49 protein-coding genes, 1 tRNA gene and 4 pseudogenes are annotated in these 57671 nt (G+C 59.9%); 42 read left to right on the top strand and 12 right to left on the bottom strand.

What is annotated here, in order from left to right:
- Positions 1-1055 precede the first annotated feature (1055 nt).
- From NKH59_RS11200 to NKH59_RS11165, 8 genes are all read left to right on the top strand, one after another.
- A complete protein-coding gene (locus tag NKH59_RS11200) occupies positions 1056-1589 on the top strand; it encodes a peroxiredoxin (RefSeq protein WP_352516037.1) in 534 nt (177 codons plus the stop codon).
- 69 nt (positions 1590-1658) lie between these two features.
- Complete coding sequence (rpoN, locus tag NKH59_RS11195) at positions 1659-3095, top strand: RNA polymerase factor sigma-54 (RefSeq protein ID WP_353021830.1); 1437 nt, start codon at positions 1659-1661, stop codon at positions 3093-3095.
- A gap of 57 nt (positions 3096-3152) precedes the next feature.
- Complete coding sequence (locus NKH59_RS11190) at positions 3153-4370, top strand: MFS transporter (RefSeq protein ID WP_353021828.1); 1218 nt, start codon at positions 3153-3155, stop codon at positions 4368-4370.
- 451 nt (positions 4371-4821) lie between these two features.
- A complete protein-coding gene (locus tag NKH59_RS11180; protein ID WP_352554126.1) occupies positions 4822-5193 on the top strand; it encodes a type II toxin-antitoxin system RelE/ParE family toxin in 372 nt (123 codons plus the stop codon).
- The gene (locus NKH59_RS11175) at positions 5193-5588 is read left to right on the top strand and encodes an XRE family transcriptional regulator (protein ID WP_023801991.1); all 396 of its coding nucleotides are present in this window, start codon (positions 5193-5195) and stop codon (positions 5586-5588) included. Before NKH59_RS11180 ends, NKH59_RS11175 begins: the two co-directional genes overlap by 1 nt.
- Positions 5589-5751: 163 nt before the next feature.
- Positions 5752-6690, top strand: coding sequence for a hypothetical protein (locus tag NKH59_RS11170; protein WP_353021825.1), 939 nt, complete (start codon positions 5752-5754; stop codon positions 6688-6690).
- A complete protein-coding gene (locus NKH59_RS33500) occupies positions 6579-6932 on the top strand; it encodes a hypothetical protein (RefSeq protein ID WP_502900099.1) in 354 nt (117 codons plus the stop codon). Before NKH59_RS11170 ends, NKH59_RS33500 begins: the two co-directional genes overlap by 112 nt.
- 115 nt (positions 6933-7047) lie before the next feature.
- Positions 7048-9591, top strand: coding sequence for an AAA family ATPase (locus tag NKH59_RS11165; protein WP_353021822.1), 2544 nt, complete (start codon positions 7048-7050; stop codon positions 9589-9591).
- A gap of 333 nt (positions 9592-9924) precedes the next feature.
- On the opposite strand, the pseudogene NKH59_RS11160 reads toward NKH59_RS11165, so the two are convergent.
- The 5 genes and pseudogenes from NKH59_RS11160 to NKH59_RS11135 form a co-directional block, all read right to left on the bottom strand.
- Positions 9925-10032 (bottom strand): annotated as a pseudogene (locus NKH59_RS11160) (ABC transporter permease); the annotation flags it as partial.
- A gap of 266 nt (positions 10033-10298) precedes the next feature.
- Entirely contained in the window at positions 10299-10919 is a 621-nt protein-coding gene (locus tag NKH59_RS11155; RefSeq protein ID WP_352988307.1) for a nitrogen fixation protein NifQ, read from the bottom strand.
- Positions 10920-11242: 323 nt separating this feature from the next.
- Positions 11243-11443: a ferredoxin gene (locus tag NKH59_RS11150; protein ID WP_352491466.1), complete on the bottom strand. Its 201-nt coding sequence runs from the start codon at positions 11441-11443 to the stop codon at positions 11243-11245.
- 40 nt (positions 11444-11483) lie between these two features.
- Positions 11484-12701, bottom strand: coding sequence for a cytochrome P450 (locus NKH59_RS11145; RefSeq protein ID WP_352480501.1), 1218 nt, complete (start codon positions 12699-12701; stop codon positions 11484-11486).
- 853 nt (positions 12702-13554) lie between these two features.
- Entirely contained in the window at positions 13555-14622 is a 1068-nt protein-coding gene (locus tag NKH59_RS11135) for a hemin-degrading factor (RefSeq protein ID WP_352480502.1), read from the bottom strand.
- 723 nt (positions 14623-15345) lie between these two features.
- Here NKH59_RS11135 and NKH59_RS11130 point away from each other — a divergent pair.
- The 17 genes from NKH59_RS11130 (at position 15346) to NKH59_RS11050 (ending at position 32008) form a co-directional block, all read left to right on the top strand.
- Positions 15346-15666: a HesB/IscA family protein gene (locus NKH59_RS11130; RefSeq protein ID WP_353021819.1), complete on the top strand. Its 321-nt coding sequence runs from the start codon at positions 15346-15348 to the stop codon at positions 15664-15666.
- Between the two features lie 264 nt (positions 15667-15930).
- Positions 15931-16206 carry a NifU family protein gene (locus tag NKH59_RS11125; protein WP_353021816.1) on the top strand — a complete coding sequence of 92 codons (276 nt, stop codon included), beginning with the start codon at positions 15931-15933 and terminating at the stop codon, positions 16204-16206.
- The gene (nifS, locus tag NKH59_RS11120; RefSeq protein WP_353021813.1) at positions 16127-17344 is read left to right on the top strand and encodes a cysteine desulfurase NifS; all 1218 of its coding nucleotides are present in this window, start codon (positions 16127-16129) and stop codon (positions 17342-17344) included. Before NKH59_RS11125 ends, nifS begins: the two co-directional genes overlap by 80 nt.
- A complete protein-coding gene (gene nifV / locus NKH59_RS11115; RefSeq protein WP_353021810.1) occupies positions 17341-18549 on the top strand; it encodes a homocitrate synthase in 1209 nt (402 codons plus the stop codon). The genes nifS and nifV overlap by 4 nt, the downstream gene beginning before the upstream one ends.
- The gene (gene nifW / locus NKH59_RS11110) at positions 18546-18926 is read left to right on the top strand and encodes a nitrogenase stabilizing/protective protein NifW (protein WP_352491471.1); all 381 of its coding nucleotides are present in this window, start codon (positions 18546-18548) and stop codon (positions 18924-18926) included. The genes nifV and nifW overlap by 4 nt, the downstream gene beginning before the upstream one ends.
- Before the next feature lie 178 nt (positions 18927-19104).
- On the top strand, positions 19105-19956 hold the full coding sequence (locus tag NKH59_RS11105) for an electron transfer flavoprotein subunit beta/FixA family protein (RefSeq protein WP_352494964.1): 852 nt from the start codon (positions 19105-19107) through the stop codon (positions 19954-19956).
- 18 nt (positions 19957-19974) lie between these two features.
- Positions 19975-21084 (top strand): electron transfer flavoprotein subunit alpha/FixB family protein, encoded by a 1110-nt coding sequence (locus tag NKH59_RS11100; RefSeq protein ID WP_353021807.1) that lies wholly within the window; start codon positions 19975-19977, stop codon positions 21082-21084.
- A 9-nt stretch (positions 21085-21093) separates the two neighbouring features.
- Complete coding sequence (locus NKH59_RS11095; protein ID WP_352873063.1) at positions 21094-22401, top strand: FAD-binding protein; 1308 nt, start codon at positions 21094-21096, stop codon at positions 22399-22401.
- 11 nt (positions 22402-22412) lie between these two features.
- Positions 22413-22712 (top strand): ferredoxin family protein, encoded by a 300-nt coding sequence (locus NKH59_RS11090; RefSeq protein ID WP_023678245.1) that lies wholly within the window; start codon positions 22413-22415, stop codon positions 22710-22712.
- Positions 22713-22893: 181 nt separating this feature from the next.
- Positions 22894-24657 carry a nif-specific transcriptional activator NifA gene (gene nifA, locus NKH59_RS11085; protein WP_352548219.1) on the top strand — a complete coding sequence of 588 codons (1764 nt, stop codon included), beginning with the start codon at positions 22894-22896 and terminating at the stop codon, positions 24655-24657.
- Between the two features lie 237 nt (positions 24658-24894).
- Positions 24895-26373 (top strand): nitrogenase cofactor biosynthesis protein NifB, encoded by a 1479-nt coding sequence (gene nifB / locus NKH59_RS11080; RefSeq protein ID WP_353021805.1) that lies wholly within the window; start codon positions 24895-24897, stop codon positions 26371-26373.
- 32 nt (positions 26374-26405) lie between these two features.
- A complete protein-coding gene (locus NKH59_RS11075) occupies positions 26406-26600 on the top strand; it encodes a 4Fe-4S dicluster domain-containing protein (protein WP_023678248.1) in 195 nt (64 codons plus the stop codon).
- A 99-nt stretch (positions 26601-26699) separates the two neighbouring features.
- Positions 26700-27020 (top strand): nitrogen fixation protein NifZ, encoded by a 321-nt coding sequence (locus NKH59_RS11070; protein ID WP_353021803.1) that lies wholly within the window; start codon positions 26700-26702, stop codon positions 27018-27020.
- Positions 27017-27229, top strand: a complete 213-nt coding sequence (nifT, locus tag NKH59_RS11065) for a putative nitrogen fixation protein NifT (RefSeq protein WP_352542071.1) — start codon at positions 27017-27019, stop codon at positions 27227-27229. The genes NKH59_RS11070 and nifT overlap by 4 nt, the downstream gene beginning before the upstream one ends.
- 36 nt (positions 27230-27265) lie before the next feature.
- Complete coding sequence (locus NKH59_RS11060) at positions 27266-28171, top strand: SIR2 family NAD-dependent protein deacylase (protein ID WP_353021802.1); 906 nt, start codon at positions 27266-27268, stop codon at positions 28169-28171.
- Between the two features lie 73 nt (positions 28172-28244).
- On the top strand, positions 28245-30113 hold the full coding sequence (locus NKH59_RS11055; RefSeq protein WP_353021799.1) for an ABC transporter ATP-binding protein: 1869 nt from the start codon (positions 28245-28247) through the stop codon (positions 30111-30113).
- A complete protein-coding gene (locus tag NKH59_RS11050; RefSeq protein WP_353021796.1) occupies positions 30113-32008 on the top strand; it encodes an ABC transporter ATP-binding protein in 1896 nt (631 codons plus the stop codon). The genes NKH59_RS11055 and NKH59_RS11050 overlap by 1 nt, the downstream gene beginning before the upstream one ends.
- A gap of 608 nt (positions 32009-32616) precedes the next feature.
- Here NKH59_RS11050 and NKH59_RS11045 read toward each other — a convergent pair.
- From NKH59_RS11045 to nifA (NKH59_RS11035), 3 genes are all read right to left on the bottom strand, one after another.
- On the bottom strand, positions 32617-33657 hold the full coding sequence (locus NKH59_RS11045; RefSeq protein WP_353021794.1) for an LLM class flavin-dependent oxidoreductase: 1041 nt from the start codon (positions 33655-33657) through the stop codon (positions 32617-32619).
- Positions 33658-33748: 91 nt separating this feature from the next.
- Positions 33749-34888, bottom strand: coding sequence for a histidinol-phosphate transaminase (gene hisC / locus NKH59_RS11040; RefSeq protein ID WP_352472406.1), 1140 nt, complete (start codon positions 34886-34888; stop codon positions 33749-33751).
- Between the two features lie 237 nt (positions 34889-35125).
- Positions 35126-36898 (bottom strand): nif-specific transcriptional activator NifA, encoded by a 1773-nt coding sequence (nifA, locus tag NKH59_RS11035; RefSeq protein ID WP_502908696.1) that lies wholly within the window; start codon positions 36896-36898, stop codon positions 35126-35128.
- Between the two features lie 997 nt (positions 36899-37895).
- Between nifA (NKH59_RS11035) and NKH59_RS11030 the strand changes: the two genes are divergently transcribed.
- From NKH59_RS11030 to NKH59_RS33495, 3 genes and pseudogenes are all read left to right on the top strand, one after another.
- A complete protein-coding gene (locus tag NKH59_RS11030; RefSeq protein ID WP_353021792.1) occupies positions 37896-39224 on the top strand; it encodes a dicarboxylate/amino acid:cation symporter in 1329 nt (442 codons plus the stop codon).
- 302 nt (positions 39225-39526) lie between these two features.
- Positions 39527-40558 carry a LacI family DNA-binding transcriptional regulator gene (locus NKH59_RS11025; RefSeq protein WP_352466665.1) on the top strand — a complete coding sequence of 344 codons (1032 nt, stop codon included), beginning with the start codon at positions 39527-39529 and terminating at the stop codon, positions 40556-40558.
- Between the two features lie 445 nt (positions 40559-41003).
- Positions 41004-41241, top strand: a pseudogene (locus NKH59_RS33495) (IS1634 family transposase); the annotation flags it as partial.
- 117 nt (positions 41242-41358) lie between these two features.
- Here the strand turns inward: NKH59_RS33495 and NKH59_RS11020 are convergent.
- Positions 41359-42288 (bottom strand): LysR family transcriptional regulator, encoded by a 930-nt coding sequence (locus NKH59_RS11020; protein WP_352457033.1) that lies wholly within the window; start codon positions 42286-42288, stop codon positions 41359-41361.
- Positions 42289-42556: 268 nt separating this feature from the next.
- On the opposite strand from NKH59_RS11020, the gene NKH59_RS11015 reads away from it, so the two are divergent.
- The 9 genes and pseudogenes from NKH59_RS11015 to NKH59_RS10975 form a co-directional block, all read left to right on the top strand.
- The gene (locus tag NKH59_RS11015) at positions 42557-43150 is read left to right on the top strand and encodes a NodA family N-acyltransferase (RefSeq protein ID WP_352457034.1); all 594 of its coding nucleotides are present in this window, start codon (positions 42557-42559) and stop codon (positions 43148-43150) included.
- Positions 43147-43806 carry a chitooligosaccharide deacetylase NodB gene (gene nodB / locus NKH59_RS11010; protein WP_352466666.1) on the top strand — a complete coding sequence of 220 codons (660 nt, stop codon included), beginning with the start codon at positions 43147-43149 and terminating at the stop codon, positions 43804-43806. The genes NKH59_RS11015 and nodB overlap by 4 nt, the downstream gene beginning before the upstream one ends.
- Positions 43807-43820: 14 nt before the next feature.
- Positions 43821-45146: a chitooligosaccharide synthase NodC gene (gene nodC, locus NKH59_RS11005; protein ID WP_352466667.1), complete on the top strand. Its 1326-nt coding sequence runs from the start codon at positions 43821-43823 to the stop codon at positions 45144-45146.
- Positions 45147-45226: 80 nt separating this feature from the next.
- Positions 45227-45823 carry a nodulation methyltransferase NodS gene (gene nodS / locus NKH59_RS11000; RefSeq protein ID WP_352466712.1) on the top strand — a complete coding sequence of 199 codons (597 nt, stop codon included), beginning with the start codon at positions 45227-45229 and terminating at the stop codon, positions 45821-45823.
- Between the two features lie 35 nt (positions 45824-45858).
- A pseudogene (locus tag NKH59_RS10995) lies at positions 45859-46104 on the top strand (carbamoyltransferase N-terminal domain-containing protein); the annotation flags it as partial.
- 43 nt (positions 46105-46147) lie between these two features.
- Positions 46148-47059, top strand: a complete 912-nt coding sequence (gene nodI, locus NKH59_RS10990) for a nodulation factor ABC transporter ATP-binding protein NodI (RefSeq protein WP_023719311.1) — start codon at positions 46148-46150, stop codon at positions 47057-47059.
- A gap of 3 nt (positions 47060-47062) precedes the next feature.
- Positions 47063-47851: an ABC transporter permease gene (locus NKH59_RS10985; protein ID WP_352450738.1), complete on the top strand. Its 789-nt coding sequence runs from the start codon at positions 47063-47065 to the stop codon at positions 47849-47851.
- Positions 47852-47918: 67 nt separating this feature from the next.
- Entirely contained in the window at positions 47919-48881 is a 963-nt protein-coding gene (locus NKH59_RS10980; RefSeq protein WP_352516375.1) for a LysR family transcriptional regulator, read from the top strand.
- An 8-nt stretch (positions 48882-48889) separates the two neighbouring features.
- A pseudogene (locus NKH59_RS10975) lies at positions 48890-49152 on the top strand (hypothetical protein); the annotation flags it as partial.
- A gap of 111 nt (positions 49153-49263) precedes the next feature.
- Here NKH59_RS10975 and NKH59_RS10970 read toward each other — a convergent pair.
- Positions 49264-49497, bottom strand: coding sequence for a hypothetical protein (locus tag NKH59_RS10970; protein ID WP_353021789.1), 234 nt, complete (start codon positions 49495-49497; stop codon positions 49264-49266).
- Positions 49498-50053: 556 nt separating this feature from the next.
- Here NKH59_RS10970 and NKH59_RS10965 point away from each other — a divergent pair.
- From NKH59_RS10965 to NKH59_RS10950, 4 genes are all read left to right on the top strand, one after another.
- Entirely contained in the window at positions 50054-50845 is a 792-nt protein-coding gene (locus tag NKH59_RS10965) for a M10 family metallopeptidase C-terminal domain-containing protein (RefSeq protein WP_352491483.1), read from the top strand.
- A gap of 385 nt (positions 50846-51230) precedes the next feature.
- On the top strand, positions 51231-53003 hold the full coding sequence (locus NKH59_RS10960) for a type I secretion system permease/ATPase (RefSeq protein ID WP_352491525.1): 1773 nt from the start codon (positions 51231-51233) through the stop codon (positions 53001-53003).
- Positions 52981-54294, top strand: a complete 1314-nt coding sequence (locus NKH59_RS10955; RefSeq protein ID WP_353021787.1) for an HlyD family type I secretion periplasmic adaptor subunit — start codon at positions 52981-52983, stop codon at positions 54292-54294. Before NKH59_RS10960 ends, NKH59_RS10955 begins: the two co-directional genes overlap by 23 nt.
- A 670-nt stretch (positions 54295-54964) precedes the next feature.
- Positions 54965-56182: a tyrosine-type recombinase/integrase gene (locus NKH59_RS10950; protein ID WP_352523364.1), complete on the top strand. Its 1218-nt coding sequence runs from the start codon at positions 54965-54967 to the stop codon at positions 56180-56182.
- Between the two features lie 21 nt (positions 56183-56203).
- Here NKH59_RS10950 and NKH59_RS10945 read toward each other — a convergent pair.
- Positions 56204-56279: transfer RNA gene (locus NKH59_RS10945), tRNA-Ile, on the bottom strand.
- Positions 56280-56463: 184 nt separating this feature from the next.
- Between NKH59_RS10945 and NKH59_RS10940 the strand changes: the two genes are divergently transcribed.
- Positions 56464-57174, top strand: a complete 711-nt coding sequence (locus NKH59_RS10940; RefSeq protein ID WP_352472400.1) for an SIMPL domain-containing protein — start codon at positions 56464-56466, stop codon at positions 57172-57174.
- A 132-nt stretch (positions 57175-57306) separates the two neighbouring features.
- On the opposite strand, the gene NKH59_RS10935 is transcribed toward NKH59_RS10940, so the two are convergent.
- Positions 57307-57666 (bottom strand): hypothetical protein, encoded by a 360-nt coding sequence (locus NKH59_RS10935; protein ID WP_352637442.1) that lies wholly within the window; start codon positions 57664-57666, stop codon positions 57307-57309.
- Positions 57667-57671 lie beyond the last annotated feature (5 nt).

Here is a 57671-nt window from a genome sequence, read left to right as displayed (position 1 = left end):
TCGAACATAAGAGGGCGGCAAACAGACACGATTGTGGAATTCGATCCTCACGGAATCAGGGCGCTTGCCGAAGAGCGCGCGCTCATGGTTGCTGCGACAGGCGCGTGTTCGCGATAGCCGTGCCTCCGCACGCAAGAACACGCTAGTGGCACACGCTACGCAATCGCTGCAGTGCCCGCCGGTGTGAGGTAGTGCATCGGCTCGGCTTCCGGTTCGTCTTTGCCCAGCCGGGGCGGAAGCGCCGAATACCCGCACCATACAGCACCGTTGTTGCGTGTGGTGACGAGGCGGTTATAGCGCGCGCCCGATCTTCTAAGACACGGCCTCCGAGAAAAAGGGGGCGGTCCAAAAGCATCTCTATTTGAAATGGCACGCCGCTTGCTGCTCCTGGTCAGAGCCCATCAAAACACGATGAAAGCGACTTGCGCCATGCCCGACACGCGAAGCTCTAGACCGTGGCCTGAGGAGACGGTGCCCGTTCCCGTTGAACATCGGTACATCATCTCCTCCGGAGGTCCCTCCTCGGCGGCCGCTTTGCGCACGACTGGTCCGATGCCGGCACGCCAACACATGGCGCTCGCGCAATTGCCGTTTACCGGTTCTGATCAGCATGTGAGTGCCCAAGAGCCCCGTCAAAGAGCCACCGAAGCCAAGGTCGGCGGGTCACTGGCAAATATCGACAATACGCCGAACCAGCTCAGTAACGCGGGTCTCTTGCGTGAAGTCACATTTGAGGCCTCCACACGCGTCCGATATTGGCTACTTCGGGCCCGCTATCACTTTGTCCCGGGCACGAGCGCGAGCGATGGATGCCGCTTCCGGCGCCATAGCCTTGGAAAGATTGCTCCAGCGGCTCGACAGCCTCCACTTGCTCAGATCGATGGCGTTCGGGTGACGAAGACCAGCAGCCAAGACGTTCCCCTACATCGGGATGGAAAAAGGAGGGTGCGAGCCGCGAGGGCCTCATTTCATCCCCGGCATACGAGCCTTTGCTCGGTATTGCGCCAGCCTCTGCCAGAATCCGGCGCGCCAGTTTTTTCCTGAGGAGCAAGTTGATGACCGTTCAAAAGAAGGTTCCCTTCGTCACCTTTCTCACGCGTGTTCGCGATGAGTCAGTCCAGGGCCCAAATCCATATCGCTGGGAAGAAAAGACATCGGACGACTACTTTGCCGGCAAGCGGGTCATCCTGTTCTCGCTGCCTGGCGCCTTCACGCCGACCTGCTCGACCTACCAATTGCCCCAGTTCGAAGAGCTCTATGATGAGTTTGAGAAGGAGGGAATTGACGCGATTTACTGCCTCTCAGTCAACGACGCCTTCGTCATGAATGCGTGGGGGAAGTCCTTGGGCCTGAAGCAGGTCGAGCTCATCCCCGATGGCTCAGGCGAGTTCACACGCAAAATGGGCATGCTGGTCGCCAAGGACAATCTCGGCTTCGGGATGCGCTCCTGGCGCTACGCCGCCCTGATCAACAATGGCGTGGTGGAGCACTGGTTCGAGGAGGAAGGTTTCTCCGACAACTGCGAGGCCGACCCCTATGGCGTCTCGTCCCCGCAAAACGTTCTCGAAACGCTGAAAGCCGCCGCATGACCTAGAATACGTCTCAGTGGTGCCATTGCCGGCTCCAAGAGGCTCCTCGACAGGATTTTCGCGCTCACCATGCAATCCTCAGCAAGCCTGCTTCAGCGCCAGAAGCAATCCATGGTCGCATCGCCTCAACTCATTGAGTCGATTCGCCTGCTGCAACTGGCGCATACTGAACTGCATCAGTTCGTGGAGCGGGAAATCGAGAAGAACCCGCTTTTGGAATCTGCATCAAGCGATGGCGGGCCTTTTGACGACGTCTCGATTTCGGGAGCGGATCAGCCTGTCGGCCCTGGCGCAAACGCCGTTGAAGGACCGACCGGGGCAGGGTCGCCTGAACGGCTCGGGCAATGGAAATCACTCGGCAACACGACCAACAACCCGCCGGGCAATGGCCCTTCCCTCGACGAGTTTGCCACCCTCGCCGAAACATTGCACGACCATGTCGCTCGTCAGATCGCCCTCACTGCGTTCACACCACAGGAGCGGCTGATCGCTGGCCAGCTTGCCGCCGATCTGGAAGATACTGGCTATCTTCGGGCAAACCTTTTGGAGCTGGCCGAGAGCCTGAATGTCCATGAGGCTGTTGTGGAACGGGTTCTCGGAACCTTGCAGCAATTTGATCCACCGGGAGTTTTTGCGCGAAGTCTCAGAGAATGCCTCGAGATCCAGTTGCGCCAGCGTAACCGGCTCGACCCGGCAATGGCAGCTTTGGTTGCCCATCTTGAAATGCTTGCGCGGCGCGATTTTGAGGCACTGAAGCAGCATTGCGGAGTCGATGAAGAAGACCTTCTCGACATGATGCATGAGATTCGGGCGCTCGATCCCAAGCCTGGGAACCGATTCCAATCCGGTGCGTCTGAATCAATCATACCCGACATCTGGGTCACGCCCTCACCGCAAGGGGGATGGCAGATCGAACTCGATCCCGCCACACTGCCAAAGCTGCTGATCAACCAAAGCTACTATGCCGAAGTCTCGCGTCAAACTGCCCAAAGTGCGAAGGATAAAGTATTTCTCGACGAATGCTTGCAAAACGCGAACTGGCTAATCCGCAGCCTCGATCAGCGCGCCAAGACCATCGTTAAGGTTGCGGCTGAAATCGTGCGTCAGCAGGATGCCTTTTTGGAACATGGCGTCGCCCACCTGCGCCCTCTCAATCTCAGAACCGTCGCTGACGCGATCGGCGTGCACGAGTCGACGGTAAGCCGGGTGACCTCGAACAAGTACATGCTTACCCCGCGCGGCGTCTTTGAACTGAAGTATTTTTTCACCGTCGCAATCGCGTCCTGCCAAGGCGGCGATGCGCACTCAGCCGAAGCTGTCCGCCATCGGATCAAAGCGATGATTGCCGCAGAATCTCACGGTGACGTGCTTTCCGACGAGGACATCGCTGCCCGGCTGAAGGAAACCGGCATCGATGTTGCGCGCCGCACCGTCACAAAATATCGCGAAGCAATGAACATCCCCTCCTCCGTGCAACGCCGCCGGGAAATGCGCTTGTGTTTTTAAATTTGGGTCAAGGCAGCCAACATCAGGTTGCATTGCATCAAAGTGGAGACTTCGTTCATGACCCAATCCGCGGCAGGCGTTGTGGACGCTGTTCTGCACGACCCAGAAAAGCCCGTCCCACCGTCTGGTCCCGCATGGGGTGCGGTCATTTCGCTTTCCTTGGGCACCTTCGGGCTGGTCACGGCAGAGTTTCTGCCTGTTAGCCTGCTCACGCCGCTCGCACATGATCTCGGTATCACCGAGGGAGCGGCTGGACAAGCGATGACGGCGACCGCTATCGTCGGGGCGATCTCGGCGCCGACGGTGGCCATCATCACAAAGCGCCTGGACCGCAGGATCGTCATGTGGGCGATGACGCTGCTGCTGATCCTGTCGGACATTCTGGCGGCCGGCGCGTGGTCGCTGGCGGTTCTCCTGACTGCACGCGTCGTGCTCGGCATAGCGCTCGGAGGCTTCTGGTCGATGTCGGCAACACTGGCGATGCGGCTCGTTCCAAGCCACCTCCTGCCGCGCGCTATGTCGATCATCCTCACCGGCGTTTCCGTGGCTACCGTTTGCGCAGCTCCAATCGGCGCTTATGTCGGCGATATCTGGGGATGGCGAAGCGCCTTCATGCTCGCCGCAGTCGGCGGCGCGGCTACACTGCTGGTGCAACTCATAACCATTCCGAGACTGCCTCCGATTGGAGTGGCTAGCTTCCGCAGCCTGCTGGATGTGGCTAAGATTCCGATGGTCAAGGTCGCGCTTGTGGTCGTCCTGCTGGTCGCTTCCGGCCACTTCGCCGGAATCACTTATATCCGCGCCTTCCTCGAGAAGATTCCCGCGCTTGACGTCGAGACGATCTCGCTTGTGTTGCTTGCTTTTGGCATCGGCGGATTCTTCGGCAATTTGGCCGGCGGGCTTCTAGCGGAGTACAGTCTCAAGGCAGTCGCGGCCCTTGCACCGCTGCTCATAGCGATAGCCGCTGTTTCGCTGCTGACGACGGGAGCATCGGCCTTCGCCTCGGCGATTGCGGTTGCAGCGTGGGGCTTTGCCTTCGGCGCGGTGCCGGTGGGACTACAGACGTGGATGGTGCGGCGGGCCGTTCCCGAGCAGGCCGAAAGCGCCGGTGTGCTGATGGTCGTAGCATTCCAAGTGGCAATCGCAGCCGGCGCGATTTTCGGCGGAGTATTGGTGGACAATGCCGGGATTGCCAGTGCCATTGCCTACAGTGCTGTTGCCACGTTCGCCGCCGCCCTGACAGTGTTCCTGCTCGGCCCGAAGCGCGAAACCTAGACCGCCTGACAGAAGAGGCCTCAGCAGCGCAGCGGGACGAGAGATGCGATGCACAGCGCGGCGCGGCGCGGTCCTCCGCACGATTACGCATGGACCAGCGCAAGCGCCTCGCCGGCTTCACCTCCGGGCCAGGGACCTTCCCCGCCAGACACGCGAACCTCGCCGGCACCGGTTTCCATATTTGGCGACGGTGAGCGCTGCCGGCGCGATGGAACCCTTGCTGGCGGTCATATCCTTCACGACAAGCCGGGATTCTGGACAAGCGACAGCTACGCGCCGGCCATGCCCGTCAGAACGCCGGTGACGATGCCGCTCGATAGCGCAGACAGGTCGCGAATTGCCAGTCGTGTCAACGGCGGCCGGATTATCGTCGACCGCGCGTACCTTGTTTCGGCCGCAGACTATCGTTCGGCAGCTTGATGATGTTGACTACATAGCCTAGGAGCTATATATGACTTGGGAAGTCGTTTTTGGCGATGAGTTCGATGGGGAGTTCGAGGCGTTGCCCCAGACAGTCCAAGATGAGCTATTGGCTTCGGCTAAGCTGCTCGGTGTGTTCGGGCCCCAGCTGGGGCGACCGCATGCGGATACCTTGAATGACTCGTCGTTCGCGAACATGAAAGAACTTCGCTTCGACGCTGATGATGGTGTCTGGCGGGTTGCGTTCGCATTCGATCGGAAGCGGAAGGCGATCCTGCTCGTCGCCGGCGATAAGTCGGGCGTGAGTGAGAAGCGCTTCTATAAAAGTCTGATCGCCAAGGCGGACAAGCGCTATCAAGGGCATCTCGACCGTTTGGCGGCGGCGAAGAAGGAGAAGAAGTGATGGGACGCAAGCTTGATGACCTAATCGCTGCGCTCCCCGAGGATCGTCGGGAGCGGGTCGACGCGCGTTTCGAAGAGTTAAGGGGAGAAGTCGAGAGTCTCGGCGATTTGCGGCGTGCCGCTGGAAAGGCCCAGGCCGAAATCGCTTCGGTCCTCAAGATCAAGCAGCCTTCGGTCTCGAAGATCGAGAAACAAGCCGACATGTACTTGTCTACTCTTAAAAGCTACGTCGAGGCGATCGGGGGGCAACTCGAACTCGTCGTTCGCCTTCCCTCGCGCGCGCCCCTCCGTATAGAGCGGCTCGGCGACGTCGTGGCTCCCAAAGCCGTCTCCGTGCGTAGCGTTAAAAGAGCGGCAGGTGGACGTAATCGCACAAAGGCCGCACGCGCCGGCTGACCTCACTCTGTTTCGGCTAAAGACTACCGATGGTGCGAGATGGTCTCGTCGATGCAAGGGGCGGCAGCTCATCGCTCAATCAGCTTCGCGCCATCACATGGCACGGCTTACTTGGGCAATGCGGCGGGTTCCTGACGCCAGTCAAGGGCCGATTCTGGACGATATGCTCGGAGCCGATCTGGCAGGCGTTCATGCTGCCAAGGTTGCGTTTGCGGCCAACAAGTCCAACGGACACGCCCTGGACGAAATGCGGATCTCGCATGTCCACGAGTACCGCGTCGTACTTACGACCATTGGCACCGAAGACGCCGAGGCCGTTTTAAAACGTTGCCTCCTTGACCGGGAGTTTGGTGCCGAAGCTGCCGTCGGGCTGCAAGTGATCTGGCAGCAGCGGCACGAGCCGATGCCGGAGGGCAAGTTCGGCAATTGGCCCGACTTTGCGCGCGCTGCTACAAACCGCTCCAGAGACCGAGCCCAGACGCGCGATATTGCCGAAGTTCTCATAGCGGCTGCCCACACAGTCAAGGAGGAAGGTTCCCCTAATGACCTGGTACGCGTCGCGCGGTTTGTTGGATGTGCCGTCCTCATGCCTCATGGCGATCGAGCCGCAGAGTTCAATGAAATTCTGATTGGAAACATTACCCATGGTGTAAGGCGCGAGCTAGCGCAACGCATGGTCGTTGGTGGTCTCGTTGTTCCTGCCGACACAATCTTGAGTGGGCTTGAAGCGGTGATGGCCGAATATGGCGATCGTAAATGGATACGAGACCACGAGCTGCCCGCACTTTTCGCTTGGGTCGAGTTGCTGCCGATGTCGGACCGACCAACGGCCTTCTTCGTGGGGCTGGATATGCTCGGGACAAAATTCGATTTCAACAAATGGAATGTACGCAATTTGTTGGGCAGCGCGCGCTATCTCGAGGAGGCCCAGCGGATCGAGTTGCTGCGAGGTCTCGTGACGCGCTATCCTTCTCTGACTACCTTGAGCGAATTGACGCCGAGGGGGACGCGGAAGGCGGTTTTGACGCCGGGCCCCGTCACCCGGACATCTCGTCTGGTTTGCCGTGGCCTGTCGTCGCCAGTTCAAGTCTCAGTATTGTGAACGGCCTTTCGCCGCTCACCGCTACCCGACCACAACGGCAGCGATGCGGCGCGTTCCTGACATTCGGCCTAGGGCCGGACGGTGACCCGCAGCTTTCAGCAGCAACCGTTAGGGTAGCCGCCGTTCGCTGGAGGCTCCTTCGGCAGCGATCGTCTTGGAAGAACTGCCTCGTCTCGGACTCTGCCGTATATTCGGCCACGAATCTGCAATTATTGATGTTGAAAACGATTCAAGCTCCCTAGCCGATGGCGCGGCCTATCTTGTGCGCTTGGTTCAGGCATGCAAAGTACTCCATTCGTTCGCGCTTCCGGCGTTCGCAGATTACTGCGGCTGACACCATCTTTACATGGATTGACCATGAGACTTTCAACCGTCTATGCGCGCTTCTACAAGTCGTTTAACTTCGACCATATCCGCAAGGCGACGCCCTATGCCCAGCCCAAGGGCGATTGGGAAATGTTTCGTGACGCCTGGTATCCCTACGTTGAGGTCGAGTTCGACAGTCGGATTACGACCATCGTCGGCGCGAACGAATCTGGGAAGAGTCACCTTCTGAGTGCGGTCGAGAAGGCCGTGTCAGGGATTGGCTTCGAGCAGCGCGATCTCTGCCGCTACTCGCCTTTCTTCAGCGTGGAGCGGGAGGCGACCTGCTGGCCGCACCTTGGCCTCGGTTGGAGTATGGTCGAGTCGGATGAGGCGGAAGCGATCGCCAACGTCGCCGGCGCAAAAGATGTAAAGTTCGACCGCTTCATGATGTTCAGGGAGACGCCCGAGGCGCTCGACATTTGGATCCCAGACCCCGATAAAGGGTGGAAGAAGCACGTGGTCGAGGCGTCCTCAGTGGCACAACCGCTCGCCGACATCCTGCCGAAGCCCTTCCGTATCATGCCGGACGTCGCCTTACCCGCAGCGGTCCCCCTGCACTGGCTGGCGAATGGGGACGCCCAGCCCAGCAGCATCTCCGACCGCAGACAGCGCACAACGCTGCTCGAAGTCGCCGGCAGCTTCGCGGAGATGCTGGGAGATGATAAGATATTCGCCGCCAACGCTCCCAATATACGGCTGGCGCTGTCACCAATCGCGAACGCCCTCCGCGAGGCTCGCCGCGTAGATGGCGCGGAGAAGTCGCTCGCTCTCGCGCGCGATTTGCTCTTGAAGCTCGGCAACGTCGAGCCGGCTAGGCTGAAGGATCTGCGGGAGGCGATCGCGGACGGCAAGGAGGGCTACGCCAACGCGCTAGTGGAAGCCATTAACGAACAACTGGAGCGCTACCTCAACTTCAAAAAGTGGTGGGTCCAGGACCGTGATTTCTCGCTGAAGGTCACACCGCGCGAACACGAGTTGGTATTCACGATCAGGGACCGTACGGGGACCGAGTATACCTTTGACGAGCGCAGCAGCGGCCTCAAATACTTCCTCTCATATCTCATCCAAGCCCAGTCGCACCGTCCACAGACTGAGCGCGAAAGCCTCTTACTAATGGACGAACCAGATACCTACCTCTCCGCCGAGGCTCAGCAGGACCTCATGAAAGTCCTCCAGGATCTTGCCGACCCTCAGGACGGCCGCCCACCGGTGCAGGTGATCTACGTCACGCACTCGCCGTTCCTGCTGGACAAAAACTACGCCGAGCGTATCCGAGTGCTCGAGAAGGGGCGCGGCTATGATGGCACCCGGGTTGTTCGAAACGTTTCGCGAAACCACTATGAGCCCCTTCGCTCTGCCTTCGGCGCGTTCGTCGGCGAGACGGCCTTCGTGGGGTCAGTCAACTTGCTCGTCGAGGGGATCACGGAGCAGGTGCTTCTCGCCGGAGCCGCCCGAATCATGCGGCAGAGGCGGCCTGGCGTAACGGCCGAGACCCTCGACCTTAACAATCTAGTAATTGTGCCCTGCGGATCGGCGAGCGAGATCCCTTACATGCTCTACCTGATCAGAGGTCGGGATACCGACAAGCCGCCTGTTGTCGCCCTCCTCGACTCTGACCCCGCAGGCAACGATGCGGCCAACCATATGCGGACGGACAAGAAGGCGAAGCGCCTGATCGACAGCCAACATGTCTTGCAGCTGGGAGCACTTGAACTCGCAGACGGCGTCGAGGTGAAGGAGATTGAGGACCTGATCCCCGTTGAACTCGCCACCGCCGCGATGAACGCGTGCATCGGCGAGATCACGCGGTTTCGCGATACGGAAGCTCCTACCATCTCCCTGCAAAGCATTCAGGCCCAGATTGAAACCGGCAAGTCGATGTTCGCCGCCATTCAGGCGGTCGCCAAGGCAGAGAGCGGACATATCGAGAAGCTCGGCTTCGCACGCGCCGTCGTTGAGACAATCGAGCGAGATAAGGGTGAGCTCCAGGGGCCTATCGACATCTTTCTCGAGCGCATGTCCAGCCTCTTCAAGGCTGTAAACAAGGCGAGGCGGCAGGCACAGCGGGAAGCGAACCGCGAACGCCTCGGGGCAATGATCATGCGCTATCACAGGATCTTCATCCGCGATCACAAGAGCAGCGGGACTTGCGAGCAGGGTGCCGAGATCCTCGAGGAGATCCAGAGCCAGCTCGACGACACGCCGCAGTCCGACGACGTCCGCATCCGCATCCAGGTCATCCGCCGCGAGTTCGCCCTGGACGAGGACCCTTCAGCGGCGATACCTCACTTCGAGGCGTTTGTGGAGAGTCTAGCGAATCTCAGATTGCCCATGCAGGAGGTTGTCGAGCCTGACACGACGAGCAAGACCAAAGTGGCCGCATCCATATCGAGCCTATTCAAGGGCGAGGCCGCCTCAACTGAGGCAGTTGAACTCTTAGCCGAAACTAGCCCTTCTGAATTGGTCCAGCCGCCCGCGACTGCTACAAAAAAGACTGCTGCCGGGCAGGCTCCGCCCGCTTCGACGGCTGCCTGACTCGCCCGTCAGATCGAGAGGCGCTGCTGTTCAGCATGGCTCGTGCGTCGGACTGAACTGAAAAAACGTCAGGTTTCCGGATCCGGGGTTGGCGAGTCCAGCGTCCGAGATTGGGCGCATAGCTGCCAATAAGACACGTAGAGTTAAACGCCTTCGTGCTGACGTGAACGACCTGCGAGGTCGCGAGCGTTAGAAATTCGAAGCCTCCTGAATCTATCCTAAATCCGAATCTAGTGACCTAATTTGTCCAACAAGCACACGCAATTCGGGTTGAGGCGTGATCCAGAAAGTTCGAAAAGCTTCCAGGAACCCCAGCGCGCGCCCTGCCGGAACCTGGCCGAGAATGATGGCGGAGCCGGCAGCAACGAAATTGATGGCCACGCCGGAGACAATCTGGCCGCCCCAATGGGTGAGCGAGGCGAAACTGTGCACTAGCGCGAACAATGACGGCGGTGAACCGCGGCCGCCCAGGCGCCGCAACCGCGAGGCAGGCGAGCAGCAACGGCCCGGAGAACACCAGTTGCGCGGCGGCGGTGGTGCGGGTCGCATCCTGCACCGCCATGATGACGGCGCCCGCCGAAGCGAGCATCGCGAGCAATCGGACAGCAGGCACAGCATTCAAATCCTCGAAGGCGTCCGTCGACATTCGACAAGAGACACATGGCGCGGCGCGAGCGCTGGGGCTGTACGACTGACGAAAGCGGCTCTCAATCCGAGGCGATGCCGTTCTTGATCCGCGTGAGGCGGCTTTCGCCTTCCTCCGGGCCGAAGCAGCTTTCGAAATCATTGCAGTCCCGGCAACTGGGGGCGCTGCACAGCGAAAAACCTTCGGCCTCGCAGAGCTTTCGGTAAAAGTATTTTTTCCATTTCATGTTTTGGGTGTTGCCGGCCGCCAGCGTCGGAAAATGCGAGGCGAGCAGGCGGCCGAGGTCGGTTCGATTAAAAAGGCCAAGGTCCTGCCAGAGGTGGTCATTGCGCATGGCACGCCGGGCGATGATCTTGGCGAAGCGGGCGCTCGCCGGGTCGCCATGTCGGGCATGCGCCAGCAGCAGTCCATGCAGAAGTTCTTCTTCCAGATCCGGCTCGGGCTCGCTCACCTCTTTCAAGGCAAACGCGTTGATAGGAAAAGCAGGGAAACAGCGGACCAGGACATCGCGCAACTCGGCGCGCGAAAGTCCGGTTGCCTCCGTCGCCGTCGCCTCGCCGGCCTCGATCTCCTCGAGCGCACGTGAAAGCACACAGGCAAGCACATGCTGGTCGAACCTCCTCTCCAGCTCGATGTGCGGCCATTGGCCGGTGCTGAGCCGGGCATAATGTTGGGCAAATATGGTGCGTTCTCCTGGTTTCGTCCTATCAAATCATGCAGAGACCCGGCCTGCCGCAACATGGGTCGGGCAGTTCTTCGGTATGGCACTCCGGGTCGCCTCGCGTCGAGTAGTTCGGCAATTCTCGTCTGGTCCGTCGGCTCTGACGCAAATTCTGTGATTGGAAGAGGTGTTCGCGAACCCCTGCCCTGCCGTTTGCGCCTCACGGGGAACACTGGCGCCGGAAATGCCCCTGCAGAGTTGGACGTGAACCGTGCGGGACAGAGGTCGCGTGCTGAGTGCGGCCACATGGTTCAAGCCCGCCAGACTCTCGGCTGAATGAGTCCTCAAAGCGCGCAGCGGGTGAGTTCCAGCGCACGTTCAGGACAGGATCGCGCGCCCCGCGATGCAGGCAGTTCCTCCCCTTCCGCAACTTCAATGTCACCGGGCAGGATGTAGCCCTCGTCATCAAGCTTGAAGATGTCCGGCGCTTGCGCCGCGCATCGCGCGTGACCCTGGCATTTGGCCTTTTGGACGATGATGCGCATTGCGCTGCCTCCATTGTCTGTGCCCCGGGTCGGGGCGGGCCTAAGACCAGTCCAGGATCAAATTTTCGATCCCGAACACATGGCCGCCAGAAGTTATCGGTGCCGTACCCTGCTTGATCCTGAAAGCCGGGATGCGCGCCAACCACTCCTCCAGGCCAATGACAATCTCCCGCCGGGCAAGGTGTGAGCCAAGGCAACGGTGGGGACCATAGCCAAACGCTGCGTGGCGGTTGTCCTCCCGCTCCAAATCGATTGTGTTGGGGCATTCGAATTCCGCCGGGTCACGATTGGCAATCATCGTGGCGCAGGAAACATAGTCCCCCTTCCGGATCGGCGCGCCTTCGAAGTCGATATCTTTCGTAGCCACGCGGATCAACTGAATGGGCGGATAGGCCCGCAGCAATTCTTCGGTTGCGAGCGGGATGCGGTCCGGTTCGCTCCGCAGCAATTGCTGATCTTTGAGGTTGCGCGCGAGGTACGCCAAGTCAAAGCCTATAGCTGCTGCGACCGTGTCGAGCCCAGCGACGAAGACAAGCACGCCGATGCCGCGGACTTGGGTGTCCGTCAGCCGGCGGCCCTCGACCCGTGCCTGCACGATAAAGCTCATGAAATCGTCAACCGCCTCCTGGCGGCGCATGGCTGCAAGTTCGTCGATGAATGCCACGATCGTCCGGGCAGCCACAGGTCGTTCCTTATCGTCGCCGTGGAGCAGATCTTTCCCCCAGCCGACGAATGTATCGAGTCGGTCATCGGGCAACCCCAGAAAGCGAAGAAAGGTGCTCACCGCGAAAGGAAAGGCAAAATCCTTCATCACGTCGCAGCTTGTGCCCGACGCGGCGATCCTTTCGATCAGCTCGACCGCCCGTTCGCGGACAGCCGGTTCCAAAGCCAACACCCGCTTTGGCGAAAGCAGCGGATTGAGCAGTGAGCGAAAGACGCCATGGGCCGGTGGATCGAGCTCAAGCGGGATCGTCGGCCAGTTTTCACCCAGTATGGAGGAGAAGATGCTGCGATGGCTGGAAAAAGTCTCTGCGTCCTGCAGCACCTTCCGCTGGTCCGCGGCACGGGTGATGACCCAGGTACCCCGGCCATCTTGCGTGTTGTAGCGGGAGTAAAAGATCGGAGGCCCGTCATGTACGCAAGCGACAGCTGCGTGTGGATCCCCGTTGGGTGTTGGTGGCATCCCTGGCGATGTAAACAGGCTGAAGTCCCTCACCATTTCGGGCGGGACATGATCTGGAACGGGGTTGGTCGCCATTTTGTTTTCTCTACATTGGCGTTCATGGCTCGATTGAGATTGCACCGCTGTTCATAAAGTCGATTTCCAGCATGGGCACGTCTCTTGTCGGGCGCCTTCTAGATTCTGTCGCTTGATACAGCCCACCTGCACCAGCGCGGATGAGATCGGTTGCGAAGTCGATCAGAAGGGGCATCTCCGCCGCGCTGCGGGCATGAAGCAAAGCCGCCGCTTATCCCCGTTAGGGTTGAGAGGCTGGTCAATCACCTCTGAGCTCCGTGACGCACTGCTGATGCCCTGCTGATCAAATTCTCGAAGCAAGTCGCGTGCCGGATAGGCGTACCCATGGCGCTGCACCAAGCAATGCCAGCCTGCACTAGGCCCGCCGCTGATGATCACGTGTCCATCATTCTTAGGACAACGTCCGACAACCGACATCCGTGGTCGGTTTTGTCGAGTCCGCGACATCGGGCTGTTCGGCTTGGCTGCTGCTGCACAGCCTTCCGGTCGACGAGCGAGGAGATCGCTCGCACGGCCCGGATTGAGCAACGACGCGATCCAGCGCAAGGTTCGGGTGCGGTCCGACAAGACCCGGCCGCGCTTCCGCTTCGGTTCGGCGCTGATGGCATATGCGTTGTTGTAGCCGCTGCAAGGATTTCCGGTCAGACGAGCGATGCACTCGTGCGCAGCGATCCGGCCGGCGACGGGCCTGACTGTATCGATGCGGTCAATTCCGGCGTGCACACCTGACCGTGCGTATGCGCTAACACGGCAAGCTCTATCGCACATGGACCTATATTTCCTCGCGAGCCGCTGTCGGAACGTGGTGCCGAGCCCTATGGCGGCCGGTTCAATCCGAGGGCCTGTCGGCACTCTACACATCCCTGTCAGTCGGACCCGGTACGCGTGGCAGACTCTCGGCCAGAAACCGCCAGTCGCTGCGCTCGCGTTCGCCTTCCTTGCGCGTGCCGAAGAACTGGATGATCATCTTGCCGTCGGCGCCATAGGCTTCAACGGACGTGACGTGACCGTCCCTCGTCGGCTTGCGCACGGCCCAGACCTCGCGGATGTGATGAGTCCTAAGATGCAGATGGAAGGTCTCGTCGAGCACATTGATCCGCGGCCCGATCTGCTTGACCGACTTGATCGGGCCGGAATGGATCTGGATGCAACCACGATTGCCGACAAAGCACATGATCGGCATCTCGTCTTCGGCCGCCTGTTGGAACAGGGCGCCAACGGCATCATTGTCGAGCAGCCAGGCGTAATCCTCGTCGGCCATACGCATCGCCTGGCAGCGGCTGAGCTTCAGTGTCTTCAACATATGGTAGAACTGATGCACGTCGCTCAGCCGGCTCCAGTGCTCGCGTAGGTCGTCGACCGTGGCGGCTTGGTCTGGACTCACTGCGTTATCGCGCGCCCCGCTCGCCTCGACCGATATGATCGGCTCCTGGTCGGAGGATACGAGCTCTGCCGCCAGATTCTGGTAGGCGTGCAGGTTCGAGGCGGGCCTGAGATGTACTTTGTGCATCGCCTCGCCGGTGGCATCAAAGAATTGCAGGCTGCGGCGGATCTCGGCTCCCTCGCGCTTCTCGACGGCGAAGCCATACGCCCACGCTTTCGGGAAGATGCGCAGGTCGATCTCGTCGCCGAGCACCATGGCATGCGGGTTGCCGGTGACCACTTTGTCGTAGACGCCGATCTTTTGGTGCACGGCACTTTGGTTGCGGGTGACCGCCATCACCTCGCCGACCGCTTCGAGGCCGGTCAGCAGATCATCGACGCGCGGCTCGATGCGCACCGCGCCGTGACCACAATGCGCCGCGACCAATTCGGCTTCCGAAATGCCCAATCGAGCGGCGAGATCATGCTCCCGGATTTTCGGATTGTCTTCGCACGCCCGCCGGATTTCGTCCGGCGACGGTTTCTCGCGCTGGTCCATGTCTTACCCCTGCTTCCACCTACGTGTGAGGATCAGCTGCCCTGCCGGTGAATCTTCAGCCGATCGGGCGCGCCGTAATGCTCGACCCTGATCTGCTGCTGGCCCGTGAACAAAGTGTCGCTGGACAGCGTGCGCACGTCGTCGCACCCGCGCGAAAACCGGGGGTGCTATCGGAGCGGCGAGACCCGAGTGACACGTGCAGGCACATGCCGATGGAATCTCATCGAGCCGGTCGGTGGCCACCGGGCGGTGGTGAGCGATTGTGGGTGTTGTCGCAATCGGCCAATCGGTCATTCGGATGCCACGGGCGGCGCTGCTTCGCCAAACAAAGCGTGTCTGACCCAGTCCTGACATGTTGCTCCCTTGCTTCGCCGCATCGATCGCGAGGGCACCCACGACACGATTGTGGATCGGCAGTCTCTTGCCGCCTCGCCAGTGGAGCTTCAAAAACCGTGCCAATTGCGCCGAAGCAGCTCAGAAGGAGTCTTCTGTAATGGTCATTGGTTTAATGTGAGTTCAGCCAACAACTCAGGCCCAACATCCCGCGTGGCGGACCCGACAAACCCGACAGTACGTGTCGGTTGGCCGACACCTTCGCAGCAATGGACTCACAAGAACCACCGCAGGGTCAGAGATGCCGCGCTGTGTTGAAACGGTTTTCGCTTTGGCACGGTGCATGCAGCGTGATGCGCAAGCAGGTCCCGGACTGAGGAGAATGGAGCCATGATTACGCTCACCGACAACGCTGTTGCCGCCATCAAGACTGCTCTTTCCCGCGCCAGCGAGCCGGCGGAAGGCTTTCGCATCATGGTCCAGGCCGGCGGCTGCACCGGCTTCAAATACTTAATGGGCCTGGAGAGCGTGTCGCGCGAGGGCGACGCGATCACCGAGACAGATGGGATCAAGCTGTTCGTGGACGCGGGCTCCCAACCCCATGTCGCCGGCATGACCGTCGACTTCCTCACCGGGCTCGAATCTTCCGGCTTTGTCTTCGATAACCCCAACGCGCGCGAGAAGTGCGGCTGCGGCAAGTCCTTCAGTTGATCGCCCGAAGCGCCTGTGCGGGTCCATGAAGCGATTGCCGCCAACGGACTCTTTTGCGGAAGAGGAGGCTTACATGGCCGGCACAACAGATGTCCCCGTCCTCAACAACAAGGCAAGGTCAAAGCCGATCTCGGGACCGGCAATCGCTTCCGGTAGGATGCAAAGAACGTCGCCTGCCGAAACAGTTCGGTTCCTGGTGGCACCCGAGCTGCTGGCGGCCAAATCGCGCCGCTGCGCCAAATTCGGCTTATCGATAACGTTGTCGTGTTCGGGCGTCCTTACCTGCGGGCTGACGGCGGCCACTGCGGACTTGGCCATGTCGACGCCGATCCGGTCTACGTCAAACTCTCGGGCGTCCGCGCCGGCTGCCAGTTCGGGCCCATCATCATCAACGGCATACGCCAGAGGCTCAATGAGGCGGTCGCGCGCTCGCGTCATTCCGGTCAACTGAGGATCGCACATGAAACCTGTCTACCTCGACAACAACGCAACCACACGGGTCGATCCTGGGGTCGTGCAAGCGATGTTGCCGTTCTTTAGGGATCAATTCGGCAACCCTTCGTCGGCGCATGCTCTCGGCGCCTCAGTCAGTGCGGCGGTGAGAAAGGCGCGGAGGCAGTTGCAAGCTCTGATCGGCGCGGAGTTCGACGATGAGATCACCTTCACCTCGGGTGGGACAGAAAGCGACAATGCAGCGCTTCTTTCGGCGCTCGAGGCGGCGCCCAACCGAACCGAGATCGTGACGTCCGCGGTCGAGCATCCCGCCGTGCTGACGCTCTGCGCGCATATTGAGAAGACCCGCCGCGTCAAGGTGCACAGGATCCCGGTGGATTGCCGTGGCCGGCTCGACCTCGACGCCTATATGGCCGCCCTCACCCCACAGGTGGCAATCGTCTCGATAATGTGGGCGAACAATGAGACTGGTGTGATCTTCCCCGTGGCCAGGCTTGCCGAGTTGGCCAAGGAAGTGGGCGCCCTTTTCCATACCGATGCTGTGCAGGCGGTCGGCAAGCTTCCGATGGACCTGAAGTCGACCGCAATCGACATGCTGTCGCTCTCCGGCCACAAGCTGCACGGGCCGAAAGGGATCGGCGCGCTTTTCGTAAAACGTGGCGTCAATTTCCACTCGCTGATCAAGGGGGGCAACCAAGAACACAACCGGCGTGCTGGCACCGAGAATACGCCCGGCATAGTCGGGCTCGGCATGGCGGCCGAACTCGCCTTGAAATTCATGGACGACGAGACCACACGGGTAAAGTCGCTCCGCGACCGTTTAGAGGACGGGATTCTCCAGCGCATCCCAGGCACCTGTGTCACTGGAGATCCCCTGGAACGGTTGCCCAACACCGCAAACATCTCCTTCGAACATGTCGAAAGTGATGGAATTCCACTCCTCCTCAGCCGCGTGGGCATCGCGTGTTCCTCCGGCTCTGCCTGCACCTCCGGCTCTCTGGAACCGAGCCATGTCCTGAGCGCGATGAAAACGCCACACGCGGCAGTCCGCTTCTCCTTGGCGCGGGACAACGGCGAAGCGGACGTCGACCGGGTGCTCGAGGTCATGCCGGCAATCGTGGAGAAGCTGCGTGGCTTTCCCAGTTCTGGGCCGGGTAAGCGAAGCTCCGAAGACGTTCAATCCGGTCTATGCCTGAGCGGCAGCAGAACCGGCTACCGTTCATGACCCGTCATGTCTTTCTCAACGATACGACCTTGCGCGATGGCGAGCAGGCGCCCGGCGTCGCCTTTACCACGACGGAAAAGCAGGAGATCGCCGAGTCTCTTGCGGCGGCCGGCGTCACAGAGATCGAGATCGGCACGCCGGTCATGGGCGCCGACGAGATCGAAACAATTCGCGCCGTGGTCGCGCGGTGTCTCCCGGTTCGGCTCATGGCCTGGTGCCGGATGACGTCGCTGGATCTCGATGCAGCGATCGAGAGCGGCGTCCACGCCGTCAATCTATCGCTGCCTGCGTCGGACATCCAACTTGCCGCCAAGCTCGGCCTCGATGAGGCGGGAGCGCTCCAGGTCATCGAACATATGGTCAGGCGCGCAGCCGCCGCCGGCTTCTTCGTCGCGGTGGGCTGCGAGGATGCCTCGCGGGCCAATCGGGATCATCTCGCCCGCGTCATCGAGACGGCTGCACACGCCGGCGCAAGCCGCGTCAGGCTAGCCGACACAGTCGGCGTTCTCGACCCGTTTTCGACCTTCGAACTTGTCGCCCAGCTTGTGGCGCAGTCTCCAATCGACCTTGAATTTCATGCGCACAACGATCTCGGACTTGCTGCCGCCAACACGCTGGCCGCGATCCGCGCAGGCGCGCGCCATGCGTCCGTCACCGTCCTGGGGCTCGGCGAGCGTGCGGGCAATGCCGCGCTGGAAGAGGTGGCCGCCGCGATGGCGGTCTTCGACGGCGCGGATACCGGCATCGAGCTGACCGCATTGCCCGACCTCGCCGCCCAGGTGGCTTGGGCCGCCCGCCGGCAGACCGCGGCCATTAAGCCGGTCGTCGGCGCCGATGTTTTCACCCACGAATCCGGCATTCACGTCGCAGGGCTGCTGAAGGACTCGCGTACTTATCAAGGGCTCGATCCGGCTCTCGTGGGCCGCTGCCGGCGTATCGTCATCGGCAAGCATTCCGGCGCCACTGCGATTGCCCATGTGCTGAGCGAAAGCGGTCGCGATCTCGACCCGGATCTGGCAGCCGCGATGGTGGCCCGCGTCCGGCGCGAGGCGGCCGAGACCAAATCGACCGTCACTGCAACTCAACTGGTCGAGCTCTACGATGGAATGTGCAGCGAGGCATCCCTCGCGGAGCTGTGCGGGTCCAGGTCAGCCGTGCGCGAGCGCACCGACACCACAGTTTTCCGACCAGGGAGAATGCAATGAATTGTTCCGCTGACAGCCGCCCCATCGACGTCACCGACATCCTCGCACGACTGAAGCGCCTGTCGGCTGCGGAGGAGTTCTTTGCAGTCCTTGGCGTCTCCTATGACCCGAAAGTGCTGAATGTCTCGCGGCTCCACATCATGAAGCGCGTGGGCCAATACCTTGCCGAAGAAGATTTCTCCGGTCTGCCCGACCAGGTGATTGCCGCGCGGGTGCGGGCGACGCTCGAACGCGCTTACGAGGACTTCGCGATTTCCTCGCCGCTCACGCATCGGGTCTTCAAGGTGCTCAAAGACCACGATCCGAACAAACCTGCCACGCCGGGCCGCACCTTTGTCCCGTTCGACTCCGTACTGAAGCGGTTCGGACAGGAATGACCGCGACACGGGTCGCGACGCGACAATGTCGAGAAGCCGACAAATCCGGTCATCACCACGGCGCCCTCAGAAGCAACCAATCGCAGAGGGGGCACGCAAAACAGTTGGCACGAATGATGCAAACCAAGGAGATGAACCGCCAAGCCCGCATCCGGACAGGAGCCTGGAGAAACCGCCAATGCACATCGTAATCTGCATCAAGCAGGTGCCGGACTCGGCACAGATAAGGGTCCATCCGGTGACGAACACGATCATGCGCCAGGGTGTTCCGACCATCATCAACCCTTACGACCTGTTCGCCCTCGAAGAAGCCCTCAGACTGCGCGACGCCTATGGTGGCGAAGTCACCGTGCTCACTATGGGTCCGCCCATGGCAGAGGACGCGCTGCGCAAGGCGCTCGGTTACGGCGCCGACCGAGCGGTGCTCTTGACCGACCGCTATTTTGCCGGCTCCGACACGCTGGCGACCTCGTTCGCCCTTTCCCAGGCAATCGCGAAGGTTGGCGAGACGTTCGGCACGCCAGACCTCGTCTTCACCGGCAAGCAGACGATCGATGGCGACACCGCCCAGGTCGGGCCCGGCATCGCCAAGCGCCTCGGACTCCTGCAATTGACCTATGTCGCGAAGATCGCCTCTATTGACCTTGCTGCACGCGAGATCAGGGTCGAGCGCCGCTCCGAAGGCGGCACACAGATGCTGAAGAGCAGGCTCCCTTGCCTCATCACCATGCTGGAAGGCACAAACGAGATCCGCCGGGGCTCGATCCAGGACGCCCTGTGCGCCGCGCGCAGCCAGGTTTTGAAATGGAGTGCGGCCGACGCCGGCATTGAGGATCTCACCAAATGCGGCCTGCGCGGTTCACCGACGGTGGTCAAGCGCGTTTTCGCGCCTCCTGCGCGAGCGGAAAAGGCGGCAAAAATCGACACCGCCGATATGGCCTTGCGCGATGTCGCTGACGAACTCATCACGGCAATCTTCACCCGCCAGCCGGCATTGGAACATGAGCTCGCCTTCAACGGCGGCGTGTGAGAGGGCAAGGAGCAGACGATGTCGACCGCGAACCGAGAAACCCCTCGCCCTGCCGCCAGCCGTGCCGGAATAAAGAAGGAGCTGCCCGCGCATTTCAAGGACTACCGGCACGTTTGGGTTTTCATCGAGCTCGAACGCGGTCAGGTCCATCCCGTATCATTCGAACTGCTCGGCGAAGGCCGCAAGTTAGCAGACAAGCTTCAGGTCCAGCTTGCGGGCGTCGTGCTTGGACCGCCGGGAGAGGCCATCGGGAACGCCGTTGCCGAAGCCTTCGCTTATGGTGCCGACCTGGTCTACATCGTCGAGGAGCCGCTGCTCGCCGACTACAGGAACGAGCCTTTCACCAAGGCGATGACGGATCTGGTCGATACCCACAAACCCGAGATCCTTCTTCTCGGTGCCACCACACTCGGCAGGGATCTTGCCGGCTCCGTGGCGACGACCTTGCAGACAGGGCTCACGGCCGACTGCACCGAACTCGATGTGGATACCGACGGTTCGCTCGCCGCCACCCGTCCGACTTTCGGCGGTTCGTTGTTGTGCACGATCTATACGCTCAATTTCCGCCCCCAGATGGCGACAGTGCGACCGAGGGTCATGCCCATGCCGCAGCGGGCGGATAAACCGGTTGGGCGTGTCATCCGGCACAAGCTCTCGGTAGCCGAGGACGAGATCGTTACCAAAATCCTCGGCTTCCTGCCGGATAGTCAGTCGGCAAAGGCAAATCTTGCCTATGCCGACGTCGTGGTTGCGGGAGGCCTCGGTCTAGGCGCGGCGGAGAACCTGCAGCTTGTGAAGAATCTCGCGCGGGCAATCGGCGCCGAGCATGGCTGTTCGCGCCCGTTGGTCCAGAAGAGCTGGATGCCAGCTGATCGGCAGATCGGCCAAACTGGCAAGACCATCCGGCCGAAGCTTTACATAGCGGCCGGGATTTCCGGCGCCGTCCAGCATCGGGTTGGCGTCGAGGGGGCGGATCTCATCGTGGCCATCAACACCGACCCGAACGCGCCGATTTTCGATTTCGCTCACCTCGGGATCGTCACCGACGCGATCCGCTTCCTGCCCGCACTGACGGAAGCCTTCACCCGGCGGCTGTCGCCCCACAGTCGCGATAAGCTTGCGAGCTAAGGGATGGACATGATTGAGGAACAATTCGACGCCATTGTTATTGGGGCCGGCATGTCCGGAAACGCAGCTGCTTACACCATGGCCAGCCACGGCCTGAAGGTGCTGCAGTTGGAGCGGGGTGAATATCCGGGCTCCAAGAATGTCCAGGGTGCCATCATGTACGCGAACATGCTGGAGAAGATCATCCCGGATTTCCGGGACGATGCGCCTCTCGAGCGGCATTTGGTTGAACAGCGGCTTTGGGTGATGGACGACACATCCCATACCGGGATTCACTATCGGTCGGACGACTTCAATGAGGCGAAGCCCAACCGCTACACGATCATCCGTGCCCAGTTCGATAAATGGTTTTCGCGTAAGGTGCGCGAGGCCGGCGCGACGGTTCTGTGCGAGACGACCGTGACGGAACTCATCCGTGACGCCAAGGACAGGGTGATCGGCGTCCGCACAGACCGGGCCGGCGGAGCCATCTACGCGGACGTGGTCGTCCTCGCAGAAGGTGTATGCGGACTGCTTGGCACGCGGGCCGGCCTGCGCGAGATGCCGAAGCCGCAAACCGTGGCGCTCGCCGTCAAGGAAATGCATTTCCTGCCCGAAGAGGTCATTGAGCAGCGGTTCGGCCTCAAAGGCGATGAAGGCTGCGTGATCGAGGCGGTGGGCACGACCTCCCGCAGCATGGCCGGGCTCGGCTTCCTCTACACCAACAAGGAGTCGATCTCACTGGGCATTGGCTGCCTCGTCTCCGATTTCGCCGCGATGGTCGAGAGCCCTTACGTCCTCCTCGACGCCTTAAAAACCCATCCTTCGATCCGGCCGCTGATCGCCGGCTCGGAAGTGAAAGAATATTCCGCGCATCTCATTCCCGAAGGCGGCTACAAGGCTATTCCGCAGCTCTTTGGCGACGGTTGGGTCGTGGTCGGCGATGCCGCGCAACTGAACAACGCCATTCACCGCGAGGGTTCGAACCTCGCCATGACCTCCGGCCGCATCGCGGCTGAGGCAATCATCGAGGTCAAGAGCCGCAACGATCCTATGACCAAACGGAATCTCGCCCTTTACAAAGCCATGCTGGACAAGTCCTTCGTGGTCAAGGACCTAAGGAAATACAAAGACATGCCGGCCTTGCTCCACACCAATTCCTGCAATTACTTCACGGCTTATCCGCGGTTGATGTCGCAAGCCGCGCAGAACTTCATGCGTGTCGACGGCACGCCGAAGATCGAGAAGGAAAAGGCGACCACGGCGGCCTTCATCAAGGCGCGCTCGCGCTGGGGGTTGGTCAGCGACGCGGTCCGCCTTGCATTGGCGTGGCGCTGAGGGGAGACGAAATGACGATCGCAGTGACGAAGTCACGTGTCGAGGACAAGCTTTACCAGAACCGCTACTTGGTGGATTCCGGCCGTCCGCATATCAAAGTGCGACCGCACGAGAGGCCAAGCGCGAACTTGCTCGCGCTGACCCACGTCTGCCCCGCGAAATGTTATGAGTTGAACGACAAAGGTCAGGTGGAGATCACTGCCGACGGCTGCATGGAGTGCGGCACCTGCCGGATTTTGTGCGAGACCAGTGGCGAGATCGAGTGGAACTATCCACGCGGCGGCTTCGGAGTCCTCTTCAAATTCGGATGAGGACGCACGCACCGTATCAAGCGGGTCAATCTTGGTACACCTGAGGTCGCGACCAACGCCAAGTCTATCGTTGCTTGAATTGCCGCGCCACGAAGAGAAGCTCGTCAATACTGTGCTTTCACAATTCAGACTCAGACACAAAAGGAGGAGCACTCTGGACGACAACCGCTGAGGTGTTTCCATGGCTCACGTACCGCAAGATCGGGTCGACGAGGTAGCACCTCGGGATACCCGCCCTGAACCGCCCATCAAAAGCATGCCCCAAGCAGATATCGCGCTCAGGGGACTCTACGAGATATCGAAGGTGCTGACCGCCCCCAGCGAGCTGGAGATTACGCTCGCCAATGTCGTGAACATCCTGCCTTCGTTTCTGCAGATGCGTCACGGAGCAATCGTCGTCCTGGACGCTGAAGGAGAGCCGGAGATTGCCGCAACTGCCGGCAATACCCACGCACCTCAATCAGGCACTCGCCGCGTCATACCACAGGCCATAACAGATCAAATCGTCGCTACGGGGACGCCGCTCTTCATACCGGACGTCCGCAAGTCCCAACTATTTCAGGCTGACCTTCAAACATCTTCGAGCAGCGGCACCATCCCAATTGCCTTTATCGGTATCCCGCTAAAGGCTGATCATAAAATCCTTGGGACATTGTCGATCGACCGCGCCGGAGACGGCGCCACCGACTTTCGCGACGACGAGGACACATACTTCCTGACGATGGTCGCCAACCTTGTCGGCCGGACGATCCGTCTCCATCGCATCCTGAGTACAGATCGTCAGCGGTCTGTCCATGAGCAATGCAGACCGGAGAAATCGCCCAACGAGGGGAGGACCTACGACCCTGCCCGGCATGCGGATGTCAAAATCGACGGGATCATCGGGGAAAGCCCCGCACTCAAGCAGGTGCTCGAAACCGTCTCGGTCGTAGCAGGGACCAATTCCACCGTGCTACTGCGGGGTGAAAGCGGCACCGGCAAGGAATTCTTTGCGCAAGCCATCCATAAGCTCTCACGTCGGAGGAAGAAGTCTTTCGTCAAATTGAACTGCGCCGCACTGTCTGAAAGCGTTCTGGAGTCAGAACTGTTTGGGCATGAAAAGGGCGCTTTCACGGGTGCTATCTCCCAGCGCGCCGGTCGTTTTGAATTGGCAAATGAGGGAACGCTGCTACTTGATGAAATCGGCGAGATTTCGCCGGCCTTTCAAGCCAAGCTGTTGCGTGTCTTGCAGGAAGGCGAGTTGGAGCGAGTCGGCGGCACCAAAACGCTACAGGTCGACGTGCGCCTCATATGCGCCACCAACAAGGACCTCGAGACGGCCGTCATAAAAGGGGAGTTCAGGGCCGACCTTTATTACCGCATCAATGTGGTGCCAATTATCCTGCCTCCGCTCAGAGAGCGACCCGGCGATATTCCACGCCTTGCGAACGCCTTCCTCAATCGATTCAACAAGGAGAACGATCGCGCACTCGCCTTCGCGCCGTCGGCGCTTGACCTGATCTCGCAATGCTACTTCCCTGGTAACGTCCGCGAGCTGGAGAACTGCGTCCAAAGGACGGCCACACTTGCGCGTTCAAGGACGATCACGCCATCCGATTTCGCCTGTAAGAAGAGCCAGTGCCTTTCCTGGCTCCTCTGGAAGCGAGCCGACCGCTCGAATGGCGGCAATACCATCGACGATCTCGCACGGGTCAACGCAGTGCCGGTCGGATTGCGGCTGCCGGCCAGTCGCATCGGTGCCTCCGCAGGCAACGTTTCTCCCCTTGCGGCCGGCGATCCAAACGATCCCGCTTGTCCCCCGCGTCTGACGGAACGCGATCGGCTGATCGACGCGATGGACAAGGCCGGTTGGGTTCAGGCCAGGGCGGCTCGTATCCTCGGCCTCACGCCGCGGCAAATCGGCTACGCGCTGCGCCGATATGGCATCGAGGTGAAGAAATTCTAGACGTCGTGATGACGTCAACGTAAGCCCGAAGTAGTCTCCCTCACACCCTTCGCGCCCAAGGCTGGTAGCCTTCGCGACCCGATTTGCTTGTCCACTGTCGGAAGCCCGACAAAGGTGTGTCGGAGCAATCCGACGGAATCCGACACGAAAGCCAATTCGTGAACCAAAACCGCTCTTTGAGCTGGCATAGCTCTTGCGGTTTGAACTGCGACATTCACCCAGCAACGGAGCCGTTCGATGTCCGCACCGGCAATTTCGCTTGAGAGCCTCAGCACGACATTCGATGACCAGTTGCTTGCCACCGTGAAAGCCGGTGGCTGCGCGTCTTCGTCCTGCGGCTCGTCGATAAAGCCGGACGACACGGATCCGGCTGTCTGGGACAAGATCAAGGATCACCCCTGCTTTTCAGAAGAGGCGCATCACTATTTCGCGCGCATGCACGTCGCGGTGGCGCCCGGCTGCAATATCCAGTGCAACTACTGCAATCGCAAATATGACTGCGCCAACGAAAGCCGGCCTGGGGTGGTCTCCGAAAAGCTGACGCCCGACCAGGCGCTACGCAAGGTGATCGCGGTCGCCAACGAGGTGCCGCAGCTTTCCGTGCTCGGCATCGCCGGACCTGGCGATGCCTGTTACGACTGGAAGAAGACGAAGGCAACGTTCGAACGAGTCGCCAGGGAAATCCCAGACATCAAGTTTTGCATCTCCACGAATGGGCTCGCGCTGCCGGACCATGTCGATGAGCTTGCCGACATGAATGTCGATCACGTGACGATCACCATCAACATGGTCGACCCTGAGGTCGGTGCAAAGATCTATCCTTGGATCTTTTACGACCATCGCCGCTACGTCGGCATCGAAGCCGCCCGGATCCTGCACGAGCGGCAGATGTTGGGTCTGGAGATGCTGACCGCGCGCGGCATCCTCACCAAAATCAATTCGGTGATGATCCCCGGCGTGAACGATGAGCATCTGATCGAGGTGAATAGATGGGTCAAGGAGCGAGGCGCGTTCCTGCACAACCTCATGCCGCTGATTTCGGACCCGGCGCACGGCACGCACTACGGACTGAGCGGGCAACGCGGCCCAAACGCAATGGAGATGAAGGCTCTTCAGGATCGTGTCGAAGGCGGCGCCCAGTTGATGCGCCACTGCCGGCAGTGCCGGGCAGATGCCGTCGGCCTGCTCGGTGAGGATCGTGGCCAGGAATTCACAGTCGACCGAATTCCCGGCGAGGTCACCTATGATGCCAGCAATCGCAAGGGCTATCGGGAGCTGGTCGCGGAGGAGCGCCGTGATCACGTGGCGGCTAGGAGAGAAGCGATCGGATTGGTCAAGGCAGCGAGCCCCGGCAAGTCCCTTCTCTTCGCAGTGGCGACCAAGGGCGGCGGCCGCGTCAATGAACATTTCGGCCATGCGAAGGAATTCCAGGTTTACGAAGCATCGCCGAGAGGGATCAGCTTTGTCGGGCATCGCAAGGTCGAGCAGTATTGTCTCGGCGGCTGGGGCGGAGAAGCCGCCCTGGATGGCGTCATCGCTGCGCTTGAGGGCATAGATGTCGTGCTGTGCGCCAACATCGGAAACTGCCCGCAGGATCAGCTCGCCGACGCTGGAATCCAAGCCACCGACGCATATGCCCACGACTATATCGAGACCGCAATCAGCGCGATTTACGCGGCCGCGTCTGGGACCCCCGCACTCGCGGCGACGGCCTGAGCGCGTCTCATCCATTCGGACCAGGAGTTAAAATGGCTTTCAAGATCATCGCATCCCAATGCACCCAATGCGGCGCCTGCGAATTCGAGTGTCCCTCCGGCGCGATCAAGTTCAAAGGCGAGAGCTATGTGATCGAGCCGCAAAAGTGCACCGAGTGCGAGGGGGTCTTCGATGCGCAGCAATGTGCCTCGGTATGCCCGGTGCCGAAGACCTGCGTTCCTGCGTGACGAACATTGGGCTGCCGACATGGTCGGGGATGCCTTCGCAGGACGCCTGGAACGCCTTTGTTCACAATCTGCAGCCTCAAGAGAAATCAGGGAACGGACATGTCGCTCGGACGCGAAGAGGAGGTCGAAATCCGCAGGCCTCCACGATTCATGCCGGGAGAGCGGGTACGTGCCACTCGCCACATAAAAAATGACGGCACCTATCCTGGCAGGGAGATCGGCGAAAATCTCGTGCGGAAGGGCGACGAGGGATATGTGCGCGACATTGGCACCTTTCTCCAGCAGTTCTTCATCTATGCGGTCGAATGGGTCGACCGTGGCACCGTCGTCGGCATGCGAGCGCGTGAACTGATGAGCCTCGACAAGACCGAGGCGCCCTGCAGTGCTGAAAGCAATACCAATGAAGGGACGGCCAGATGAAAGTCATGATCCGCAGGACCGAGGCTGGCTTGTCGGCGTATGTCCCGAAGAAGGACCTCGAAGAGCCGATCATCAAGCTCGAGAAGGAAGAGTTGTGGGGCGGAACTGTGACGCTCAGGAACGGGTGGCGGCTCCTCCTACCCGATCTTCCACGGGATACGCGTCTGCCGATCACCGTCGAGGCAAGGAAGGTTTCCGAACAGGACTGATGCTGCCCCTTGATAGGTGCGTCGCGAGGAACGAGCATGAACACGATCCTGACATCGGGCCACCTGGTCATCGTACGGGACAGTTTTGCCGAAAAGCTGCTTGACCTGGCGAAGGAAGCGCTCGCCGCCGATCAGGTGATCCCCTATCTCGGTCCGGGTCTTCTTGGGTTCAACTGTGCGGAACCGCCTGTGCCGCATACGCCGGAGGTCGTTGCCGCGGCACTCAATGCACGGGCGCCAGCCCCTTCCAGGATCCGCACCAATATGTGGTCGGTTGCGCAGTTCATCGAACAGCGCCGGCATCGCCGGACGCTTCAAGCTTGGATGACCGACATATTCGCAGCGCCGGTGGCGCCCACCCTCCTCCACGCCTGGCTCGCAAGGCTGCCGCTCTCCCTCATCGTCGACAGCTGGTACGACGGCGCGATGCGCACGGCTCTCGTAGAGACCGGCCGAACGGACGTCGTTGAGATACAAGGCGTCACGCGGGCGAACGAAATCGGTAACATTTGGACGAAAACCTACGATTTGTCCGGGAGGGAACTCGACCCCCGATCGGGGGCAAAGACGGTTCTCTATACACCTCACGGGAGTATTAGGCCGGCGCAAAACTTTCTCGTCGCAGATTCCGACTATGTCGAAGTCCTGACCGAAATCGATATCCAGACACCGATCCCAGACGTGGTGAAGGAACGGCGCATCACCCGTGGATTTTTCTTCGTTGGCTGCCGCTTCAACGATCAGATGCTGCGCACCTACGCCAGGCAGATCATGAAGCGCTCCCGAGGTCCACATTGCGCGGTAATGGATGCGGAAACGCTGACCAGAAACGAATCGCGTTTCCTTGCGGCATGCGGAATCACGGTGATCGACATGCCAGTAAGTGAAGCCGCGGCTCGGCTTATAGGAACGGGCACTGCTGCCGGTGGTGGACAGGATTAACAATGGCGGGCCCCTTTGATGATTGGTCCTTCGGCTTGCCTCGAAGGCGAAAAATGCAGTCGGGAATACACCCGTGAGCAGTGATGCTATCGACAGCGCAACGAACGCTCTGAATTCGTTGACCGATGTGGAAGCGGCGCGCTGGGGCCGGGATTTGAGTACGCTGTTGCGCATCACGCGGATGAATTTGCGGCATCCCTGGCAGGTCGCCTTCGCTATGGGCTCGACGATCATGGCGGCAATCCTCCAGTTGCTCATTCCCCAGCTGCTCGGCCGGGCTGTCGACCAGACCCAGACAGCCATCGGGGGCGGTGTCGCGGGGACCGCGGCAGGACAAGCGCTCTGGATTCCGGCTCTCCTGCTGCTCGCCGTCAGCGCGCTACGCGGCCTTTTCACGATGGCGCAGAACTATTTTGCCGAAGCCGTCGGGCATCATGTCGCGTACGAACTGCGGCTCGCCTACTACGACAAGATCCAGCGTCTCAGCTTTTCCTTTCACGACCGGGTCCATTCAGGCGATCTGATCACCATCGGAATGCTCGATCTCCAAGGCGTGCGGATGTATTTTTCCACCGCGCTCGTTCGCGTGCTCCTGCTCACCATGCTGATCGGGATCGGCGCCTACATGATGATCTCGACCGATCCCATGCTCGGCCTGGTCGCGCTGAGCTTCGTGCCTTTTGTCGCCTGGCGCTCATCGGCCACACAGCTTAGGCTGCGCGCCACCTGGCTCGACCTGCATGAGCGGCTTTCAGTACTAAGCCGCGTGATGGAGGAAAATCTCGCAGGCATCCGCGTGGTCCGCGCTTTTGCGGCTCAAGCCTATGAGATGCTGAAGTTCGACGGCGCTTCCAAGAACGCGCTCGACCTCGCCCACGACCGAGTTGACATCTACGTGCCCAGCACGTCGGCGATGACCTTGTCCTTCTTTTTCGCAATGGGATTGGTGCTCTGGATCGGTGGCAGCAAGCTCGTCGCTGGCGAGATCAGCGTCGGAACGGTGGCGACCTTCCTGACCTTCATGACAATCCTGCAAATGCCAGTCCGCCAGATCGGCCTCATGGTCAATGCCTTTGCCCGCGCTTCTAGCTGCGGTTCGCGGCTTTTCGGTCTCCTCGACCAGGAGATCACAATCAGGGATGCTCTCGAGGCCAGACCGCTCGAGATAAGCGACGGCACTCTGCGCTTCCACAATGTCTCGTTTGCGTACCCCAGCGCCGAAAACCGCGCCATTCTGAAGAACCTCAGCTTTGAGGCCCGTAGAGGCGAGACGATCGCGATCGTCGGTCCGCCGGGTTCGGGCAAATCGACGATAGCTCATCTGGTCCCACGCTTTTATGACGTGACCGGTGGCGCCATCACGCTGGACGGCCAGGACATACGCAATGTCACCCTCGCGACGCTTCGCAAGGCGGTCGCCGTCGTACAGCAGGATGCATTCCTATTCACCACTACGATCGAGAACAACATCGCTTATGGCGATCCCTGGGCGAAGAGACAGCGAATCGAACGCGCTGGCGAATTCGCCCAGCTCCACAACTACATCCTCGGGCTCCCAGCGGGCTACGAGACGGTCGTGGGCGAACGCGGCGTCTCTCTCTCTGGCGGCCAGCGCCAGCGTGTCACGATTGCTCGCACCATGATGCTGCGCCCCTCCGTCGTCGTTTTCGACGACTCAACGGCCGCGATCGATGCCGGCACCGAGCAGCGCATCCGCGCGGCGATGCGGCGCTTCGCCAAGGATCGGGTGACGATCATCATCGCGCACCGGCTGAGTGCGCTTGTGCATGCCGATCAGATCCTTTTTGTCGATAACGGCGAAATCGTAGAACGCGGCACGCATCAAGAGCTTTTGGCGAAGCGGGGACGCTACAGGGCCCTTTACGATCTCCAGACGCGCCCGGGTGATGACAATATGACCCAGTATGGGGGCGCCCGCTGATGACGCAGGGCCGCGCCGGCGAAGTCGAAGCCGAACGTGACGACGGTAGACGCCCTCCGCGCGCGGTTGTCGGCTCGCACCGCATCGAGGAGGAGATGTTCGGCCGGGCTTTCGACAAGAGCATCCTCCGGCGCATCTGGGCTTTCGTCCGTCCCTATCGGGCCAGGGTAGTCATCACGATTGCAGCAATGCTGATCTTCACCGGGACGCAGCTTCTCATCCCGTTGATCATCCGCTACGCGCTCGACCAGGGCATGAACCCGGCAAGGACCGATCGCTCAGCCCAGCTCGCGGCCGTCGGCGCGTTCGTTTTGGCGATTTTGGTCAATTTCGCTGCCGGCTACATGCAGGAAACCGTGGTTGGGAAAGTGGCCGAAACTGTCCTGTTCGACATCCGCCGCGCCATGTTTGGCCATCTGCAGAAGGTTTCGCTCTCCTTCATGGACAAGACCGAGGTCGGACGCCTCATGTCGCGCCTGCAAGGCGACGTCAACTCCATACAGGAATTCCTCGAAACCTCGGTATATTCCGTAGGCGATGTTGCGCTTCTCTTCGGCATCGTTTTCGTAATGCTGTGGCTCGACTTCCGCCTCGGCCTCCTGACGCTCTCGGTTCTGCCGGTCCTGGTGATCGTCCGCATTGTCTGGCTGCCGCGTGCCCGCGACGCCTTCATGGCCGCACACGAGACTAATTCCGTCGTCAACGGCGCGCTGGCCGAAGCCATTCACGGCGTGCGCACCGTCCAGTCAATGGACCGCCAGCAGGTGAATTTCATCCTTTTTGACGACAAGGCCCATGCCAACCTCAGGACCCACCTGATCGCTGCCAAATATGCACTGGTCATGGTGCCTATCGTCGATGGCCTCACCGGCCTCGCCATGGCCGCCGTTATTGTGGTCGGCGGCTCGATGGTCATGAATGGCCGCATAGATGTGGGCGTATTGGTTGCCTACCTATTTTACATCCAGCGCTTCTTTGACCCGATCCGCTCACTCACCCTGCAATATTCGATCATGCAGCGCGCCATGGCCTCAGGCAAGCGCCTGACCGATGTGCTCGACGTCAAGATCGATGTTCAGGACAAACCCAATGCCGAGGTGCTTTCGCCCGAAATGGACGGCTCGGTCGAGTTCAGGGACGTCACCTTCGGCTACAATCCGAACCGTTCGGTGCTGAAAAATGTCTCCTTCCGGGTCAATCCCGGCGAGACGGTCGCACTGGTCGGGCCGAGCGGTTCTGGCAAATCGAGCGCGATGGCCCTGGTCCACCGCTTCTATGATGTTCAGCAGGGCCAAGTGCTGGTCGGCGGACATGATGTGCGCGATCTCACCCAGGAATCGCTCGGCCGCCAGGTCGCCATGGTGCTGCAGGAGCCGTTCCTGTTCACCGGGACGGTCTTCGAGAACATTCGATACCACAAGACGGAAGCCACGCGCGACAAGGTGATCGAGGCCGCCAAGGCGGTCGGCGCCCACGACTTCATAATGAGCCTCGCCGACGGGTATGAGACCCAACTTGGCGAACGCGGCGACAACTTATCTCTCGGCCAGCGCCAGCTTATCAGTTTCGCCCGCGCCCTCGTCGCCGACGCCAAGATCCTCGTGCTCGACGAAGCTACCGCCAACATCGACAGCTACACGGAAATGCAGATTCAGAAGGCTCTGATAAAGCTGCTTGAAGGGCGCACTGGCCTCGTCATCGCCCACCGTCTTGCCACGATCCGGGGTGCCGACCGCATCATCGTGCTTCAGAATGGCCAAGTTATTGCGACTGGCAACCACGATCAGCTAATAGCCATGGGGGGCCTGTATTCCAAACTCTACAATCTCAACTACGCCTCCTTTGACGATATTCCAGAACACGATACGACCGTACAAGCCGGCTCCCAGACCTGACGTCTTGGCGGCCTTGTGGTACTGACATTGACTTCGGGCGTGCCGGCGGACACTCAGGCCGCCGCAGACGAGGAAGCAGGCAGCATTCATGCAAAGCACTCGCGCGGATCGTGAAGACCGGCTGCGAACGATTTCCTCCACCGTCGTTATCCGACCGCGGTGCACGCCGCGACATCGGGCGAACTCGCTCCAGGTGGTGTCGCTCGGCGTAGCAAAGCCGCTCGCGAGCGCGCCCTCAACAGCGCCGTAGCGAGTGACGGCTTTGCTACCGCCGAGCCGCTGATGAAGCTGGATCTGGGCGCCGCACCGGCGCCGCCCCGGTCGAGAAGAACCTCTTGCGGCGGGCTATGGGCAACGACTAGCGCGAGCGCGACGAGCAGATGCGTGCCGGCATCGTGACGCGCTCGGCCATCATCTCCTTAGGATCGTGCAGTCTCACACCGTGCCCAGATGCCGGCCAACGCACAAACCTGGTAATCTGTGCCGCCGGCTCGTCGTCAGTTTGGCCTCCCTCACGATTTCCCAATCCCCACCACGTGCACGCTCGAGCAATGTGAGGGAGCGCTGTTACAACGATTTACCTTCGGATCAGACCGCGAATTTCATGGTCAGCCAAGTCGAGCCATGATTTCGGATTGAATGGTCGTCGCGGTGTATAGGGAAGCATCGAGCGGCAGATTCCCAAATGCCAGTTGACAAAGAAGGTAGTTAGCACCTGCCTCTTCCAACTGACTGAGCAGAGCTTCTCGCACAGACCCTGCTGATCCTACCACGCACAATTCACTCTCGACTGCCGCATCGAAGGTCAGCGGCAGGTTGGGTGGAGTGGGGATAGCGTTAAGCTCGTAAAGGAATTGGAAGCTCTTGAGCCATCGTTCGTAAGCAGGTGCCGCGAGCGAATAGGCATGTGTGTCACAACGCCCAACCACGACCATGCGGAGCAATCCAATAAATGGCGCTCGATCGCCCGCGCCAGTGTTGTCCTCTTGATAGGCGCGGAACGCATCAGTAGTTTTGCGAACAAAAGAGGAAGGTCCTACACACGCGATATTTGCTCCATTCGCAGCGGCCCAGGCTGCGGACTCGGGTCGATTGGCGGCGACCCATGTGGGCGGATGTGGACGCTGATGAGGTCTTAGCGTCAAAGGAACGTCATTGAGCTCAAAATGGTGGCCTTGATAGCGCAGGGTGCCGACCTTCATCGCATTAACAAGTATTTCAATAAGAATTTCGCTGGCTTCCGCATAGCGGCCCGGCACCGCGTCCGCACCAATCCCGAAGTAACCCAATTCGATCGGGAGAGCACCGCGCCCTATGCCCAGTTCGAGCCTGCCACCGCTCAACTGGTCCAGCATACAGATCTCTTCGAACGCACGCAGCGGATGATAAAGCGCAAGCAGCATCACCAAGGGTCCGAGACGCAGGCGCCGGGTGCGCTGGGCGACGCTCGATAAGAACAGATTCGGCGATGGGCCTCTCCCATGGGGGGTACAGTGGTGCTCTGCGAGATGATAGGCATAGAACCCTAGCTGATCGCACGCCTCTGCTAATATCAGGCGATCTTCGTACTGCCGGGCGATATCGAGGCCGTCCTCGTCCAGATGATCGAAGATGCCGAAGGCTAGGTTTGAAGGAAAGACGTTTGTCACTCGATATTGTCCCCGACTTTAAAGAAAAATGTTGTCGTGCTTGGGTGACCAAGCAAGTCTAAAGATAGCAATGTGTGATATCGGATTAGCGTCAGCGTACCGAACGAGCAGAGCCTGACGCTCCCCTGCCCGTGGTGCTTGGTATGTTTAAGCTTCCAACTATATCGCGAGCGGCAGCAAGAAATGCATCCAATTGCTCTTTTGTGCCGATGCTGACGCGGATGCAATGTTCCAAACCATTGTCCGGAAAGTAGGCAACGAGTATCTTTTGCCTTTCCAAGGCTGCTTGCCACCATGAGCCGTCCTGTCCCGCTGGCACACGGGCTAGCAAGAAATTTGCGTGGGAGGGCGTTACGGAAAATCCAAGTTGCGACAGTGCGGCTGTCACTCGCTGTCGTTCATGTCTGATGTGCTTGTGGTTCTCTGCGTAGGCGCCGCGATGCGCAAGCACGCTGATACCAACCGCATGCCCAATCACGTTCATGTTGAAGACGTTCTGGATGTTGCGCAGCCTGCCAATAATCTCAGGGTGACCGAAACCGAAACCGACGCGAATGCCGGCGGCGGCATAGCTCTTCGAAAATGTTCTCAAGATCAGAAGGTTCGAATAACGGTTGATGAGGCGCAGCCCGTGATCGGGTGCAAAGTCGACGTAGGCCTCATCAAGGACGACCAGGCGATCCGATTGTGCCACGAGGCGTTCGATATTGCTTATCGAGAGGAATGTTCCGGTCGGATTGTTTGGATTGGCCACCAGAATGAACTTGGCGTCTTTTGCCGGACCGGAAAGCAATTGCTCCATTGGCAGCGAATGAGTTTGACATCCGATCTCGAGAAACTCAGCACCATGCAACATGGCAAGTTTGCGGTTGAACGAAAACCCTGGCGATATCATCGCCACCTTGTCGCCAGGGGCGAGGAAAGCTCTGTAGATGAGTCCGAGCAGTTCAGACGACCCGTTGCCTGCGATGACCTGATCCGTGGATACGCCATAGGTATTGGACGCTGCTTCCCTCAAGCTGATGTTATCGTCGTCCGGATACAGATACTGGCGCTGGAGGGCCGCCACTGCACTTTGCATTATGATTGGCGGCAACGGAAACGGGTTCTCATTCGTATTCAGCTTGACAAAACTTCTGTCCGGCGCTGGTCCGTTGGACGGCAGAGCATCTAACTGTCGCGTCCCTTGCGGAAGAGACGAAAGCACAGCTTGCAGTTTTGCATCGGACATATTTTATCTCCGTTTCAGTCGCACAGGGCATCCGTATGAGCTCGCAACGAGAGCAACATGGCGGACGGATTGACGATGGCAGCGTCGCCTTTCACAAGATGGTCGCAACGCCGGCTGCCACGACGGGAATTCGGCCAGGCTGTCCTCGGTCGGATCGACTTGACGCGGACGCGGATCTGCATCCCTGCGCGGGCCAAGCCGCTAAGCGGTCTCAGCTAATCCGCCTGAGTCATGCTTTCACAGACGCTTGACCTCGATGCCGTATTTCCTCAGCACGTAGCCAATCTGGCGCGGGGTCAGTCCAAGCAGGCGCGCCGCCTTTGCCTGCACCCAGCCACATCTTTCCATGGCAGCAATGACGCGCTCGGCGTCGGTGGTCCTCGCGCCCAATGAGTGGGTTGCTCCGGCAGGCGGGACTGTGGTGGCGGCCGAACGAGCGGCCGCATCCGGAGGCGTGGCCGGATTCACTGCCTCTGGCAGGATTGGCGCTGGTTGCAGCGCGGCCTTGCCCGATCTGCTCTTCCGCAGCGCCTCGGCAAAGCATTGGTCGTGGGAGCACGCAAAGTCGTTTCTCCCGATTGATCGTCCCTCCGCCAGGATCGCTGTCCGGTGCACGCAATTTTCAAGCTCGCGAATGTTGCCGGGAAATTCACATTTCATCAGTACTTCAATCGCACGCGGATCGAAGGTCAGCGTACGGCCGTTCTCATCGTTGAAATTCTTGAGAAACTCAGCTGCGAGGAGCGGAATATCGCTGCGCCTTTGGCGTAACGCCGGCACCAGCAAGGGAACCACGTTGATGCGATAATATAGGTCGGCGCGGAACTCATTCCTTGCAACCGCCTCTTCAAGGTTCCTGTTCGTGGCGGCAATCACGCGAACGTCGACCTTGATGGTCTGGTTGCTGCCGACGCGCTCAAACTCCTGCTCCTGCAGCACGCGCAGTAGCTTTGCCTGGAAGGAGGCCGAGATCTCGCCGATCTCATCCAGAAACAACGTCCCCTTGTCGGCGAGCTCAAAGCGACCCTTGCGGGAATTGAACGCGCTTGTGAAGGCACCCTTCTCATGACCGAACAATTCGGATTCCAGGACTGTCTCTGGCAGCGCTGCACAATTGAGTTTGATGAAGGGCCGCTTGGCGCGCGGCGACAACTCGTGAATTGCCTTCGCGACCAGCTCCTTCCCGGTACCGGATTCGCCTCGCAACAGAACCGTGGTCTTTGCCTTAGCTACCACTGCGATCTTCTCGAGCAGCGCGCTTAGCGCCGGACTGTCGCCAATCATTCCCTTGACGTGAACCTTCTTGCGCTGCGGTGCAGGGTGCTTGACATCAGAGAATTGCGTTTGCAGCCGATCTTCCACCTCCGTCGGTCGTTCGCGGTCGCCCGCGGAGAAGCGGTGCAACTTGACTGTCTGTCCCACCATGTTGGCTATCATGGTGAGCAGCCGGACATCATAATCGAGCCGATACGTTGACCTGGTGTCCAAGGCGCGGTCGATAGTCAGCGTGCCTACGGCGTTCCCATCAACACGAATGGGAACGCCGATGAAGGACACGGTGTCGGAGGCCCCAAGCACCTCTATGTCAGCGGCAGTGAAGGCCGAATGCACCGCTATGTTCTCGGCGACGAGCGGCGTGTCCGTCGTCACAATCAGATCGATTGCCTTGCGCGGCAGGCGCATGCGGGAGCGCTCATCGCTGTTCTCGTCGCAGCCGGTGACTACGGTGATGTCCAGTACGCCCTCAGCGTCGAAGAGAGCGATGATGCCGTGCCGCATCTGCACAAACGAGGGCAGGAGATCGACGACCTTGGCCAACGTGACTTCGAGCCGGGCGGGGTCGGTGAGTACTTTCGATATTTCGAAGATGCCGGTAAGCGCGTGCTCGTGCGATGGCACAAAAGGGACCGCGGTGTTCATCTCGGACTTTGGGTAAGCCCTTTTCGCATCCGGAAGCGAAATGCGGCACTCGCTGGCATTTTGTTCTGATTTGGGAATGTTGTGGTGCATATGATCCTCGATCTCGCGCCATGAAATGCATGCCGGCGGCATGTGCGCCCGCGACGTCGCGGGCAAGCGCGAAAATGCTCTGACGTGAACTCGTGCCACCGCCGTGTGGTCGAGTGCAAAGCGGGTCGACCCCTGACGCATCGCTTGGCTCTCCCTCCACGAAGCTTGGCCACGTTCTCGGCTTGCACGGGGGCAACCACACGTTGATTTTCAAAAGACTGGAGCGAGGCGGGATAGTCAATCGAGCTTTCTTTCATTCGTGAAAGGAAACCTCGCGGCCTATGATAGAATTCATCAGTTCTAATTTTTGTCGGCGATGTTGAACGACAGAAATACGGCGCCGGCGATGCGGTGCCCGAGCGGCTGACCGCGCCGAGTTGCCGGGCCGTGCCAGTCACCAGCGCCTGCGAACCAGGGGCGGGAGCGATAATCACTGCCGACGACACTGGTCGGTCGCGGCAACCGCCATTTCCTCGATATTGATGACACAGATAAGGCGGCGGCGTCGCGTGTGAAGGCGCGAAGGTGGCGGTCGAGCGCGGCTTTCTCGGCGGTGCTCGGAACTTCTGAACCGCATCGTCGCGGTCAGCACCAGCGGCGTCAATCCCTACGTCTCGACGTCGCTTTCAAGCTGTCGCTGCAGCGGGAGCGCGGCAAAGAACACGGCAATTCTGCGCCCTCGTGCCAGCGATGCGGCCCTTCCCAAAGTCGGCAAACCGAGGAGCCCGCCACGATGTGCAGCAAAACCGCAAGCCAGAGAGATCGACCGGCAATCTGCCGGAGAACATCAAGCGCGTGCTGGACGGCGGCCTTGTCATTCCCGTCTTGTGCCACCGCTCATCCCATCATTGGCGAGCCCAACGTCAGTTCAGGTCATGCGGATCCATTTGGCATGGGTATTGCGGCGGCCTTGGTGCAGCGTTCGACCGGAGCGCCGCGATAGGGAGAAGCCCGGGAGAAGTCACGCCACCTCGATCCGGTCAGGGAGAGAGAAACAGTGTCAGCTGCACAAGTCCGCGGCGCGAGTCCCGCGCCCCGCAAACCCTTCTATGCCAAGCTTTACGCGCAGGTGCTTGCCGCCATCGCCCTCGGCGTCGCAATTGGCTATTTCTATCCGGGGACCGGCGAGAGCCTGAAGCCGCTGGGTGATGCCTTCATCAAGCTGGTCAAGATGATCATCGCGCCTGTCATCTTCCTGACAATTGCGACCGGCATTGCCGGCATGAACGATCTTCACAAGGTCGGCCGGGTCGCCGGCAAGGCAATGGTCTATTTCCTCACCTTCTCGACGCTGGCGCTGATCGTCGGCCTCATCGTCGCCAATGTCGTCCAGCCTGGCGCCGGCCTCAACATCGATCCGGCCTCGCTCGATGTCCAGGCCGTGAATACCTATGCCGCAAAGGCCCACGAGCAGTCGGTCACCGGCTTCCTGATGAACATCATCCCGCCAACGATAGTCGGCGCCTTCGCGGAAGGCGACATCCTGCAGGTGCTGTTCTTCTCGGTTCTGTTCGGCATGGCGCTCGCGATGGCCGGAGAGACGGGCAAGCCTGTCGTTTCCTTCCTTCAGGCGCTCATCGCGCCTGTCTTCAAGCTCGTCGGCATTCTGATGAAAGCCGCGCCGATCGGCGCTTTCGGCGCAATGGCCTTCACCATCGGCAGATATGGCATCGGTTCGGTCGTCAACCTCGCGATGCTGGTCGCGACGTTCTATTTCACCGCCTTCCTCTTCGTGTTCGGGGTTCTCGGCGCGGTCTGCCGCTACAACGGCTTTTCGATCTGTTCTCTCATTCGCTACATCAAGGAAGAGCTGCTGCTTGTCCTCGCAACGTCCTCCTCGGAGGCCGCGCTCCCCTCGCTCATGCAGAAGATGGAGAAGGCGGGCGCCAGGCGTTCGGTTGTGGGTCTCGTCATCCCGGCCGGATATTCGTTCAATCTGGACGGCACGAATATCTACATGACCCTGGCGGCCCTCTTCATCGCGCAGGCGACGAACACCGATCTGTCAATCGGCGATCAGGTGCTGCTGCTGCTCGTTGCGATGCTTTCCTCCAAGGGCGCTGCAGGTGTGACAGGTGCGGGCTTCATCACCCTGGCTGCTACGCTCGCCGTAGTTCCGAGTGTTCCCGTTGCTGGGATGGCCCTGATACTCGGCATCGACCGCTTCATGTCCGAATGCCGGGCGTTGACGAATTGCGTTGGTAACGCAGTGGCATCCCTCGTCGTCGCCCGCTGGGAAGGAGAATTGGACCAAGCGCAGATGAAAGCCGCCTTCTGCGGTCATCAGCTTGCCGAGGCATCAAACCGGCTATCCTCCGCCGATTAAGGGCGACGCACCGCGACCGGTTTCGCCAAGCTGGTCACATGACCTGAACGATCGACTCGCAGGCTCTAAACGGCGCCTCACGGACCATGTATCAGAAGCGCTAAATGTGTGAGTGCAAATCATCGCCGCCCTAAGCGAATGAACCTTCCGTTATACCCGGCCGGTCTACGTCTGGAGTAGTCCAATACGCTGTCGATCATTCAGTATGCGGGCGTCTTCACTTTGCCCACCCGAAAGCATTGTCGAATCGCGCTAGGTGACAGAGAGCCAGCCTGCGTCAAAAACCAATCAGAATAGGACCCATGACCAAGCGCCCCACAATTACCGATCTCGCCCGCGAAGCCCGAGTCAGCGTAGCAACGGTCGATCGGGTTCTGAACGCCCGCCATCCGGTGCGCGAGGAGACCGCGCGGCGGGTCCACGACGCCGCCCACGCGATCGGCTATCATGCTGCCGGGCTCATCAAGCAGCGCTTGCGGCGAGACCTACCGTGCTACCGCCTGGGCTTCATCTTGAGAAAACCGGCCCAGCATTTCTACCAAGACTTTGCGCGCGAGGTCGAAGCGTCGGTCAATTTGGCCCAGTCCTTCCACGGCATTCCGCTCATCCAATTCGCCCCGTCACATATGCCGAGCGACCTAATCGCACCGCTCAAGGATTTGGGCGCACGCTGCCATGCGATCGCGATGGTGGCACCGGACCACCCAAAAATTACAGCAGCGGTTGAGGACCTCAAGGCCAAAGGCATTCCGGTTTTCTCGCTGCTTTCCGACTTCGCCGCCGGCGTGCGACAGGGCTATATCGGCCTCAACAACCGCAAGGTGGGGCGCACGGCCGCTTGGATGGTGTCCAAGGTCGCAAAACGGCCCGGCAAGGTGGCGGTGTTTGTCGGTAGCCATCGTTTCCAGGGGCACGAGCTCCGTGACGTCGGCTTTCGCTCCTATTGCCGTGAGAACGCGCCGACGTTCGAGGTGCTCGATCCGCTTGTGAACCTGGAGAAACGGCAGGTCACCTACGAGGCAACGCTTGATCTCATGCAGCGGGAACCCGAGCTCGTCGGCTTCTATGTCGCCGGGGGCGGCATGGAGGGCGCCATCTCCGCGGTCCGGGAAGAGGGTAAAAGTCGCGATCTCGTCGCGATCGTGAATGAAATCACGCCGGAATCTCGGGCGGCACTCGCTGATAACATCATCACGATGGCGGTCGCCACGCCAATGCGCCGGCTTTCCCAGGAGCTGATAACGCTGATGACGCGGGCTATCGAGACCGGCACTGCTGAAACACCAGGACAGACATTTCTGCCGTTCGACATCCATCTGCCGGAAAATATATGAAACTGATGGCTTCTATCGTAAGCGGGGAGTTTCCTTTCATGAATGAGAGAAAGTTGATTGATTATCCCATCCACGCGGGGTAGCCGCACCCCACAGGCCTCAGCCGCGGCCCAGGATGAAGCGCCGATTGGGTGAACGGATCGGCCGCGCGTTCAGCCCGAAGCGCGAGGTAAATTGCCTACATCCGCAGCGTCGACCTCGACCGGCTTCATTGCCAACATCTCGACGTTGTCGGTGCAGGGCGGTGTCGTCAAGGAGGCCTCACGCCAGTAGCCGAGCGAGGCCGGCACAGTCCATTGGTATCGACCTCGTCGACCGCCATCTCCTCGCCTGGCCGCGTGAAAAGCCGCGGCATGGCCGGCAAAGTTGGCATTTGAGTGGGGCTAAACACCTTCTGGGACTTCGCACGCGAAATCGGAGGCGGCAGTCAATTCAGTACCAACCCGGACATGTGTTCTGCTCGTTCCTGGCCCTCGTACTCAGCAAGGAACTGCGCCGCTCTGCCGGGCCAAAGGCCTGACGCCCGAATGGCAACCGTTCCTACGCGATCGCGACCGCCTCCAGGAAGCCACCATCGAAAAGGATGCTCGCGTCGTCACCACCACGTCACGGCCAAAGTGGGCAACGTTTTGAAGGCAGCTGGCATCGCTCTGCCACACAACCTCGACGAACAACTCGCCTGAGATCACCCCCAAAACGTAGTGGTAACACGCGCCGGAGCGCGCCTAACATGCTGATTAATGACATATTCTTGCGGGCGGTGTTTAAACTGCAAGGTCGGATGGTCGTGCCCGAGACGCTCAATAGCTTTCAAGCAAAGGCGCCAGGCGAGATGCCTCCTGCAACATCATTTCCCGCATCCACAGGCTTGCCGGATCAGTGTTGTGAAGCGCAGGCCATTGGACGGCCTCCGTGAATGCGGGATGAGGAAGTGGCGGCGGAAGTCCGACAATCCGCAGGGGTGTTGTTTTTGCGAAATGCTGCGCCAGCCGTAAGGGCATGGTCCCGATGCGGTTGGTGCCTGATAGGACCGGCGCGATCAGGCTAAAGCCCTGTACGACGACCTCGATACGTCTCTCGAACCCGTGCTCGAGCAAATACCATTCCTCCATGGTGGGCTGCCGGGTGTGCCTGAATTTGAGCACGACATGCCCCATCGACAAGTATCGCTCGAATGTAAGTGGCTCTGACAGCTGCTTGTTCGTGCCGCAGCCTACGCATACGAGCATATCTTCGAACAGGGCTGCGCGAGGATGTTTCGACATGAACACTTCCGGCATAATCAGAAAATCAACGTCGCCGCGCCGGAGAAGCTCCTCGGGGTCGTCGCAAATAGGCAGACATTCGAAGCGGACGGCGGGAGCTTCCCGCGCAGTACGCTCTACGATCCTCTTAAAAAGCACGAGCGTGAGGTAATCGGAAAGCATGATTCGGAAGAGACGATCCGATTGGGCTGGGTTAAAGGCGTCGGAGGAAATAATCGATAGCTGGATGTGCAGCAATGCGTCCCGGACTGCTGGGGCAAGCCCCTCCGCGCGCGGTGTCAAAATGAGCTCGCGGCCGTTCATCGTAAATAGCTCATTGCTGAAGTAGGCGCGTAACCGAGCGACGGCGGCGCTCATGGCCGGCTGGCTCAGATTAATACTGTTGGCCGCGGCAGTGACTTTACGCTCCCTGATCAGAGCGTCCAGCACAACGAGGAGATTCAGATCCAGCCCCTTAAACCGCATATCCTGATCTATCCAGCGTGTGGATGGGCATCATCTAAACAATCAATTTTACGAATTTACGAACCATGCATTAGAGGAACGTAAATGACCGACGTCAAGCTCAAATCGACGGCGCCGCCACACGGGCGGGAACATCGAGAGAGCTCATTGGCGAGCCCCACCGGCTGGCTCACCGTCGCTAACGACAACGGTTGAGTGCAGCCAACAACGCCGCCGCTTTGGCCGGGTAATGCGGCCCGCAAGAAACCATTTTGAAGAGAGGTCCTGAATGCGCCCTCAGGTGCAGTGGAAATTGTGCTGGGAAAACGAGTTGCAGCTCTCGGACCACGTCGAGCTCGCCCAGTTCTTTCGTAATACCTACGGGCCGACTGGGGCGTCCAACGCAGAACCGTTCGAAGGTAGTCGAAGCTGGGCCGGAGCCAGGCCTGAACTCCGCGCAATCGCCTATGATTCGAGCGGTGTAGCGGCTCACATGGGCATACTGCGCCGTTTCATCAAGGTTGACGCGGTCGATCTGTTGGTGGCTGAGCTGGGCCTGTACGGGGTACGTCCGGATCTTGAGGGTCTCGGAATCGCCCATTCAATCCATGTCATGCTTCCAATACTGCAGGAGCTTGGCGTTCCATTCGCTTTCGGAACCGTCCGGGACGCGCTGCGGAATCATGTTGAGAGGTTCGCGCGGCGATACAGCCCTTTGGCCGTTTTGTCGGGAATTCGCGTGCGCTCCACCCGACCAGAGGCGCGCCTCGACCTGCCGCCCACACGCATCGATGACGCACTCACCATTGTTCTGCCAGTTGGACGGCCGATCAGCGAATGGCCCACGGGCACGATGATCGATCGGAACGGACCAGAGCTATGAGCCGTCCCGATTGCTTGTACGAGGTGCGCCGTGAGTGCTCTGACGGCACCGGCCGTCGCAGCGTTTATCTGACGTTTGACGACGGTCCCAATCCACTTTTCACACCGGAGATTCTCGATGTGTTGGCAGAGCAGCGGGTGCCGGCGACTTTCTTCGTCATCGGCGCCTACGCCTTAGAGCACCCGGATCTAATCCAACGAATGTTTGCAGAAGGGCACGAGCTAGGCAACCACACGATGACTCATCCGGATCTGTACAAATGCGGCTTCGGCGAAGTGCAACGTGAGATTTTTGAAGCGAACGGCGCCATCATGAGGGCGTGCCCTCAGGCCTCGGTGCGCTATATTCGCGCGCCCTACGGCGCCTGGAGCGAAGAAATCTTCACAGCGTCACAGATCGCCGGGCTGACGGCCCTCCATTGGTCCGTCGACCCTCGAGATTGGTCTCGCCCTGGGGTCGACGCGATTATCGATACCGTGCTCGCCTCTGTCCGGCCGGGCGCAATCGTACTCTTGCACGACGGATGCCCTCCCGGCGAGTTGAGCCAGGGCGCTCACGCCGGTCTGCGCGACCAGACGGTCACGGCGCTGTCCCGTCTGATTCCAGCACTTCATGAGCGCGGATTTGTAATCCGCTCACTTCCTCAACATCACTGAACAAACGAGATCCCATGACTCTTCTTGGTACAACCAGCACTGTGGCCATTTCGCTTTATGCACTGCTCTCGACTGCTTATAAGAGCATGCAGGGGATTTATGCTCTGCCGACAAACGACTCATCGGCGTTGGAGGATCTCGTCGGCTCCGATCAACTGCCCAGCGTGGATGTCATCGTCCCCTGCTTCAACGAGGATCCGCGCACGCTTTCAGAGTGCCTGGCGTCCATTGCAGACCAAGAATACGCCGGAAGACTTCGGGTCTATGTGGTTGATGACGGTTCTGGAAATCGCGAAGCCGTAGGAACTGTCCACGAAACCTACGCGCGCGACCCTAGGTTCGACATCATTTTGCTTCCCGAGAATGTTGGAAAGCGCAAGGCGCAGATCGCCGCGATACGCCGCTCATCCGGGGATTTGGTGCTTAACGTTGATTCAGACACGATACTCGCGTCCGACGTCATCACCAAGCTTGTACCGAAGATGCGAGATCCAGCGGTCGGCGCAGTCATGGGTCAGTTGATTGCCAGTAACCGGAGCGAGAGCTGGCTGACAAGGCTGATAGACATGGAGTACTGGCTGGCTTGCAACGAGGAGCGCGCGGCACAGGCTCGCTTCGGTGCCGTTATGTGCTGTTGCGGCCCATGTGCCATGTACCGCCGGTCTGCGCTCCTTTTGTTACTGGACCAGTACGAGTCGCAATTTTTTCGGGGCAAGCCAAGCGACTTCGGGGAGGATCGCCATCTCACTATCCTCATGCTGAAAGCAGGCTTTCGAACCGAGTACGTTCCGGGCGCCATCGCGGCCACAGTCGTTCCGAACAGACTCGGACCGTATCTGCGCCAACAACTCCGTTGGGCACGAAGCACATTCCGGGACACGCTGCTTGGGCTGCGCTTGCTGCCCGGCCTCAATAGCTATCTCACGTTGGACGTGGTCGGACAGAATCTCGGGCCGCTACTCCTCGCCCTATCGGTACTAACGGGCCTCGCACATTTCGCACTGACAGGCACTGTGCCTTGGTGGACAGGACTGATGATTGTGTCCATGACCATGCTCCGATGCAGCGTGGTAGCATTTCGTGCTCGACAGTTTCGATTTCTGGGCTTTTCCCTGCACACGTTCATCAACATCTTTCTCTTACTTCCCTTGAAGGCCTACGCGCTGTGTACATTGAGCAATAGCGATTGGCTGTCGCGAAGCTCTGCTGTCGCTACATCGAACACTGGGGGAAAACAGGCCCCCACCCAAACTCCGATCACTGGATCAAGCAGGGCAGAATTCTCACCGCATGCGGCTCCGCTTCGCAGGCTCAATCTTGCGCGGATTCTTCGGGATTAGCGCTGTCGAGCAACATCTGCGGCGACGAGTGATCGCTAATTACCTAGGTAGACGAGAGGTGGACGAGTTTGACCCAGAACATGAATCATCAGTTGCTCGATCGGGAATTGGCCGCAGACGATCCGTGGCGCCTCGACGGCAATCCGTTCGAGCGGGAGCGCCACACGGAAATGCTCCAGCTGGCGCTTGCCCAAGGCTCCATTACAAATGCCCTCGAAGTCGGGTGCGCTGCCGGCGCATTCACGGAAAAACTAGCCCCCTACTGCCAAGGGCTCACCGTCATCGATGTCGTGGCGCAAGCGATTGCTCGAGCACGTCAACGGATAAAGGAGCCGTCGCGCATCAACTGGATAGTCTCCGATGTTCAACAGTTTTCGACCGACGAGTTGTTTGACCTGATCGTTGTGGCGGAGGTCCTATACTACCTCGAAGACATAGCCGAGATGCGCGCGGCCGTCAAAAACCTGGTGCGGGTGCTTGCGCCAGGCGGGCATCTGATCTTCGGATCGGCAAGGGATGCTAATTGCCGTCGCTGGGGTCACGCCGCTGGTGCTGAGCCGGTCATCGCCATGCTGAACGAAACGTTGATCGAGGTAGAGCGTCTTGAGTGTCGGGGCGAGTCGGTCAACGAAGACTGCTTGCTCGTCCGTTTCCGGAACCCGCTTTCCGCTTCCTGATGAATCGAATCTATCGCCGTTAACGTGGAGACACTATGCGCATCTGTGGTACCAAGCTGACCCATGATGGGGCGATCGCCCTTGTCGAGGATGGACGGCTCGTCTTCTGCGTTGAGCAGGAAAAGTGGCACAACAATCCGCGTTATCAAACCATCGATAATCTCGACGTAATTGTCGCCGCTTTGGCGGAACAGGGGCTAAATCCTTGTGATGTCGATCAGTTCGTTATCGACGGCTGGGATGGCGAAGACGAGTCACAGTTTCAGGTCCGGCAGGCAACCAAGCAACCGCCAGTCTTGGCGTCCCTCTCGGTAAAATGAACCCATGTCCATGGTAGCGATCGATCTTACTGACGTAAGCAAAACTTATGACAAGCTCGTTGTCGACAGACTGTCGTTTCGCGTTGCGGCGGGGGAATGCTTCGGGCTCTTGGGACCGAACGGTGCGGGCAAAAGCACGATTGCGCGTATGGTCCTCGGCATGACATCGCCTGATGCGGGGAAGATTACTGTGCTCGGCGCTCCAGTGCCGGCGCGCGCGCGTTTGGCACGTATGCGCATCGGCGTGGTCCCGCAGTTCGACAATCTTGATACCGCGTTCACTGTACGCGAGAACCTGTTGGTGTTCGGGCGCTACTTCCGGATGAGCAGACGCCAGATCGAAGCGGTCATACCGTCGCTGCTTGAGTTCGCCCGCCTCGAGAACAAAGCGGATGCGCGCGTCGCCGAACTGTCCGGCGGCATGAAGCGGCGCCTGACGCTCGCGCGTGCGCTGATCAATGACCCGCACTTGCTGGTGATGGACGAGCCGACCACCGGCCTCGATCCGCAGGCCCGCCACCTGATCTGGGAACGGCTGCGATCGCTGCTGGCGCGGGGCAAGACTATTCTTTTGACTACCCATTTCATGGAAGAGGCCGAGCGGCTGTGCGATCGGCTGTGCGTTATGGAGGAGGGGCGCAAGATCGCCGAAGGCCGCCCGTCCGCACTCATTGACGAGCAGATCGGCTGTGACGTGGTCGAGGTCTACGGCGGCAATCCGCATGAACTGGGTGCGCTGATCCGGCCGTACGCACAGCGCATCGAGGTGAGCGGTGAGACGCTTTTTTGCTATGCACCCGATCCGGAGCAGGTGCTGGTGCAGCTACGCGGGCGCGCCGGTCTGCGCCTTCTGCAGCGTCCCCCCAATCTCGAGGATGTGTTCTTGCGGCTAACCGGGCGCGAGATGGAGGACTGAACAATGGGCGAACGTTATGCGGCGGCCATGCCCGCCAATGCGTGGAATTGGGTCGCGGTTTGGCGCCGCAACTATCTTGGATGGAAGAAAATCGGGCTTGCATCGGTTCTCGGCAACCTCGCCGATCCGATGATCTATCTGTTCGGTCTCGGCTTTGGCATCGGAACAATGATAGGTCCTGTTGAGGGCACTTCGTACATTGCGTTTCTCGCGGCTGGCATGGTTGCCACAAGCGCGATGGCATCGGCGACTGCTGAAACGGTTTACGGGAGTTTCGGCCGCATGGACAACCAGCGCACCTGGGAAGGAATGCTATGCACTCAGCTGACGCTCGGCGATATCTTACTCGGCGAATTGGCGTGGGCAGCCACCAAGGCCCTGATGGCGGGCACAGCAATCACTATTGTTGCCACCACGCTCGGCTACACATCGTGGCCATCCATCCTCTGCTTGCTGCCAGTCATCGCTCTCAGTGGCCTCGCCTTCGCGAGTCTAGCGATGGTCGTCACGGCGCTTGCGCCCAGTTATGAATATTTCATATTTTATAATACGCTTGTTATAACACCCATGCTGTTCCTTTGCGGCGCGATGTTTCCGGTCAACCAATTGCCCGGCGCTTTTCAGGACGTCGCCTCCTTGTTGCCGCTCGCACATGCAATTGACCTCATTCGTCCGGCGATGCTTGGCCGTCCGGCCGGCAGCATGGGCCTGCATATCGGCGCGCTTTGCATATACACGGTTTTGCCGTTCTTCCTATCGGTTGCTCTATTTCGTCGTCGGCTGATGCGTTGACGCTACTCACCATTCGTAAAATTGATTCTTTGGGCGATACCCATCCACGCGTCGGATAGGTCAATACATGCGTTTTAAGGGACTCGATCTAAATCTCCTGGTTGTGCTGGACGCTTTGATCAGGGAGCGTAAAGTCACCGCCGCGGCCCGCAGTATTAACCTGAGTCAGCCGGCCATGAGCGCCGCCGTCGGTCGGTTACGCGCCTATTTCAGCGATGAGCTATTTACGATGAACGGCCGCGAACTCATTTTGACACCGCGCGCGGAGGGGCTCGCCACAGCAGTCCGGGAGGCATTGCTGCACATCCAGCTGTCGATTATTTCCTGGGACGCCTTTAACCCGGCCCGATCGGATCGTCGCTTCCGCATCATCCTTTCCGATTACCTCACGCTCGTATTTTTTAAGAAGATCGTAAAGCGTGCTGCGCGGGAAGCTCCCGCCGTCCGCTTCGAATGTCTGCTTATTTCCGACGACCCCGAGGAGCTTCTCCGGCGCGGCGACGTTGATTTTCTGATTATGCCGGAAGTATTCATGTCGAAACATCCTCGCGCAGCCCTGTTCGAAGATATGCTCGTATGCGTAGGCTGCGGCACGAACAAGCAGCTGTCAGAGCCACTTACATTCGACCGATACTTGTCGATGGGGCAGGTTGTGCTTAAATTCGGGGACACCCGGCAGCCCTCCATCGAGGAATGGTATTTGCTCGAGAACGGTTTCGAGAGACGTATCGAGGTCGTCGTACAGGGCTTTAGCATGATCCCGCCCCTTCTATCAGGCACCAACCGCATTGGGACAATGCCCTTACGGCTGGCGCAGCATTTCGCAAAATTAACACCCCTGCGGATTGTCGAACTTCCGCCGCCACTTCCTGCCGCATTCACGGAGGCCGTCCAATGGCCTGCGCTTCACAATAATGATCCGGCAAGCCTATGGATGCGGGAAATGATGTTGCAGGAGGCATCTCGTATGATTACCCCGCCTAAGAGCACCGGACGTCTCAGTTGTCGGCCGACGACCCCTCGGTTATGAGAGGAGGCATGGATGGCGATTGGGATTGGGCGATTCCTGCATTGTCGAGAACGATGCAGGGAGAGCAGATCCTTCAGCTTGAAGAGGTGGCAGCGATGCTGCCGCTGCATGAGCTTGGCTGGGGAACCGACGGGCGAACGAATTCGGGTGCGCTCGCAACACGGTGCCTCGGTATCTAAGCGAGGGCGGGACTGTTCCGTTTCGCAAGCCTGTGCGGCCGACCGCGTTTGACGGACTGGACGATTGGTTGCGGGAGCGCTTCTTCCCCCATGGCTCGGGCTAGATGACGATCTCGACCCGCTCCAGATGCGCCGGGAACGCCTTGCGCGGTCGCGCAGCACGTCGCGGCTCGCCTGTCGGTCTTGCGGCCTCGAGCTCGGACTCAATCGCGCCGAGCCCGGTCTGATTTCGAAGGCGAAGGCCTGCTGGGCACGTTCGAGCTTCTCGGAGCTGCGACCGAAGCGGCGCGCTCCATCTGCTTGACGATCCCATGAAGGTCGGCGATCCTCTCCTGGGCACGCTCGTTGAGTGTCGCCATCCGGACGATCTCGGCCTTGAGTGTTTCGCTCCGGAGTTGTTGCAGTTCGGCCTTCTCCGCCGCCATGGCGACGAACATCGCCTTGAGCGGATCGATTTCGTGGGGACGGGCCGAGCGCTTCTCGTCACTGACGCCGACAGGAGCTTATTTTGCACGGCCTGAGGCCCGCCTTTTGCGCCTGAGTTACTTCGCCACGGCCTATCCGGCCGACGTCGGACGCCGTCTCCGTTCGGCTCAAACGCGCCAGTCCATGCCTTCGACGAGCGCCATCAGTTCGGCGCGGCAAGCCGGGTCACGCCGTTCTCCACCCGCGGCCAGCGGAACTTGTCCTCGTCCAGCGCTTACGGTGCGGGTATGCCGGCGTCGAGCAAACAGAGAGAAGTTTGGGGCCGAACTAGGACGGCCCCGTTACGAAGTGTTGTCCTGGTGGTTTGAGTGTCGAATCTTCAGATCGATTGCTTGGGCGACCAGCGTCCCCGCCGCTAACGAGCCCGCAACTGCTCAGCAGAACGGCGAAGTGAACGTGAGTGCATCCATTTCGTAAATGCGTGTCTATCCAAGCAATCGATTTTTCTAATTATCCGATGAGGAATATGAACGCGTCAGGCAGGGTGCATCATTAGGAGTATTTTCGATGGCAAAGATTATCGAGGGTGGCCCGGGTTCCGAAACACTCCTCGGCACCGAGCTTGAAGATTGGATGGAGGGTTTCCAGGGCAATGACTGGATTGACGGTCGTGCCGGCAACGACGAGATCTCGGCTGGCCAGGGGAGTGACCGAGCCATTGGCGGCGAGGGTAACGACCGCATCTTCGGCGGAGATGGCTGGGACGATCTCTCCGGCGACAACGGCCGCTTCAACGCGCGCATCTCCGGTGAGGACAATGACAGGCTCAGCGGCGGTCCCGGCCAGGATGTCCTCTACGTGGGTGACGGCCAGGATACGTTGACCGGGGGCACCGACAATGACACGTTCGTGTTCCAGTTCCACAATCCGGTGCCTGGGGTTGTCGGGTCGAAGTCGGACATTACCACTATCACCGATTTCAACCCGGCGGAGGACAAGTTCGCCTTCGACGCGGTGGGCCTCTACAACGACGGTTTTGGCGCGAACTTCGTCAACAACGCCAGCATACAGTCCGGCTACCCGGTGAGCAGCTTCTACAGTGGTGCGGCCTCGGGTGCGAACGGCGAACACGTCGTGGTGATCACTGGCGAATCTTTCAACTCTGCTTCTGAAGCCGCGAGTGCGATCTCCGGCGAGCACGCCGGCGACATCATTGTCTACCAAAGCAGCTACAGCGACAGAGTCGCAACTCTGGCCTATGTCACCGCCGAGAACAACGGGCATGAGTTCGCCCACCTGGGCGGTGTGGTCACCGTGGCCGACCTAGGCCTGACCGCGTCGGACTTCACCTTCGTTTGATCCAGAAAACCCATACGGAACAGCGCCCCGCCCCCCTGGGCGGGCGCTTTCCGTCTCCGCTACTTGCGATGGGCCGGGGCGCCCGGGAGCAGTCGCAGCGTGTACAGCTTGACGAAGCCCTGCACGTCGCGCTGGTCGTACACCGAAATCTCCCTGAACGCGTGGAGGCGGAAGCCTGTTCGGGCCCTTGCGGCCGGCCACGATGACGTTGCCCTTCCAAACCTTCAGCCGGACGGTGTTGTTGTTGACCCGCTCCATTAGATGCCAAACCAAACATATTCGGCGGGAGCACTGATCCTGAATCAGCGAGTCGGTTGCCGCTCGGGGAGCAATATAGGGACTGGGTCGCCAGATCCTCACGGAGACCTACGTGAGTAACCATTCCTTGAAGGATTCAGCTTTGAGACCTTTCCCTCTGACTTCAGCTATTTGGGGAATTCTGTTGATCAGCGGCGTGGTCAACGTGCTTGCGCTGATCTCGCCGCTGTTCATGCTTCAGGTCTACGACCGCGTTCTGGCAAGTGGCAGCGTATCGACGCTAGTGGGGCTCGTCGTGCTTGCTGCAGGGCTTTATGCGTTCCAATGCCTGCTCGACGTTTTGCGCGCCCGCGTGCTGCTGCGGATTGGCGAGCGTTTCGATGAACAGTTTTCCGGACGCGTTCACGATGCGATCGTTCGCCTTCCGCTTTTAACGCGCATGCCGGGCGACGGCTTGCAGCCGCTTCGCGACCTCGACAATATTCGCGGATTCTTAGGTGGAAACGGTCCGACAGCGTTCTTCGATCTGCCATGGATGCTGCTTTATCTTGCCATTTGCTTCCTCCTTCATTTCTGGATCGGCATGACGGCACTTATCGGGGCGATCGGTCTCACATCTCTGACACTTCTTACCAACACTCTCTCGCAACGGCCGATACGCGAGACCATTGCCCACGACATGGTGCGCAATGGCCTACTGCAAGCAGCGCGTTGCAATGCCGAGGTCGTGCAAGCTCTCGGTCTCGGAAAGCGGATCGCTGCCCGATGGCACAAGGCCAATGCCGAGTATCTGGCCGCCAACCGGAAAGCTGGGGACGTGGCAGGTGGGCTGGGTGGCATTGCAAAGTCGTTGCGCGTGCTGCTGCAATCGGCCATTCTTGCCGTCGGCGCGTACCTTGTCATCAGGCAGGAGGCTACGGCCGGGGTCATGATTGCCAGTTCGATCATGATGGGGCGCGCGCTGGCTCCGGTCGATCTGGCCATTTCAAGCTGGAAACCCTTCCTCATGGCGCGCCAGGGTTGGGCGCGGCTGGAGGACCTCCTGGGAAAGGTTCCTGAAACCGCTCCTGTTATGCCAATGCCTGCACCTGAACGCGAACTCCGCCTCGAAGGCGTGACAATCGTTCCGCCCGGCGAAAGGAAGCCGACCGTGACCGGCCTTGCGTTTGCCGTTCAGGCGGGAAGCGCACTCGGGATCATCGGTGCATCGGGTTCGGGCAAGTCGACACTCTCGCGCGCCATCGTCGGCGCATGGACGCCGGTCGCCGGAAAGGTTCGCATCGACAGCGCAAGCCTCGATCAATGGGACCGGGAAGCGCTAGGCCGTCATATCGGCTATTTGCCGCAAGGTGTTGAACTGTTCGACGGCACCATTGCCGAAAACATCGCTCGTTTTGAAGATAATCCTGACCCTGAGGCTATTGTCACCGCGGCGAAAGCAGCGGGCACGCACGAACTGATCCTCCGATTTGAGCACGGCTACGAAACTCCGATTGGTGAGGCCGGATCGGCACTTTCCGCCGGGCAGCGCCAGCGTATCGGTCTTGCCCGTGCTCTTTATCGAGACCCTTTCCTTGTTGTGCTGGATGAACCCAATGCCAATCTCGATGCGGAAGGCGAGGCTGCGGTCGTCAAGGCGATCGCCTCCGTGCGCGGGCGCAAGGGCATTGCGGTTGTCGTCGCCCATCGGCCGAGCGCCATCCGCGCCGTGGATTTTGTGTTGGTCATGGAAGGTGGACGGCAGCGAGCATTCGGTGCGCGTGATGAAGCGCTTTCCAAAGTCTTGAAGAGGGCAGCGATGGCACCAGGCGCTGGCGTCAAGGCCATCGAGTCTACACAGGATAACGTGGGAGAGCGCGCTGACATGGAGGATCCCGGTGGCCGGCATTCATCAGAATAATGACGTTTCCAGCTCCATTCGCCGGCACCTGGTGGCGGGCCTTCTGGCGAGCGTGATCTTTGCTGGAGGAGCCGGAGCCTGGGCGGCCTTCACGAATCTCTCCGGTGCGGTTGTCGCGTCCGGACACTTTGTCGTCGATTCCTATGTGAAGAAGGTGCAGCACCCGACCGGCGGGGTGGTGGGAGAAATCCTGGTGAGCGAAGGTGATAAAGTAAAAGCCGGCGACATCCTCATGCGGCTCGACGCCACCCAGACGCGCGCCACTCTCGCTGTAGTCACCAAGCGGCTCGATGAGCTGGCCGCCAACCTGGCACGACTCGAAGCTGAGCGTGACGATCTGGCGGAGATCGCCTTCCCGGACTGGCTGCTCGCCCGCAGAGATGTTCCGGACGTAGCTTCGGCAGTACATGGCGAGACGCGGCTGTTCGAATTCCGCAGACAATCCCGCGACGGGAGGCAGGCGCAGCTAGCGGAACGCATCACTCAATATGAGCACGAGATCGAGGGGCTCAAGGCGCAGGAAATCGCTTCTGAGAAAAGCACCGAGATTCTCCAAAAGGAAATTGCTGCCCTGAGTGGGCTGCGCGACCAAGGCATTGTCTCGGACCAACGCTTGAACAGCCTGAAGACGCAGGTTGCCACTTTCGGCGGCGAACGCGGTGAGAAGATTGCACATCAGGCACAGACGGCAGCCCGCATAGCCGAAACGCGCCTCCAGATCCTGCAGATCGATCCGGATTTCAAGATGGAAGTCGGCCAGGAGCTCAGAGAGGTTCAGGCGCAGGTTGGGGAGTATGTTGAGCGCAAGGTGGCGGCTGAACAGGAACTGCGACGGATCGATATTGTCGCGCCGCAGTCAGGCGCCATTCAACAACTCGCAGTTCATACGGTCGGAGGAGTGATCACGCCCGCCGATCCGATTATGCTAATCGTGCCGGAAGGCGACGATCTTGCGCTTGAAGCACGAATCACCCCGAAGGACATCGACCAAATCCAGCTTGGTCACAAGGCCGTGCTGCGGATGTCAGCCTTCAATCTGAGGACCACGCCGGTATTGAACGGATATGTCAGCCGGATCGCAGCCGATCTGGCGACGGACGAAAAAAACGGCGTTTCGTATTACCTGGTGCGTCTGTCAGTTCCGCATGCGGAACTGACGAAGCTCAAGGACCTGACGCTCGTGCCCGGCATGCCGGCCGAAGCGATGATCCAGACGGGCGAGCGTACGGCGCTTTCTTATTTTGTGAAGCCGCTGTCGGACCAAATCAGTCGCGCATTCCATGAGGAATGAAAGTAATCCACAGAAATATTTTGTTTGTATTCTTGTTGGTTGTTACGCACGCATGAGAGTCATAACCGTTTGAAAACACAGCCATGCTTTCCTCAGTTGGATTCCGCCTCTGACTCAGATTCGTGGTTCCGCGGTCATTTTGCCCTTCCAAGTCGCCGACCATTCAGTTCTTGGCCTCGAGCGCATTAAGATACCCATCATCGTACACAAAGGCTGGAAAAGAGTCCGGTGTCTTGAGCGATCCTAGGTCTGGAGACCTAGGGTGAGCCTGCAAGCACAGGGCCAGGAAATGATTGAGCGTCTGCAATATTCGGACAGGTGCATAGAAAGACAGGCAGGCGCCAAAGACGCGCTTTCAACGCACTAAACCGATGCTGCGCACCCCGAGCGTCTTGCCGCCCTCGCTCCCGCCGGTAGGAATCAATCGCGAGCAGGCTGCGACGTTCATCGGCGTAAGCTCAACGACCTTTGATGAAATGGTCCAGGACGGCCGGATGCCGCAGCCACGAATGCCGAGCAAGGGGCGCATTGTTTGGGACGTCGAGGAACTTGTATTGGCGTTTCGAAAGCTCCCTCACCGCCAAATCGGAGGAGCACCAAAGCTTGACGAAGATTCGCCGCCACTAGACAATCCTTGGGATCGAAAACCACGAACATGACGGATGAGCCCGTGAAGGTCGATCTTAAGGGCGTAGTGAAGGACACTGATCGCCACGGCAATGATCGGTACTATTTTCGCGCACCGGGTCGGAAGAAGGTCCGGCTCCGTGAACCGACCGGCAGCGACGAGTTCCTCGAGGAACTGCGGTGCGCGCGCGCCGAGGTCACTTATGTTCGGCCCGGCACTCTTCCCGAGATTTGCCGGCGCCTCCCCAAGCCTTCCGAGCCAGCGAAGAAAGGCACGTTGCTGTGGCTTTGCCAGGAGTATTACCGTCGGGGCGGCACGGAAATCACCCAAGACACTATGGCGCGCCGACGAGCAATTCTGGAGCGCGTATGCGAATTACCTCATCCCCTCGAAGGTGACCCGGATCCTCAGTATCCCACCAAGGGATCTCTGCCATTCGCCGGTATGAAACGGTCTCATGTTAAGGAGATCAGGGACACCAGGCTCGACGCCCTTGGCGCGGCAAACAATATCGTAAAAGCCATCAGCGCGATGTTTGAGTGGGCAAAGGACACAGAGATTCCGGGCGTCGACTCCAATCCCGCCCGCGGCATCAGACGGCTAAAGAGCGGCGACGGCTGGCACCCATGGGACGTGTCGGAGATCGTTCAATATGAGAAGCGGCATCCGCTGGGTACCGCAGCCAGACGTGCGCTCTCGATCTTCATGTTTACTGGCCTGCGGTTGTCCGACGTCGCGATCTTCGGTCGACAGCACATCACGCTCGTCTACAACGAGGAGACCGAGCAGTGGGAGAAGTGGATCAGAATTAAGCCTGGGAAGACCAGTCGTAACAAGGATGCGGTGTTGGTGGAGCTCCCGCTTCTGCCCGAACTAGAGGCGGAACTTGAGCACACGCCCTCCGACCAGATGACCTTCCTGGTCAATGAGTATGGTCGCCCGTTCTCGGAGAACGGTCTGGGCAACAAGATGCGCCAGTGGTGTGATCAAGCTGAGCTGCCGCACTGCAGTGCTCATGGAATTCGCAAGGCCGGCGCGACGATCGCCGCTGAGAACGGCGCGACGCACGAGCAGCTGAAGGCGATATATGGGTGGACTACGTACCAGCAGCCCGACCACTACATCAAGAAAGCGCGTCGCCGGAAGGTAGCGAGAGCGGCGAAATACCTGCTGGTTATCGATCGAAAAGAGAACAAAATTGTCCCACTTTCTGAGGGGGTTGAAAGAGGTGGGACAAAAATCGCCAAAAAATCCAATTAAGTCAACGGCCACAAAAGCCAATGGTGGGCCCGGAGGGACTCGAACCCCCAACCAAGCGGTTATGAGCCGCCGGCTCTAACCATTGAGCTACAGGCCCCACGGCGCTGGATTAGTGTTTTTCCCTGAACCGCACAAGGCTTTCCGAGGGCTTTCCGAGCAGGCGTTCCAAGGGGGCTGGCAGGGATCGCCCAAATCAGCCCATATTGATAACCTATTGCACGTCGCCCATTGGACGCCGGCCAACACTCGGCTGTCTTGGGATCCCAGATCGAGGAGATTTCATGACCAGACGTATTTTGCCCCTGGCGATTGCCGCCGCAATCGCATTTCCGGCGATCGCGGCCGCCGCCGATTCGCCACCGCCGCCGCGTATCGTCGTCACCGGTGAAGGCGAGGCGGCGATAGCACCCGATCTGGCTCTGCTGACGCTCAGCGTCATGCGCGAAGCCAAGACGGCACGTGCAGCGCTCGATGCCAATAACGACGCCATGGCCGCGGTGATCGCTGCCATGAAATCGTCCGGCATCAAGGAGCGCGACCTGCAGACAGCGGGCATCCAGATCAATCCGCGTTATAACTACACCAACAAGCCCGACGGCAGCCAGGAGGCCGAGCTTGTCGCCTATCAGGTGACCAACACGCTTTCGGTGCGCGTCCGCGACATCGACAAGACCGGCGACATTCTCGACAAGGCGGTGTCGCTCGGCGTCAACCAGGGCGGCGGCATCTCCTTCTCCAACGACGATCCGGCGGCAGCCGTCACCGAGGCGCGCAAGAAGGCCGTCGCCAATGCCATGGCCAAGGCCAAGACGCTGGCCGAAGCGGCCGGCGTCGGCATCGGCCGGGTCCTGGAAATCACCGACCAGAATTTCGCACCACCGCCGATGCCGATCAACGCCAAGGCATTCGATGCCGCCGGCGCGTCGGTCCCGGTGCAAGCCGGCGAGAATTCCTATACCGCACAGGTGACGGTGACTTTCGAATTGAAATGATCATCGCTTGCAGCATGAAAAAACCCCGGAGGATCGATCCTCCGGGGTTTTTTGAGCCGCGCTTTCCGTCCTGGCGGAAAGGGCTCCGCTACTCTACCGGCTGCAAGTCAGCCGGCCGCAAGCCCGAAGACCTTAGCGATAGATGATCGGACAGCCGCGCTCGTTGGCGAATACGATTACGACGCGGTCGCCATACTGGCGGCCGGCGACCTTGACCGTGCGGCGGTTGATGTCGATGATGCGGGCGCGGTGCAGGCCCATGCGTTCGGCCTTGTCAATGGCACGCTCCGGCGAACAGGACCGGCGCCAGCCGCCATGACGGCGGTGTTCGCGATAGTAACCATCATCTTCGTCGCCGGTATAGACGCCGACGCGCGGATCCTGGTTGTTGCCGAAGCCGAGATAGATGCTGTCAGCATGAGCGGGGATGGCAGCAAGCGTGCCAAGGCCGACAAGTGCCGAAAGAGCAACCGTCTTGATGGTATTGAACATTGTCT

The organism is Mesorhizobium sp. M0998 (assembly GCF_040318885.1).
In the GTDB taxonomy this organism is placed as follows: Bacteria; Pseudomonadota; Alphaproteobacteria; order Rhizobiales; family Rhizobiaceae; genus Mesorhizobium.
This window is presented reverse-complemented; position numbering and strand designations above follow the sequence as displayed.

What these genes read in the sequence shown, in the direction of transcription:
- NKH59_RS11165 (WP_353021822.1), top strand. Translation starts at nt 7,048, where the DNA reads ATGAGACTTTCAACCGTCTATGCGCGCTTCTACAAGTCGTTTAACTTC.
- nodI (WP_023719311.1), top strand. Translation starts at nt 46,148, where the DNA reads ATGTCCATGGTAGCGATCGATCTTACTGACGTAAGCAAAACTTATGAC.
- nodS (WP_352466712.1), top strand. Translation starts at nt 45,227, where the DNA reads ATGAATCATCAGTTGCTCGATCGGGAATTGGCCGCAGACGATCCGTGG.
- NKH59_RS11150 (WP_352491466.1), bottom strand. Translation starts at nt 11,443, where the DNA reads ATGCGCATCATCGTCCAAAAGGCCAAATGCCAGGGTCACGCGCGATGC.
- hisC (WP_352472406.1), bottom strand. Translation starts at nt 34,888, where the DNA reads ATGTCCGATGCAAAACTGCAAGCTGTGCTTTCGTCTCTTCCGCAAGGG.
- nodC (WP_352466667.1), top strand. Translation starts at nt 43,821, where the DNA reads ATGACTCTTCTTGGTACAACCAGCACTGTGGCCATTTCGCTTTATGCA.
- NKH59_RS11050 (WP_353021796.1), top strand. Translation starts at nt 30,113, where the DNA reads ATGACGCAGGGCCGCGCCGGCGAAGTCGAAGCCGAACGTGACGACGGT.
- NKH59_RS11190 (WP_353021828.1), top strand. Translation starts at nt 3,153, where the DNA reads ATGACCCAATCCGCGGCAGGCGTTGTGGACGCTGTTCTGCACGACCCA.
- NKH59_RS11130 (WP_353021819.1), top strand. Translation starts at nt 15,346, where the DNA reads ATGATTACGCTCACCGACAACGCTGTTGCCGCCATCAAGACTGCTCTT.
- NKH59_RS11105 (WP_352494964.1), top strand. Translation starts at nt 19,105, where the DNA reads ATGCACATCGTAATCTGCATCAAGCAGGTGCCGGACTCGGCACAGATA.
- NKH59_RS11175 (WP_023801991.1), top strand. Translation starts at nt 5,193, where the DNA reads ATGGGACGCAAGCTTGATGACCTAATCGCTGCGCTCCCCGAGGATCGT.
- NKH59_RS11075 (WP_023678248.1), top strand. Translation starts at nt 26,406, where the DNA reads ATGGCTTTCAAGATCATCGCATCCCAATGCACCCAATGCGGCGCCTGC.
- NKH59_RS10985 (WP_352450738.1), top strand. Translation starts at nt 47,063, where the DNA reads ATGGGCGAACGTTATGCGGCGGCCATGCCCGCCAATGCGTGGAATTGG.
- NKH59_RS10965 (WP_352491483.1), top strand. Translation starts at nt 50,054, where the DNA reads ATGGCAAAGATTATCGAGGGTGGCCCGGGTTCCGAAACACTCCTCGGC.
- rpoN (WP_353021830.1), top strand. Translation starts at nt 1,659, where the DNA reads ATGCAATCCTCAGCAAGCCTGCTTCAGCGCCAGAAGCAATCCATGGTC.
- nifT (WP_352542071.1), top strand. Translation starts at nt 27,017, where the DNA reads ATGAAAGTCATGATCCGCAGGACCGAGGCTGGCTTGTCGGCGTATGTC.
- NKH59_RS11025 (WP_352466665.1), top strand. Translation starts at nt 39,527, where the DNA reads ATGACCAAGCGCCCCACAATTACCGATCTCGCCCGCGAAGCCCGAGTC.
- NKH59_RS11170 (WP_353021825.1), top strand. Translation starts at nt 5,752, where the DNA reads ATGCTCGGAGCCGATCTGGCAGGCGTTCATGCTGCCAAGGTTGCGTTT.
- NKH59_RS11095 (WP_352873063.1), top strand. Translation starts at nt 21,094, where the DNA reads ATGATTGAGGAACAATTCGACGCCATTGTTATTGGGGCCGGCATGTCC.
- NKH59_RS11015 (WP_352457034.1), top strand. Translation starts at nt 42,557, where the DNA reads ATGCGCCCTCAGGTGCAGTGGAAATTGTGCTGGGAAAACGAGTTGCAG.
- NKH59_RS11100 (WP_353021807.1), top strand. Translation starts at nt 19,975, where the DNA reads ATGTCGACCGCGAACCGAGAAACCCCTCGCCCTGCCGCCAGCCGTGCC.
- nifV (WP_353021810.1), top strand. Translation starts at nt 17,341, where the DNA reads ATGACCCGTCATGTCTTTCTCAACGATACGACCTTGCGCGATGGCGAG.
- nifB (WP_353021805.1), top strand. Translation starts at nt 24,895, where the DNA reads ATGTCCGCACCGGCAATTTCGCTTGAGAGCCTCAGCACGACATTCGAT.
- NKH59_RS11090 (WP_023678245.1), top strand. Translation starts at nt 22,413, where the DNA reads ATGACGATCGCAGTGACGAAGTCACGTGTCGAGGACAAGCTTTACCAG.
- NKH59_RS11020 (WP_352457033.1), bottom strand. Translation starts at nt 42,288, where the DNA reads ATGCGGTTTAAGGGGCTGGATCTGAATCTCCTCGTTGTGCTGGACGCT.
- NKH59_RS10935 (WP_352637442.1), bottom strand. Translation starts at nt 57,666, where the DNA reads ATGTTCAATACCATCAAGACGGTTGCTCTTTCGGCACTTGTCGGCCTT.
- nodB (WP_352466666.1), top strand. Translation starts at nt 43,147, where the DNA reads ATGAGCCGTCCCGATTGCTTGTACGAGGTGCGCCGTGAGTGCTCTGAC.
- nifS (WP_353021813.1), top strand. Translation starts at nt 16,127, where the DNA reads ATGAAACCTGTCTACCTCGACAACAACGCAACCACACGGGTCGATCCT.
- NKH59_RS11135 (WP_352480502.1), bottom strand. Translation starts at nt 14,622, where the DNA reads ATGGACCAGCGCGAGAAACCGTCGCCGGACGAAATCCGGCGGGCGTGC.
- NKH59_RS11145 (WP_352480501.1), bottom strand. Translation starts at nt 12,701, where the DNA reads ATGGCGACCAACCCCGTTCCAGATCATGTCCCGCCCGAAATGGTGAGG.
- nifA (WP_502908696.1), bottom strand. Translation starts at nt 36,898, where the DNA reads ATGCACCACAACATTCCCAAATCAGAACAAAATGCCAGCGAGTGCCGC.
- NKH59_RS10980 (WP_352516375.1), top strand. Translation starts at nt 47,919, where the DNA reads ATGCGTTTTAAGGGACTCGATCTAAATCTCCTGGTTGTGCTGGACGCT.
- NKH59_RS11200 (WP_352516037.1), top strand. Translation starts at nt 1,056, where the DNA reads ATGACCGTTCAAAAGAAGGTTCCCTTCGTCACCTTTCTCACGCGTGTT.
- NKH59_RS11060 (WP_353021802.1), top strand. Translation starts at nt 27,266, where the DNA reads ATGAACACGATCCTGACATCGGGCCACCTGGTCATCGTACGGGACAGT.
- NKH59_RS11180 (WP_352554126.1), top strand. Translation starts at nt 4,822, where the DNA reads ATGACTTGGGAAGTCGTTTTTGGCGATGAGTTCGATGGGGAGTTCGAG.
- NKH59_RS10940 (WP_352472400.1), top strand. Translation starts at nt 56,464, where the DNA reads ATGACCAGACGTATTTTGCCCCTGGCGATTGCCGCCGCAATCGCATTT.
- NKH59_RS11070 (WP_353021803.1), top strand. Translation starts at nt 26,700, where the DNA reads ATGTCGCTCGGACGCGAAGAGGAGGTCGAAATCCGCAGGCCTCCACGA.
- nifA (WP_352548219.1), top strand. Translation starts at nt 22,894, where the DNA reads ATGGCTCACGTACCGCAAGATCGGGTCGACGAGGTAGCACCTCGGGAT.
- NKH59_RS10970 (WP_353021789.1), bottom strand. Translation starts at nt 49,497, where the DNA reads ATGTTCGTCGCCATGGCGGCGGAGAAGGCCGAACTGCAACAACTCCGG.
- nifW (WP_352491471.1), top strand. Translation starts at nt 18,546, where the DNA reads ATGAATTGTTCCGCTGACAGCCGCCCCATCGACGTCACCGACATCCTC.